The organism is Streptomyces sp. CMB-StM0423 (assembly GCF_002847285.1).
GTDB lineage: Bacteria > Actinomycetota > Actinomycetes > Streptomycetales > Streptomycetaceae > Streptomyces.
In genome coordinates this window covers 3,422,501-3,480,171 of record NZ_CP025407.1, presented here as the reverse complement: position 1 = coordinate 3,480,171, position 57,671 = coordinate 3,422,501, and the positions used below count along the sequence as shown (strand labels likewise).

The following is a 57,671-nucleotide window of genomic DNA, read 5'->3' as shown; positions in this document are numbered from 1 at the left end:
TTCCGACGGCCCGTATCTCTCGGTGTACGCGACCGGCGAGGTCGGCAGCGCGATGCTCCGTGCGAACCTCGACGGCAAGATCACCAGCCGCTCCATGGCGAGCTGAGCCCCCGCGGGACGCACCGCACCCGGCGGCGACGGCCGCGGCGTGTGCCCCCGCACGTTCAGCGGGCTACGGCGCCCTCACGCCGCCAGCTCCGCCGGCAGCGGCTCCGCGTGCAGCACCGTCAGCCCCGACACCGCCCGCGTCAGGCAGACGTACAGCCGCCGCAGCCCCGTCCGTACGTCCGGCTCCGCCGCGACGATCGTCGCCGGGTCGTCCAGGACGACGTAGTCGTACTCCAGGCCCTTCGCCAGCGACGCGGGCACCAGCGTCAGCCGCGCCTCCGACGTCGTCTCCTCACCCGGCGCCAGGAACGGCAGCCCCGCCGCCGCCAGCGCTGCCCCCAGCGCGGCCACCCGCCCGTCCGCCGCGATCAGCCCCACCGAGCCCTCCCGGCTCCGCAGCACCGACCCGCACGCCTCCGCCACCGAGCCGTCCAGCGCCGCCCGCGGCAGCGCCCGTACCGCCAGGTCCCCCGCCGACTCGCGGATCGACGTCGCCTCCGCCAGCCCCGGCGCGATCGACGGCAGCAGCCGCGACGCGTACGCGATGACCTCCCGCGGCACCCGGAAGCCCTGCGTCAGCTCCTCCACCGCCGCGTCCGGCTTCCCCAGGTGCGCGAGGGCGACCGCCCAGCTCTCCGTCGCCCACGGCGTCGTCCCCTGCGCGATGTCCCCCAGGACGGTCGCCGATCCGGTCGAACACCGCCGCCCCACCGCCCGGTACTGCATCGGCGACAGGTCCTGCGCCTCGTCCAGCACCACGTGCCCCAGCGACGGCGTCCGCTCCACCACGTCCCGCGCCTCGTCGATCAGCACCGCGTCCGCCGCCGACCACCGCGCCGACCGCACCCCCCGCGGCGCCTTCTCCCACAGGAGCAGCCGCTGCTCGTCCGCGTCGAGAACCCCCTCCGCGTGCGCGGCAAGGAAGTCGGCATCCGACAGCAGCCGCAGCACCAGCTTCACCGGATCCACCGCCGGCCAGATCTCCTTGACCGCCGCCTTCACCACCGCGTTCCGCGCCACCGCGTCCTGCACCCGGTCGTCCGGCGCCTCACCGGCCCGCTCCATCCGGACGAGCACGGCGTGCGCGATCCGCTGCGGCAGCGCCTCCCGCGCCGAGCCGTAGCGGATGTCCCGCGCGAGCAGCTCCCGTACCAGCTCCTCCACCTCGTACGCGGGCACCCGCCACCGCCGCGACCCGCGCACCACCACGACCGGCTCCACCGGCATCGTCACCCCGGCCCGCACCGCCCGCCGCAGCACCTCCGCCATCCGCGCGTCGCCCTTGAGCCGCGCCACCGGCGCCGGATCGGCCCCGCGCACCTCCACGTGCGCGACCAGCTCGGCCACCGTCGCCTGCTTGACGTCCAGCTCGCCCAGCGTCGGCAGCACCTGCTCGATGTACCGCAGGAAGGAGTCGTTCGGCCCGATCACCAGCGTCCCCGTACGCGCCAGCCGCTCCCGGTGCGCGTACAGCAGATACGCAACCCGGTGCAGCCCCACCGCCGTCTTCCCCGTCCCCGGCGCCCCCTGCACGCACACGGTCCCGCCGATCTCCGCCCGGACGATCTCGTCCTGCTCGGGCTGGATCGTCGCCACGATGTCCCGCATCGGCCCGACGCGCGGCCGCTCGATCTCCCGCTGGAGGAGGGCGCTCGACTTCGCCGCCTCGGCCGGGTCGGTCAGATGCTCGTCCTCGTACGCCGTGATCTCCCCGCGGTCGTACCCGAACCGGCGGCGGAGGGAGACGTCCATGGGGTCCTTCTTCGACGCCCGGTAGAACGGCTGCGAGACCGGCGCCCGCCAGTCGATCACCATCGGGTCCCCGTCGGCGTCGTGCACGTGCCGCCGCCCGATGTAGAAGTTCTCCCCGGGGTCCCCTTCGGCCATCTCCGCGCCGGGGGCGTGGGAGTAGTCGAGGCGCCCGAAGAAGAGCGGGGTGTCGGCGAGGTCGGCGAGAGCCTTGATCCGCAGGTCGATCTCGGACTGGAGGACCTCGGCGTTGACCCAGTTCGCGGTCACGTCGGCGATGTCCAGCGCCTCGGCGTCGGCGCGCATGTCACGCAGGGCGCTACGGGACGCGGCGAGGTGGGCGCGCTCGCGGAGGAGGGGGGCGGGGGTCGTCCCGGTGGTGGTAGCGGTGGGGTCGGACATGGTGGTACAAGCCTCCGGCGGCTGGCGGCCCGGTCACGGGCGTGGCGTAGGCCGCCGGTTTCCGACCGGCAGGCGGCACTCCCGGCGCGCGAAAACAGCCGGTGAGGCGGGGGCAGACGCGCGAGCTTACGGGCCGGGGGGCGGGCCGGTCCAACGAATTTCACCGGGGGCATCGCCCCCGGCGGCTAGCGGCCGGGGAACTCCTCGCGCTTGACGGCGGCGACGAAGGCGTCCCATGCGGCGGGGGTGAAGGCCAGGCGCGGGCCGCGGGGGTCTTTCGAATCGCGCACGGGGACGGTGGTGGGGTGGGGATGCGCAGGACGCGGCGCTGGTGGTGTCGGAGTTGGTGACGAACGCGATCCAGTACGGGCGGCAGGTCGGGCGCCGGGTGCGGGTGCGGCTGGCCGTACGGGAGGACGGTTCGCTGGTGATCGACGTATCGGACCCCCAGACGACGCAGCCGCCGCGGAGGCCGGAGGCATCGCCGCCGGGGCCGGAGGACGAGCGGGGGAGGGGGCTGTTCCTGGCGCGGGGGCTGGGGGCGGAGCTGTCGTGGTTCCCGCGCGAATGCGTCGGCAAGACCGTACGGGCGACGCTGGAGCCGACGCGGGTGCCGCAGGAGGCGCGGGACGAGGAAGTCGGGGGAACCCTGAGACTTCCGTAGGGGTGCGGCTGGCCCTTGGGTCGTAGATCCGGGGCGGTGGGGTTCCGCCCGCGGGCCGAGGTTTTCGCAGGTGATCCGCGGCACGCTGGAAACATGAGCAGCGCTTCCATCGCCCCGCCGCGCGGGGCAGACAGCCGGCGGGCCACCGACGCCCCGCAGCCCGACAGCCCGCACATCGCGACGGTGGCCGTGCGTGCGACGAGGCACCACCTGCACACGGCGTGGCGCGCGGTCACGGCATTCGGCGGTGCGGTGGTGTCGGTGGTCGTCCTGGGGGAGTACGCCGACCGCTGACGGGGACCCGGGCCAGAGGCATGAATCGGCCGGAGACCTGGGGCGGGTGTGAGCGGGACAGCCGGTGTGGCCTCACAGCGGCTGGGCGGGACCCAGGGCTGCCGCCGCCCGGCGAATGTTCTGCACGGTCCAGGGCGGGCAGCCCGCGGTGGCCTCGACTTCCGGCTGCGTACGCCACAGGACCTCGGATACCTCGGCCGGTGCGGCGGGGTGGGGGGCTGCGTTCTCGGGGAGGTGGGCGGCGAAGAGGACGTTCACGACGGGGTTGCCGGTGTCGGAGACGAAGAAGGTGCTCTCCGCGTAGTGGAGCGGGACGCCGGTGAGATCGACGCCGACCTCTTCGGCTGTCTCGCGCCGGGCGGTGGCTTCGAGGACGTCGTCACTGTCGGATGGGCCGGCGGCCGCCTCTACTTTGCCGCCGGGGACGGCGAGGGTCCCACCGGCGTGGCCCAGGTCGGGGTGGCGGACGATCAACAGCCACTGATCACGGCGCCGCAGGGCGACACAGACGTTGACGACGTACACGGAAGACCTCCAGGGACGGGCAGCCGGAACGACTCGGCAGCCCAGGGCACCAGAGCAACGCTCTCAACGCCGGGGCGCCACCGGCCTACCCCGGCCCAAGTGTCGCCGTCTGAACCCGCGCTGCCGCGCTTCACGCAATGGGCGTCCGTGTTTCCGTGTCTCGGCGCACCGTGCGTCCGTGTCCCCGCGTCTCGGCGCACCGGGCGTCCCTGTCCCCGCGTCTCGGCACACCGGGCGTCCGTGTTTCCGTGTCTCGGCGCACCGGGCGTCCCTGTCCCCGCGTCTCGGCACACCCGGCCTCCGCGCAGCGGGCCCGCGAGACACCGCAGTCCGGGGGGACCGGCACCCGGAATACCCGCCCGAGCGAGCGCCCCGAGGGCGCGCCGACCCCCCATCTCCCCTCACGCCATCTCCCCTCACGCCATCTCCCCTCACGCCCGCCCAAGGGTATGCGCCTCCTGTGACAACGCGGGGGGCTACAGGCCGCTGAGCTGGTACGTCGTGTCAGTGCGGGGCGGGTGCGGGGGTACGGCGTCGGGGTGGCGGTGGTGCGTGGGGTGGGCCGGTGTACGGGGGTGTCGGTGAGGGGAGTGGCCGTGTCGTTGGGGCTCCCCCCGGGCCACCCCACTCCTGAGTGTGCGGGCCTGCGTCCGGTGTCAAGGGCGTCCCTTCCGCTTCGCTCCAGGGACGTCGCTTCGCGATGGGGCTTCGCCCCACCCCTGACACCGCACCCCGGCCCGTAAAAGACCGGCGGCTATGGGTGGCCCGGAGGGAGCGGGCACCCTAACGCTCCACTACGGATGCCGTGCCCCGCCGACGGGGCGGCGGCTACCGGGCGCCGGGCCCTCCCCGCTCGCCGAGGTCCCGGCCGACGTGGGAAGACGGAGCGGCCGGGCCCGATCGCCCATGCCCCCGCCGGACCGGGGCCGGGCCGCCGGACGCCGGGTCTTCCCCGAGCGCCGAGGTTCCCGGCGGACGCGGGGCGGGCGACCGGCCGGTGGGTCTGCCCTGATCGCCGACGCGCCCGGGCGACGGAGGGCGGGCTGCCGGGTGCTGGATCTGCCCTGATCGCCGTTGCCTGCGGCCGACGTGGGAGGGCCGGAGGCGGGCCGGGCCTCGTCGCCGAAGTCCCCGCTGGACGGGGGCGGGAGCCGGAGACGGCTGCGCTCCGTCGCTGATGCGCCCGGCGGGCAGGGAGCGGAACCCCGGGCCGGGGCAGGGCCGTTGCGGTGTCCTCGGGGCGTGCGGGGCCCGGGCCGGGGGGTGTTCGCGGGGCTGGGCGGACTACGGGGTCGAGGCCGGGGGTGGTTCGCGGGGTGGGCGGAGTACGGGGCTGAGGCATTGGAGCATTGCACGGGGGCGGGCCCGGGCCATCCGCAGGTGGGCAGCGTCGTACGGGGCTGGCGTGACCCGCGTCCGTGGGGGAGATCCGCTTCGGGGAGCGGCGTCGGGGTGGCGGTGCGTGCGTGCCACTGAGCGAAAGTCGGGTTCCGGGGCCCGATTCGGGCCGGATCCGGGGGTGCTACCGCGAGTTACGACCCAATCCCTCCGCCCGGGAGCCGCCAACGGCGGCTGCCGGGCCTGCGGGCGGCGGGGTGTGCGTCGATGGGCGAAAGTCAGCCCGTGGGGGTGATTTGTCCTGGTTCGGTGGAGGTGTTGCTGCGAGTTTCTCTCGGTTGCATTCGCTCGGGACTGCCTGGGCCCAGTGGGTGCGCGCGGGTGGGCGAAAGTCTGGTCTGGTGGGCGATTTGGGATGATTTTGGGGTGGGTTACCGCGAGTTACGGCCCCGAATCTCCGTCCGGGTGGCGCCATCGGGCGATCCGGTCATCGCGGTCCCGGCTTCTGGCTCGGTTCCGGCTGGGCGAGGGCCTGTCGCCGATTGATTCGGATCATCGCCGCTGGGCCGGACCTCGGTTGTCGTGCGAGCCGGTCTCCGTCCGAGGGGGGCCCAATGCTCCAAACCCCCGTCCGTGCGGCTCGAATACGAGAACACACGCCCCGACTCCGGCCCCCCGCCTACCTGGGGCAATCCGTGATCGGGCAGCGCCCCGGCCCGGTGGGCCGGCCCACGTCCGCGGCTCCCTCGGCGGCAGCGGTCGGCCGACTCCGCCCCCCGGCTCCGCCCCCCGACTCCGGCCCCGCTCTGGGCGCCGCCCCGCCGCCGGCTCGCCCGCCCGGCTCCGGCCCGCCCCCCTACTCTCCCGCCCCCGGCTCGGGCTCCGCCGTCCCACGGCTCCGCCGCCACCGGGCTCGGGCTCTGCCGCCGCCCCCGGGTTCCCCCAGCCCCCGGGTCCCCCCAGCCCCCGGGTCTCCCGCCCCCGGCCCCCCGGTCCCGCTCCGCCGTCCCCTCCCCCCGACTTGCCCGCCCCCCGTACCCCCCGGCAGCCCCGCCCTCCCCCCAAACCGGCAGAGGCCCGAAGAGCAATGCCCTCCGGGCCCCTGCCGCCGCGGTCGCGTCGCGGTGATCGGAGGAGTATCACCCCCGCCGCGTCCCGCCGTTCCGTCTCACCCCGCGGCGTCTCCCCCGCCTGCCGCCCCGCTGCGCTCCCTCACCTCGTCCACGAACCTGCCCCGCTCGTTGCTCCTCGGGAACGGTTCGTCCGGCACCGGCACTCCCAGGAAGTCGCACAGCGGCTCCCAGCCCTCGCTCACCCGGAACACCAGCAACCGGTCCGCGGGTATCTCCTCCCGCACCGCCGCCTCGTGCTCCGCGAAGACCTTCAGCGCGTGCTCCTTCTCCGTGAACCGGCCGTCGAACACGCCGTCCCAGATCACCTCAAGCGACATGTCCCGAAGCCGTACGAAGCCCTCGCCCACGTCCGGCGGGGGCGGGGCCACCGCCGTGGCGTAGATGCTGCTCGCCGCGCTCGCGTACCAGCTCTCCGGGTCCCGTACCGTCAGCACCACCTTCGCCTCGGGGAACGCCCCCGCTATCTCCCGCCAGAAGCGGGCGCCCGGCCAGTCCACCGTCGAGCCGTACCGTGCGTACACCTGGTGCCAGGCCACGGACTCGCCGCGCGACGCCGCCTCCCACATCGGGATCTGCTCCGGGTCCTCGAAGAGGCCCAGCATGTGGTGACACGGGCCGAAGCCCAGCCGTTCCAGCGCCGTCTTGAGCGACAGCGTTCCCGTACGGCCGACTCCCGCGCCGATGACTTCCAGCATCACCTTCTCCTTTCGGTTTCCGACGTCCTACGTTGTCCCTACGCGCCGCGCAGCAGCAGCGCCCAGACCGTCGCTCCCGGGCCGCACGCCAGCACCACCCCGTGCTCACCCGCCGCCAGCGGCCGCGTCGTCTGCAGCCGGCGCAGCACCGCCAGCACCGCCGGGGCCGCGGTGTTGCCGTACTCCCGCATCACCTCCCGCGCCGTGGCCATCGACCGCTCCGGCAGGCCCAGCGCCTCGTCGACCCGGTCGAGGATGCGCCGGCCGCCCGGGTGGACGGCCCACCACGCGACGTCGGACCAGCGGACCCCGTGCCTGGCGAGCAGCGCCCGCGCCGGAATCGCGACGGAGCCCGCGACGACGTCCGGCATGGACGGCTTGAGCCTGATACGCAGCCCGTTGTCGCCCATGTGCACCTGGAGGTCGTCCGCGTAGGCCGGCGCGGTGAGCTGTTCGGAGTCGACGACCTCGACGCCGCCGGGCTCACCCGCCTCCGGCGGCAGCAGCACCACCGCCGCGGCGCCGTCGCCGAACAGCGTGAGGACGACGGCCTGTTCCTTGTCGTACGGGGGCGGCTGCACGTGCGGCGAGAAGAGGTCGACCGCGAGCAGTACCGCCGGGCGCCGCTTGGCCGCGACCCAGTGCGCGCACGCGGACACCGCCGGCACGGCCGCATAGCAGCCCATCGGGCCGAGGGACAGCGTCTCGACGTCCGGGCGCAGCCCGAGTTCCGGGGCGAGGGCGTCGAGGCCGGGGGCGGAGTGGGTGGTCGTGGTGACGGTGGCGAACAGCCCCACGTCCTCCGGGCGCAGGCCGGCCTCGGCGAGCGCCGCGATGACGGTGGTGCGGCCGAGGTGGCGGGCCTCGGCGAGGCTGCGGTCCATCCGCCGGCGCGTGGTCCAGCGGCGGGGGTCTTCCAGCAGGGCGTTCACGGCCATGCCCTTGGTGGTGATCGCCGAGTTCCGGATGACCTGGGCGACCGTGTCGCCTCCGGGTTCCGCGGCGACGAGGTTGGCGAACTCTTCCATCTTGACCAGCGGTGGGGTCCGGAACGTGACAGCCACGATCCGCGCTTCGGACATCGTGTTCTTCTCCTGACTGTGCGAGGCGTCGGCGGCCTTCTGTCAGTGGTGGGGGGATGCGGCGGGCTCCACGGCCTCGACCGGCGAGGACCCGAGGACCCGGCCGCGCGCGTCGAGCGCCTGGACCTTCACGTAGTCGATGTCGCGGGCCTCGGGCGGCAGTTGCACTTCGGTGTCGAGCCCCTTCCACCCGGCGCGCGCCACGGGGCGCAGCCGCGACTGCGTCTCGCCGCCGAGTACCCGCCAGCCCTCGACCTCCGTCGCGCCGTTCCACACGGCGTCGACGGCGGTGACCGCGTCGTTCACCTCGGCCTCGGGGGCGGTGTCGGGGGTGCTCTTCCAGGGGGCGCGATAGCCGCGGTAACTGCTGATGTCCTCCGGCAGCGTGCTGTCGAAGACCAGTTGGCCGGAGGGCGAGAACTCGGAGATGCGGCCGGAAGGGGAGCCCCAGCTCACGAAGGTGTTGCCGTTGGGCAGCGCCTGGCTGTTGCCCTCCAGTCCGGTCGTCAGCCGGTCCGGGTGGACCTGCTGGCGTACGAGCTCGGCGGTCATCTGCTGCTCGTCGATACGCAGCCACGCCACCCGCGACTCGTAGCCGGGGCTGCCCATGTTCTGGTTGTCGAAGACGCGGTACGTGTTCTCGCCGGCGGGCTCGATGTTGTGCTGGCCGATGGTGCGGGCGCCGGCGCCGAGGCGGAAGTCGCTGCGCTTGCCGCCGAGCCGCCAGATGACCTCGCCGGTCTCGCGGTCGACCTTGTAGATGGTGCTGGTCTCGCGGCCGGAGAAGAGGAGGTTGCCGTCGTGGTCGAGGCTGACGGCGTTGAGGTGCATGTACGGAAAAGGGCCTGGCATGCCGGGGTCGAAGCGGCGGTCGGAGTCGGTGATCGGGATGTGGTCGAGGCTGTGCCAGTCCATGACCTTTTCGCCGGTGGCGATGTCGATCTCCTGCACGACGTAGTCGAGGACCTGACCGTCTTCGGGTCCGCCGACGGGGGTGAGGTCGTACGGCTCGTCGCGGTAGCTGAGGATCAGGGCCGTGCCGTCGGGGGTGAGGCGGAACTCGTGGAAGTCGGTGCGCTCGCCCGCGTCGGGAGTCTTGACGGTGGCGATGATGTCGTAGTTCTCGTCGGCGATATATCCGGTGCCCGAGCCCGTGCCGGTGGGGGAGCTTTCGCCTTCCCACCAGGTGAGCACCTTCTTGCCGCGGTACTCCTGGACCTGGAAGTCGGCGGCGACGAAGCCGGCGGGGATCCGGTGGTACCAGACCGGGCGGCCGCGGTCGTCGACGATCTGGGGGCCGCGGGGCGTCTCGTGGCGGCCCTGGGGGGTGAGGAAGAGGAGGCCGGGGGCCATGCCCTGGCCGCGCTTGAGCACGTCGAGCCCGGGCGGGTCCTCGCCGTCGACGGCGGCGGCCTGGTCGGCGGCTGCGCCGGGGGCGGCGGAGCCGGGGGCGGCGTCGGTGCCGTCGGCGGCTGCGCCGTCAGAGGCCGGGCCGGAGCCGGCGGCGGGCCGGGCGGCGGCGCCGGGGGCCGGGGCCGCCGCGGTGAGTGCGGCGACCGTGACTCCGCAGAGCATGAACGTGGCGTACGTACGGGGTAAACGGGTCATCCGTAGGGTCTCCCGTCGGGTGGAGGGTCCGGAGCGCTGAGCGGCCGTCGTACGGCAAGGTGGTGGCGCCGCGTGGCTGCTTGATCAGCGATCTTGCTCAAACGTTGTAACAAGCGCGCGGTTACAGCGTGGTGACGCCGCAAAGGCATGCTGACCAGGGCCGTTGAGCAGTTGGACGCCGTTGCCGCAGGGGGCGTACGGGCGATCTTGGGCGTCCTACGTTCTAGCCGACCGGCGGTGACAGGGCCGTCACGATCGCCGCGGCGGGACCTCCGGAAGCCGCCCTGACCGGAGCGGACCAGGGCAGACATCTCTTGTCACAGGTGTGCTGCAAACGGTCCTCTGAGTGTGCTGGTGTGGTGAGGAAACTCCCTATAGTGTCGGCGACTTGAGCACCTGCGAGCACGTTGCTCAGCCCGGCGCACACACCCGACCTGGGACAGGCCACCTGCCCGGAGGAGCCCGTCGATGACCGCGCACCAGGATGCAGCCCCGCCCCGGGCCTCGCGTTCCCGACTCCCCGCACCACTGCCGGCCCTCTTCGTCACGGTGCCCGCGACCGCCGTCGCGGTACTGGCCGCGGCGCTCGCAGGACCCGAGGACCACACCCGGCACATCGTCTACGCCGGTTGCGCCGCCGCCGTCCTGCTGTGCATAGCCGTCGCCGCCGCGGCCGGCTACCGCGCCAAGGCCGCCCGCGCCGACGAACGCGCCGCCGCCGCGGCCGGCGCCGCCGCCGCCTTCGCCGACCGCGTCGTACCCGAGGTATTGCGGAAGATCGCCGCCGGCGCGCCTGTCGACGAAGCACTCGCCGCCGCCCCGCAGTTGGACAACCAGGCGTACCGGCGCGCCGTACAGCAGGTCGCCGAAGAAGCGCGGCGCAGCGAGAACCGCCGCGCCGCCGCCATGGCCTCCTGCGCCAACGCCGCAGGACGGATGCAGGCCATCACCACCAGCATGCTCGCCGACCTGCGCGAGATGGAGCACCGCCACGGCGACGCCGACGTCCTCGGCGACCTCCTCCACCTCGACCACCGCACCGCGCAGGCCGGCCGCGTCGCCGACAGCATCGCCGTGCTCAGCGGCGCCCGCACCGGCCGCCGCTGGGCGAAGCCGATCACCATGGAGTCCATCCTGCGCGGCGCCATGGGCCGGATCGCCGGCTACCAGCGCGTGCGGCTGCGGGCCGTCTCCGAAGTGGCTGTCGCAGGACACGCCGCCGAGGGCGTCATGCACGCCCTCGCCGAACTCCTCGACAACGCCTGCAACTTCTCGCCCCCCACCACCGAGGTGCACGTCTACGTCTCGGAGGTGCCCGCCGGCGCCGTCGTCACCATCGAGGACAGCGGCCTGATGATGAGCGAGGCCGCGCAGCGCCGCGCCGAGCGCGCCGTCGCCGGCACCGCCACCGACCTGTCCACGCTCACCGGCACCCGGCTCGGCCTGCCCGTCGTCGGGCACCTCGCGCAGAAGCACGGGCTGACCGTCTCGTTCCGCCCCTCCGCCATCGGCGGCACGGGCGTCGTGCTGATGATCCCGCAGGAGCTGATCTCCCGCGCCCGGCCCGGCGAACCCGTACGCACACCGGCCCTGCCCATGCCCACCGAGGACACCGGCAGCACGCCGCTCCCGCTGCCCCGGCAGCGGGACGTCGCCGCCGGCGAGGACGCCGACGAGCGGGCGGGCGACGGCGGGCACGACCCGTTCGCGCTGGCCGCGCTGCCGCGGCGGCGCCGCGGGCGCACGCTGGCGGGCGCACACCCCGGCGGAGTGCCGGACGGCGGCACGCCGGGCGAGGCCGCCGGTACGGGCACGGACACGGGTACCGGCGGCCAGGGTGCCGCCGGTGACGACACCGGATCCCAGCGCCGGCGCGAACCCGCCGGCTCCGCCGCCCGGTTCGGCGCCTTCCGGCGTGCGGTGACCGGCCAGGAGCGCGGCGCGGACGGCGAGGGCGGCACCAGCACGGCGGGCGGCGCCATGGTCGCCGCCGTCAACGGCCGCAAGCGCGACACCGGCCGGGCCGGCGACGCACCGGCCGCAGGCGCCGCAGCGGCCCCAGACGCCGAACGGGACGCAGACGACGTACGGCAGGACGACGGCGCACGCGCCGAAGCCCCCGCACCAGCAGACCGACCCGCGGAACGCGAGGAACCCGCCGCGCCCGGCGACGGCCCCTCCACCGCACCCCCCGCACGCAATGCCGCTTCACCTTCGGAGGACGACCGATGACCCAATCTCCCGCCGAGGCCACCGGGCTGACCTGGCTGCTGGAGGGGTTGCTGGAGCGCACGCCCGGCGCCAGGCACGCCCTCGTCCTCTCCCGCGACGGGCTCAAGCTCTGCCACACGCCCGAACTCTCCGAGGACCGCGCCGACCAGCTCGCCGCCATCTCCGCCGGCATCCAGAGCCTGTCGCACGGCGCCTCCGTCGAGTTCGGCGACGGCAGCGGCGGCGTACGGCAGTCGATGACCGAGTTCTACGGCGGCATCCTCTTCATCGCCGAAGCCGGCTCCGGCAGCCACGTCGCCGTCATCGCCGCCGAGACGGCCGACCCCGGGCTCGTCGGACACAACATGCTGGAACTCGTCGAACAGCTCGGCGACCACCTCAGCGCCCCCGCCCGCGGGCCCGTACCCGCGGCCGAGGGGGTCGCGGCGGAATGACCCGCCCCGGCCGGGACGACGACCCGGACCGGCTGTACACCCTGACAGGAGGGCGCAGCCGGCCCGCCAGCGACGAGTTCGACCTCGTCACCCTGGTGGTCGCCGAGGACGAGCCGGCGCCGGGCATGCAGTCGGAGCACGCCGCGATCCTGCGCATCTGCCGCACCCCGACCGCCGTGGTGGAACTGTCCGCCGACCTCGGACTGCCCGTCGGCATCACCAAGATCCTGCTGTCCGACCTGCTGGCCGCCGGCCGGATCACCGCCCGCCACCCGCGGTACGCGCCCCCGCGCACACCGGGCGGCGTCCGGTTCGCCGATCCCGAGACTCTGGAGAAGGTGCTCGTTGGACTCCGCCACCTCTGACCCCCGCGCGACCCCCGCGCCGGGCGGCGCGACCGAGCGCGCCCCCCTGGCCCGTACCGCGGACAACGGGCTGAAGATCGTCATCGTCGGCGGCTTCGGCGTCGGCAAGACCACCATGGTCCGCTCCGTCAGCGACATCCGGCCGCTGAACACCGAGGAGACGATGACCCTCGCCGGCCGCGGCATCGACGACCGCAGCGCCGTACCCGGCAAGACCGCCACCACGGTCGCCTTCGACTTCGGGCGGATCAGCCTGGACGAGCGCACCGTGCTCTACCTCTTCGGAGCACCCGGACAGGAACGCTTCTGGTTCCTCTGGGACCGGCTGTTCTCCGGCACCCTCGGCGCGATCGTCCTCGTCGACCACCGCAGGCTCGCCGACTCCTGGTACGCCATCGACCGGCTGGAGCACCACGGCACGCCGTTCATCGTCGCCCGCAACGACTTCGGCGGCCCGCCCTACACCAGCGCAGAAGTACGCGAAGCGCTCGACCTCGACCCGCACGTCCCGCTGGTCGACTGCGACGCGCGGTCCCGCGAGTCAAGCAAGGGCGTGCTGATCGCCCTCGTCGAGCACCTGCAGCGGCTCGCCGCCGGCACGGCCACCGCCGCGACCGCCGCCGGCGCCGCAGCTTCAGCCGCAGCCACCGTCCCCACCGCACCGGAGACCGCGACATGACCCCGACTCCCGACGACCAGGCCGCACACGAGGGGAGCAGCAGCCCGGCGCAACCGCGCACAGGCGCGCTGAGCGAGGCCCCTGCGCCCGGTGCGCCGGATGCGCCCGGTGAGCCGTCGGCCGGGCCGGGTGCGCCGGGCACCGCGCCGGGTGCGCCGGCCGACGGGCCCGCGCCCGACGGCCCCGACACGCCCCCCGCTGCCGACGCACCCCCCGCCGGCTGCCCCGCGCACGCCGGCGCCGCCGGGTCCGTACCCCTCAGCGGCCCCCGCTTCCACACCGACCCGCGCGACCTCTACCGCGAGATGCGCCGCGACCACGGCCCCGTCGTCCCCGTCGAACTCCCCGGCGACATCCCCGCCTGGCTCGTCATCGGCTACCGCGAACTCCACCAGGTCACCTCCGACCCCGAACTGTTCCCACGGGACCGCGGGCTGTGGAACCAGTGGGAGAAGATCCCGCCCGACTGGCCCCTGCTGCCGATGGTCGGCCAGGTCATGCCGTCCATCCACTTCACCGCCTCCGCCGCCGACCACCGCAGGCACGCCGTCATGGTCGGCGCCGCACTGGAAAGCGTCGACCCCTTCGACCTCCGCCGGCACTGCGAACAACTCGCCGACCGGCTCATCGACTCCTTCTGCTCCCGCGGCAGCGCAGAACTCGTCGGCGACTACGCCGTCCCCCTCCCCGTCCTCGTCCTCGCCCGCCTCATCGGCTTCCCCGACGCCCAGGGACGCCAACTCGCCCAGGTCCTCAACGAACTCGCGGACGGCGGACCCGGCGCGCTCAAGGCGTACGAGACCTTCGTCGAGCACATGACCCGGCTGGTCGCCGAGAAACGGCTCGCGCCCGGCCAGGACGTCACCTCGCGGATGCTCGCCGATCCCATGCACTTCACCGACGAAGAGGTCATGCTCGACCTCAAGGACACCACCGCCGCCGGCTTCCTCCCCACCGCCGACTGGATCGGCAACTCCATCCGCCTCATGCTCACCGACGACCGCTTCGCCGCCGCCCTCGGCGGCGGGCGGCACAGCGTCGGCCAGGCCATGAACGAGGTGCTGTGGGAGGACACCCCCACCCAGATCCTCGTCGGCCGCTGGGCCGCCCGCGACACCCACCTCGGCGGCCGCCCGGTCGGCGCCGGCGACCTGCTGCTCCTCGGCCTCGCCGCCGCCAACGACGACCCGCAGATCCAGCAGGCCCTCGGCGGGCCGGGCAGCACGGGCGGCGGATACGGGTACGGAGGCGCCGGCGTACCCGCACAGGCCGGCAACAGCGCCCACTTCGCCTTCAGCTACGGCGACTTCCGCTGCCCCTTCCCGGCCCAGGAGATCGCTGAGATCATCGCCCGGACGGGCCTTGAGGTACTCCTCGACCGGCTGCCCGACCTGGACCTGTCCGTGCCGGCCCGGACGCTGGTGCGGCGGCCGTCCGCGTTCCTGCGCGGCATGACCGCACTGCCGGTCACCTTCACCCCCGTACGCGCTGCAGGAGGTCATCCGTGAACTGCCCGCACGCCGCCGGCTCCGCCGCCGCCCCGACCGGCTCCGGGGCCCTCCCCGGGCCGCTGGCCATCGACCCGCTCGTACGCGACCTCGCGGGCGAGACCGCGCTCCTGCGCGCCGCCGCCCCGCTCACCCGGATCGAACTGCTCGGCGCGCCCGCGTGGACCGTCACGCGGCACGCCGAGGCCCGCCAACTGCTCACCGACGCCCGGCTGGTCAAGGACATCGGCGCCTGGCGGCTGTGGCAGACCGGCGAGGTCACCGCGGAGTGGCCGCTGATCGGGATGGTCGACCCGGGCCGGTCGATGTTCACGGTCGACGGCCCCGAGCACCGGCGGCTGCGCGCCAAGACGGCGCAGGCCATCACCCCGCGGCGGCTCGACGCGCTGCGGCCGGTGGTCGAGCGGGTGACGGCCGAACTGCTGGACTCCCTGGCGGCCGCGGCGGCCGGGGGCGACGGGGTGGTCGACCTCAAGGAGGTCTTCGCGCAGCCGCTGCCGATGCGGGTGGTGTGCGCGCTCATGGGCGTCGCGGAATCGGAGATACCGCGGCAGATGCGCCTGTGGAAAGCTTTCTTCTCCATGCTCACGCCGCAGGAGGAACGGCTCGCGGTGATGGCGGAACTCGACCGCGTGTTCACGGACATGGTGCGGCAGAAGACCGCCGAGCCCGCCGACGACCTCACGAGCGCGCTGATCCTCGCCGACGAGGGCGGCGAGCCGCTGACCGAGGAAGAGGTCGTCGGCAACCTGAAGTCCATGATCGCGGCCGGGCACGAGACCACGATCACGCTCCTGCTCACCACCGTGCGCGGACTGCTGACCCACCCCGAGCAGCTCGGCATGGTCCGCGAGGGCAAGGTGACGTGGGAGACGGCGATCGAGGAGGCGCTGCGCTACGACCCGCCGGTGACCCACCTGCTGATGCGGTTCGCGACGGAGGACATCGAGATCGCGGGCACGGTGATCGAGAAGGGGGAGGGCGTCGTCATCTCGTACCGCGCGATCGGGCGGGACGCCGGGCACCACGGGGCGGACGTGGACGCCTTCGACGTGACGCGGGCGACGCCGATCCGGCACATGACCTTCGGACACGGGCCGCACATCTGCCCCGGCGCGGCGCTGTCGCGGCTGGAGGCGGCGGTGGCGCTGCCGGCGCTCTTCGCCCGGTTCCCGGACCTGCGGGCGGCGGCACCGCTGGGGGAGCTGCGCAACTTGCCGGTGCTGACGCAGAACGACCTGGAGTCCTTCCCGGTACGCCTCACCTGACGCCTGACGCCTGACGCCTGACGCCTGACGCCTGACGCCTGACGCCTGACGCCTGACGCCTGACGCCTGACGCCCGGCGCCTGACGGCGGCTGACGGTTGACGTGCTGGCGCATGGCGGCCGGCGCCTGACCGCTGGCGCCTGGCGGGGCCCGGCGCCTGACGCCTGGCGTGCCGGCGGCGGCTGGCGCCCGGCGCCTGGCGATGCCTGACGGCTGACGCTTGACGGATAACGGCTGACAGATGGCGTCATTTGTCCGGGGGCGTGCGGGGCGCCGGGAGAGCCGGGGGGCGCGCGGGCGCCGCGCGCGCCGGAGCCGGGTGGCCCTATACCCGTTCGGCTGTACCCTCTGCGTGCGGTCCGCCGGTCCGCGACTCTTCTGCCCGTCCCACTCTGGCCCGCAATGACGCCTGAAACGCCTCCTGTAACCCGCCTGGGCCCCGCCCGGTCGCCGTCCCGCCCGGGACGCGGAACCCTGAGGGACGACGGTATGGGCCCGCTTGTCGGCCGCACGGGGAGGACAGCGCAGGAAGGGCAGCGCAGGAGAGGGCAGGTGCAGCCGGTGCGGGAGGACGGCGCGCAGGGCGCGGGGCACGACGAGGGCGATCCGCACGACCAGGAGCGCGCCTCGCACGAAGGCCGCGGCTCGCACGACGGCCGCACCTCGCACGAGGGCCGCGCCCCGCACGACGCAGAGCGTGGCTCGCGCGACGTGGAGCGTGGCTCGTACGGCGAGGGGCGCGGTCCGTACGAGAACGGGCGGGCCTACCGCGTCGGCGCCGACGCGCTGGACCTGGCGGCCCGGTCCCGTCGCCCCGACCCCACCGGCGGTGAGCGGCGGGTCCGCTGGGCGCTGCGGTGGCTGCCGGCGGCGCTGATCGTCGTGGGGGCGGTGTTCTTCTGGTTCACGCCGGAAGGGCTGAGGTCCTCGCCGATATTCGAGACCACCCCGCTGGTCGCCGCCGCGCTGCTCACCCTGCGCGGCACGGTCGCCGTCGCCGTCGCAGCCCTGGCCGTGGACGTCACGCTCGAAATCCTCAACGGCACCGCCACGAGGCCCAACGCGCTCACCCAGATGGTGTCGCAGGTGGTGCTCGGCGCCCTGGCGATCGGCATCAACCTCCTCATCCAGCGCAACTACCGCCGGCTGACCTCTGCCCGCCACGTCGCCGTCGCCGCGCAGCGCGCCGTGCTGCCGAACCCGCCGGACGGCTTCGGCACGCTGCGGGTCGCCGCCCGCTACCAGGCCGCGGACGCCGACGCCCGTATCGGCGGCGACCTCTACGCCGTGCAGGAGGGCCCGTACGGCGTGCGCTGCATCGTCGGCGACGTACGCGGCAAGGGGCTGGAGGCGGTGGAGTCCGTGGCGGTCGTCATCGGCGCCTTCCGGGAGGCGGCCGAGGAGGAGGCGGGGCTCGCGGGGATCGCGCGGCGGCTGGAACGCGCGCTGCAGCGCCAGGAGACGGGGCGCAGCGGCCTCGACCGGGTGGAGGGGTTCACGACCGCGGTGCTGGCGGAGGTCGACCGCGGGGGCGGCGCGCTGCGGCTGCTCAACCGCGGGCATCCGGCGCCCGTGCTGCTGGGGTCGGACGGCGCGGCACGCACGCTGCACCCGCACGAGCACGCGCTGCCGCTGGGCATGGGCGACCTGGGTACGTGGCCGGACGAGCTGATGGAGGTGGCGTTCCCGCCGGGCGCGGCGCTCGTCCTGTTCACGGACGGCGTGACCGAGGCGCGGAACAAGGCGGGCGTCTTCTACGACCCGCTGACCCGGCTGGACGGCCGGCTGTTCGACGGCCCGCACGAACTGCTGGACACCCTCCTGGACGACGTGACCCGTTATACGGGCGGAAGGGTCGCCGACGACATGGCGCTGTTCGCCCTCGCCCGCTTGCGTACGCCGTTCGGAGAGCCGCCGGACCCGGCCTCGCCTGTACACGCTCCGTAGCGGAACAGCGCCCCTCCGCATAACAACTGATGCACGATCAGCTAACGACCGGACTTCACTGCGCGTAATCAGGCCGTCAACTTGTCCGTTTCCGCTGGTGCATGCCCGGATCGTCCGCGGTAAAGCACAACTGAATAACGGGAACGACTTGGAATCGAACGCCGTCGTCCGCTAGCGTGCGGTAACGCAGCGCGGTCGTCACTGCCGTCGCAAGAGGCGGCACCGTGCGCCGTCGCCGAATCCCGCACGCGTCACAACTGCAGCAACGGCAACACCTAGGGAACCGGGGAACCACCACCTTGGGGTGAATCGGGCCAACCTCCGCGAGGAGGAGGCCCGTAGGAGACCTTCCTGCTCCGAACCCGTCAGCTAACCCGGTAGGCGAGAAGGAAGGAAAGGAGTACGCCTGCGTGGCGTCCTACAGGTCTGAGCCTGGCTACGGCCATGGCTATGACGATTACGGCTACGACGGTTATGCGTCCGGCGGCCACGCCCCCGAGGGGTATGCGCCCACCGGTTACGCCGCCGAAGAGCCGGTCGACGAAGTCCTCCCCGAGGACGGCCTTCCCTCCCGCGGCCGTCGGCGCCTTCCCCGGCAGCGCGGCGGCAGCATGGCGCGCAGCGGCGCCGTACTCGGCGTCGGCGTCTTCGCCGCCGTCGGCGCGGGCAGCATGGCCACCGCGCAGGAGAAGCCCCCGGTCGCGATATCCATGCCCGACCAGGTCGACACCGTTGCGAACCGGATAAGCGCCCAACTCCCGGATGCGGAGAGCCTGCCGGGCGTCGGCGACCTGATACCGAGCAAGGAGGAGCCCGCTTCCGACACGGTCGTCACCACGGCTCCGCTCACGCAGGTCAGCTACGCCAGCGACACCGACTCCGCGAACCAGCCCGCCGACTCCGGCGAGGCCCTGCGGGCGCGCATCCTGGAGCAGGCCGAGCAGCAGCAGGCGGAGGCCGACGCCTCTGCCCGCGCGGCCGCCGAGGCCGAGGCCGCCCAGCAGGCGGCCGAGGAGGCCGCCGAGGCGAAGGCGCAGGAAGAGGAGCGCCAGCGCCGCCTGGAGGAGGAGCGCCGCCGCAAGGCGGAGGAGGAGGCCCGCCGCAAGGCGGAGGAGGAGCGCCTCGCCAAGCTCGCCGCCAGCTACGTCGCCCCGGTCGCGAATTACACGCTCACCTCGACGTTCGGCGAGTCCGGTGACATGTGGGCCGCGGGCCACACGGGCCAGGACTTCGCCGCCTCCACCGGCACCCCGGTCAAGGCGGTGCACGGCGGCACGATCACCGAGGCCGGCTGGGCCGGCTCGTACGGCTACCGCATCGTCCTCACGCTCGAGGACGGCACCGAGGTCTGGTACTGCCATCTGTCCTCCATCATCCAGTCCTCGGGCGAGGTCACGACCGGCGACGTCATCGGGCGCGTAGGCGCCACGGGCAACGTCACCGGCCCGCACCTGCACCTTGAGGTACGACCCGGCGGCGGGGACGCAGTGGACCCCCTCGCCTGGCTGCGCAACAACGGCGCCCCGGTCTGACCCACCCGGCGGGCCCGGTGCCCCGGCCCCGGCGGCCGGGACCGGCACCCGCCGCACGGACCGCAAGCCCCCATAAACCCCTCTCCCACGTCTCCGGCGTGCCCGAACGCAACTTCCCCCGTGGCGTCCGAGCGCGCACCGAGACCGCCGGCGGCCCTGGTGGCCGACCCCCCGACACCAGGGCCGTCGGCCTTTTCCCGGGAGCTACTCCCCGGGCCCGCAGAGGCAGAACGGATGCCCGGCGGGATCGGCGAACACCGGACAACTGCCACCGGCTTCGGAGAGCCGCGTGGCCCCGAGCCGCAGCGCCAGCTCGCCCGCGGCGGTGGAGTCGTCGACGCCGAAGCAGATGTGCATCTGCTGGGGGTAGGTGCGATCGAGGTCGGGCCAGAGCGGCGGCCGGTAGCCGTCGACTTCCTCGAATGCCAGCCGTGGAAAGCTGTCTTCGTCCTTGGCGATCACCATCCAGTCGTCGCGGATGACCCGCATGCCGAGCAACTGCGTGTAGAAGTCGGCGAGCTGACGTGCGTCGGCGCAGTCGAGCACGATGTTCCTGACATAGGCGTCCATGGCGGCCACCCTGCCACGCACCGCGGACACCGCCGGGAAGCCGGCGGCGACTCAGGCAGCGGCGGTGGCGGAGGCGCCGGCAGCCGCGCTGACGACGGCACCGGCACTTGCTGCCGCACCGGCAACCGCATGAGCAGCCGCGGTGGCAGCCGCGGCAGCACCGACGGCGGCGCCACGGGACTCCCCGGCGGCGGCGGCTCCACGGGACCCTCCGGCGGCTGCAGTGCCACGGGACTCCCCGGCGGCGATTTCGCCCAGGGCGGCGCGGATGGTGTGGAGCATCCGCTGGGGCCGCTCGAAGACGTCGGCCGCGGTGAACCGCAGCATGCGCCGGACCTCGGGACAGCGCCCCAGGTCGTTGAAGCGCTCGACGTCGGCGAGATGAGCGGCCCGGCTGCCGTGGAAGCCGTAGCCCTCGATCTCGACGACGAGCCCCGCCGCCGGGAAGAAGAAGTCCACCCGTATCCGCCGGCCGTTGGGCGCGGTGAACGGCACTTGGCTGAGGGGCCGCAGCCCGGCGTCGTACATCCGCAGCCGCGCGATGGTCTCCGCGGGCGACCCGGAGCGCGGATCGACGAGCGCCAGCCGCTGCCGCGCCTGGACCACACCCCGCCGCTGCCCGATCCCGGCAAGGGCTTCGGAGACCGTATGCAGATCGGCCACCTGCTCCCGCCACCGCCGCGGCCATTCTCCGCCGGGCCCCAACGGCCGCCGGGTCAACGCCGACTCCACGGCCACCAGCGCGGCATCCCGCTCCGCCGTACGCAGCAGGTCGACGAGGGTCCGCGCGGCGTCGGTCACTCGCAGCCCGGCGACGGTGACGATCTCCTCGTCACCCACCGCGGTCCGATGCAGCACGCATCCCTCGGGCGCCCGCCCCCGCCCCCGCACGTGCGTGAACTCGGGCCGCACGGCGAGCACTTCGACCCCGAGCAGATGAGCCGCCGCACTGTGACTGACGACCAGTTCCGGCCGCCCGGCCTGCGCCACCCGCAACCGCAGCCGCAGATCACCAACCCGCCCCGGCTCCACCCACACCCCGGCCCGTACCTTCCGCCACCCCTCCTTCCGCAACCGCCGCACCAACACCCCGGACGACCACCCGGCCGCCAAAGCCTCGGCACAGACCAACACGCCACCGTTCCTAGCCGCCAACTCACCCAGCGACCCAAGTTCCCCCGTCATGCCCCCACCCTCTCGCGAATCCCCACCCCCCGCTTCCCCCTGTGGATAACTCTCGGACCAGGGACCTTCGGGCAGGTCAGAAGCGCTCGGCGAACTCCCCGGCCCGAACGCCCGCAACGAAGGCCCGCCACCCCGCGGCAGAGAACGCGAGGGCAGGTCCATCGGGATCCTTGCTATCCCGCACAGGAACAAGACCGGAGGCGGCAAGGGTCGGCGCCCACTCGACACAGCCGCCGCCATCACCGTTGCTACAGCTGGACTTGACCCAGCGGATCGTGCCCAGTGGGAGCGCCTCCTTCACGAAGGGTGTCAGCTTCGGGAGCGCCTATTGCTCTCTGCTTGTTGCGCCGCCAGTCGGCGCAAGACAGCGCGGTCAGCCTGCGGGATGGAGTCCAACAGGTCCATGAACCATGGTGCGATCCACGACGAGTTCCGGTGGAGCCACTCACCTGGCGGGAGGGCAGTACCGGGTACCCAGTTCTGGGAAGGCGGCTCGCTGCTTCGTGTGGCCGTAGCAATAGCTACAGACGGCTCCGTTTCTCCTACAGACCGCCGCCCGAGCTGAGCCGTCACCCCGATCAGCCACCACTGGAACAACCGACGGGACGGCGACGCTGAATCGAGAGCCGCACGCACGGTCGAGGAGACGAGTCCCACCGAATTGAACGCATCAAGCGCCAGTCCGTCCGGCGGTTCCAGGTGAGCTGCTGTCTCCTCCGTTACCAGCGGTGTGTCCGGGACCTTCTCCTCAAATGACTCTGACACCCGCTCGATCTCCGCGTACGTATCCGCAGCGAGCTCGGCGTCCAGGAACTCTCTGACGCCGCCGAAGAAGTGCGGTGGCGTCTCGACCCTCAAGTCCGCCTGTGCCCTCCGTCTCAGCTCGTCGACAAGACTCGGCCACGGACGGGAGCTGCTTGGGCCGGAGCCCTGCTCGTACCAGTCCTCCTTCGTGTCGTTCGATACAAACAGCACGCGGCGGCTGCCGACCGGGAGCTTCGTGGCATGCTCGACCAGTTCTTCCCAGAGGAGGAAGTCGCCAGCGGACTTGAGCGGCGTGTCCTTGCCAGAGTCAGAGAATCCGGGAGGGATCTTGTTCGGGAACCGGAAGGCGGTGGCCTCCTCTAGACGTCCGCGCACGACGCTGTCCTCCGGCTGCTGGCCGATGCCATCTCCGTAGAGCTTCGCGATGTGCACAAGGATGGGGTCCTCCGCATCGGCGGAACTTAGTGCTAGTCCGTGGTCTGCTTTGAGCATGTCCAGGTAGCGTTTGAACTCGTGCCGGTACACGTCGAGGTGCGCATCGACGCCAGAACCCGCGACGAGTGCGTCGAGCCCCGCTATCTCCTGGTGAGCCCGGGCGTACTTGTCGAGCTGGGCGCACACGACGTTCTTGGCGTCGACGATCGCTTTGCGGGCAGCCATGAGCTTCTTGTTGACGTCTGCGGCGGCATCGGAAAGGGCCCTCTTGCGGGACTCCAAAGTGCTGCGGCGGCCGCGGACGAACTCAAGACCGACCTGATAGGGCATCCACAGCCGTCCGGCAGTCTGTTCAAGCGCCGACAGAACTTCTGACCTGGAGGTCTCGGTGTATTCATACAGGCTCAGCAGGACGTTTGTATCCAGCACGATAACGCCGTTGTTGAAGAAGGAACTTCGCTCCGCATCGCCGTCCGTCGGACCAGGCTGGAGCCAGGCTGCGAACCTCTGCAGCAGTACCGGATCTCCCATTTTCTCCTCCGGTTCGATCACGCCTCCCTGACCGGTCATCTTGGCACAAAGATCTGAGATCGGCGGACGATCACGGCTGCAGCGGCCACACCGCCCTTACGCCCTTGCGGCTAGGGCGTAAGGGCGGTGCCACTACAGCTGGTCAAAGTCGGCGAGCATGGCAGACACACGGCCCGGGGCTTTGTCGAGAAGGAAATCGTCGACAAATACCACGTCTGGAACGCCTCGGCGGTCGGATGCGGTGGCGTTGCGCACGGAGCTGATGCGAGGGGAGGACAGCGTGGTGTCGGCAGCCTCGAACGGGCCCTTGGGAGCGACCCAGATCCGCTCCTCGAAGAGGACCGCGGGACCGGTGCCGCCCAGGTCCTCCACGAACTCCGCATCACCGGGCGGGAAGTCGGATGCCCAGTTCCGCAGCAGTCCTGCTGCCTGGCGGCCATACTGGCTGCTTTCAATGCTCGCGCCTTGAAGGATGGCCAGGAGTTCGCCGGCCAGCCGCCAGTCCAGAAGGCTGTGATACGCCATATTCGTGTAGTCGCGCAGGCACTGGTAGCACGAGCCGCGGCAGGTTCGGCCGTGTGTACCGTCGGCGAAGTCGGCCAGCATCTTCCTGGCAGTCGCCATGAACTGCTCGAAGATCTCGCGTTCCGCGAGGTGTGTGCAGTAGCCAGCACCGTTGTCCAAGGTGTCTGAGAGGAAGGCGAAGGTGCGCGCCTTGCTGCTACCTGATCCTGCGCCGTGAATGCCGGATGCAATCTCGTTGGGCTGCACCTGGAGAAGCGAGCCCGCGGCCGTGCGCAGGAGGGCGGCCAGCGAGTACCAGGCCGCGCGCCTGCCGGAGCGGTCGTCGGGGAAGCCGGTGCTCTGCGGTACGGAGGTCAGGTTGAGGCGCAGACCGAGCGCTGGGATCTCGCTTACCTGGGGTCCGAGCAGGAACAGGTCGGTGCGCTGGGTCGCGCCGATGGCGGTCTTGAGAGGTTCCTCGCCGGCGGCAATGTCGTTCGCCAGCCAGGGGAACAGTTCGGTGGCCCCGGCCTCCAGATAAGCGCCGGACCAGCGTGTGGTCGGGCTTACTCTCGTGAAGTGGAACAGGCGGCCTCCGTTGTCGTTGACCGAGTAGCGCTCCCCCTTCCCGGCGTGTACCACCATGCCCGTCAGCTTGATCTTCAGGGGCGCCCCGTGCTCAAGGTCTGCGGCGGTGCGGGGGGCGAGCGACCTGGCCCTCCAGGCGAAGTTTCCGTCGAAGTCGCGGGCCTTACCCGCGGAGTAGAAGCCGGCCGGTTCGCGGAGTTCAATCTCGCGATAAGAGCCGTCGGTTGTTCCGCAGGCGCGGCAAGGTTGCGGCGGGGCATCCTCCTGTTCTGGCAGCATCTGCACGTCCTTTGCCAGGTGTCCGCAGGCAAGGCAGATGCCGATGTGGACGGGCTTCCCTAGTGGTTCCTGCACGGCTCGAGGAACTCGCCCGGTCGGCTCAAACGCGATTGTGCCGGCGGCCGTGTGGACCTGTCCGTCCTTGACGGTCTCGGCACCGGGAGCGAATTGAGAGATAGCGATGTCCAGAGATCGGTCGACCACTCCACTCGGAGGCCAAGGATAGGAGTCAGAGGGGCGCTTCGTATAAAGGTAGCGGGCTGAGGTGGGGAATCCGAACATAGGCAGCAGGCCTGACTCCGCGAGTCGTTGGCTGAGTTCGTGGTGGCCGCGAGGCTCGTGGGCGATCTGGTTGACGCGCTTCACGAGTTCCTGGGCCACCCAAACCGCCGCCTGATCCGGAGGCCAGGCGTTGCGGGTGTGCTCCGCGAGGGCTTCGGCGAGACTGCGGATCTCGTCGTCGTGCAACTTGATCCATACACTGACCTGTTCGCTCACGGCGGGCCAGTCTGCAGTGTGGCCAAACTGGCCGTGGACGTTGCGGGTCGGGTCGGCTCCCATGTCATCCCCTGCCGCGCCCTGCGCTGCATCGAAGGCCCTACGGAGCACTTCGGCACTGAGGACTCGCTGGTAGATGTCCTTCATGTCGGTGGAGAGGTACGGCGGCGGGGTCGGATTGTTGGTGATCTGCTGGGGATCCTGAAAATAGTGCTCGTCGTGGCTGCGACCGCGGCACACGGTGAGCGCGAGCGCGACCGGCGAAGTGCGCCGTCCTGCCCGCCCGACGCGCTGCTGGTAGTTGAACCGGGTCGGTGGCATGTTCGCCATCAGGACAGCGGACAGCGGGCCGATGTCGACTCCGGCTTCCATCGTGGTGGTAACGGAGAGAACATCGAGGCTGTCGGGAAGCGTGTGCTCCTTGCCGTCGAGGAAGATGCCTTGGAATCGGGCTTGGCGAGCCTGGGCATCCAGGCGGTCGGTCTGGCCCGTGAGTTCGGCCGCGTTGAGGCGGAAATTTCCGAACTGCCGACGCGCCATCCAGGCGTAGTAGTCGGCGTCTGTGCCCTCGAATGGTTCAGGCGTCGCAGGCAGAGGCCGACGGCACTTCGTGCACACCCCGACGCCTGGGTGGAGGTGCCGTCGGCGGCAGACAGGGCAGGTCCAGGACACCGCTCGGCCGTGGCGCAAGGCGACATGCTCGGGTTGGATGATGTACTTCTTGACTGCATCTCCCCAGATCTGCCCGACCGTCTCGCGGAGGTCGTCCGGGTCCTGCCCGAGGTGTTCCGCTGCACTGGCCCAGAAGTCACGCAGCTTTTTCGGCGGTTCGTCAGCCGGGCTACGCAGTCCTGCGAAACGACGCATGTGACCGAGGACTCGCAAGCTGGCCCGGGCCAGTGCGGCATCGGAGGCCCGCTCGGCTTCGAGCGGCGCCTGGTCGGTGGAGAGGGTGAGCCAGCCCAGGCCCAGGGACTCGAAGTCACGTCCGACGCTGCCGAATAGCCCGTTGAGCACCTCACCAGTGAGGGCTTCACGGATGTCCTGGCGCAACTGTTCTTGCCGCTCACTCAGGACCAGGCTGGATTCGTCACGTACTTTGCCGCCGGAGGGCTCGGGCCACTGATACAGAGAGGTCCATGACTGCGGCTGGGAGCCCTTCTGGTAGCTCGTCTGCTGCAGGGATGCCTTCGGGCCGCCGGGATTGATGCCGTGCTGGACCAGCCGTTCGGCGACGGCCGCTCCGTGGCTATCTAGGCTGGGTACCCGGCTAAGGCGACGGTAGAGCGCGGCCTCTTCTGCCGGGTCGGGGAGGTCGTCGTCGAGATCGTCGAGACTTTCAGATGTCTTCTGGAGCTTCACCCAGGCGTCGTAGCTCTCCGGATCACGGGCGCGCAGCCGATCGCGGGCGGCTTTGGCCGTTTCCTTGTTGACGGGGTTGTCGAGGGACTTGCGGTAGAAGCCCGATACGGCTGCCAGGTCGGCGACTGGATCCCCCTGGCCGTCGACCTCCTCGGCGAGCAGCAGGCGCAGGAGGTCCTGGTAGTGGCGCAGTCCCAGGCCCGCGGACAGCTTCGCTGCGTCCTGGCGGCTGTCGGAGAAGACCACGGCCTGCCTGTTCCGCAGGTGGGAGAGGATCCCGGTGGTCAGCACCTGGTTGACCTTCTCGAAACCAGTGCGCATGGACCTGACCGGCGTACGCATCCGGCGCGGGTCGCTGAGGCTGAAATGCTCGGTCCCAACCTGCCTGACCTCCCAGTTGTCGCCGCAGCTGGGGCACTGTGTAGGTGCCGCGGGGAGGTCCTCTGCTTTGAGCCGGGGCCGCCCCTTCTTGCGCTGCGGCAGACCAGTGTGGAAGGACCAGCCGGTGTGGTCACGCTGGTTGCGGAGGATGCCGGTGCGGGGGTCGTACTGGCTGCGCTTGAACTTGAAGTCAGCTCTCAGTGTGCCCCGGTCCGAATTGGAACTCCACTCCAGCTTCTCCACCGCCGGGTCGTCCTTGCGCGGCCAGTAGACGATGTAGTTGGCCGCGCTCGGCCCCATAGCAGCGGCGTCAGGCAGAGAGTCTAGGTCGGGCAGGTCCGCGAGCAGGCCAGCTTGGAATGGGTGCCCCTTGGCTGCGTTGCGGAAGGCTGATGCTGGTGCATATCCGCCGAGGAATGCATCTCCGCAGGTCTGGCAGTAAAGGAGTTCCAAGACGCGAGCGTCGCAACTGCAGCGCGGCGTGGGGCGCGAGTACAGCTTGCCGACTGTCCTCTCCACGCCTTCCCAGCGCGGGGCGTCGGGGCACTTGGGGTCTGAGCAGGCCCAGACGCCGGGGATGTTGCGGAAGAAGAGATGTCCGCGCAGCTTGGGCGTCCGGGAATTGGCCGAGCGGCGGAGTGCGATGAGGACTCCGCGTAATGCCCTCTTCTGCACAGCGCTGTCAGCGGCTGGGAAGATGCGGGTGGCGACGGTGTCGTCGAAATCGGCGATAAGCCGGTCGCCATCGCGCAGGGCGTTGACAAATGCGTCACCGGCGCCGGTGTCCGCCAGTAGTTGGTCGGCCTGGGCGGGCGAGGTATCCGGGTTCAGGGCGGCGTAGGCGTCGGCGTGCCGGGAGATGTCAGTGCGAGTGTGCGTCGGCAGCACAGGCTGGCCGCCGAGGACCACGAACCGGTTTCGGTCGACGCCGAAGAACTCCTGCAGGAAGTCCAGGTCGCGCGGGGCTTCGAGGGACGCGGAGGCGGCCAGGACGCGGAACTTGTCCGGCCTGTGGTCAAGCCCGAGGCGGTGGCGCAGGTTGCGCAGAAGGTAGGCGATCTCCGTGCCTGCAGTGCCCCGGTACATGTGGAGCTCGTCGACGACCAGGGTGAAGCGGGCGTCGGGCACCTCCTCCAGCCAGCGGCGCGTCTTGTCGAAGATCTGCGACTCGCGCGAGCGCATCAGCATGACGTTGAGCATGCTGTAGTTCGTAATCATGATGTCGGGCGGGGCCTGGATCATGTCCCAGCGGCAGCGCATTTCCGCGCCGTCCAGCCGGGGAATGAAGTAACGGCCGTCGCCGGCGGCTTTCTGCGCCTGGCGGGAGCGCTCCTCGGTGGCGGCGAACTCCTCGCGTAACGTCTTGATGCCGGCTGCCGAGCCGACCTCGCCGGGGACGGGGGTTGCCCCTGTGTAGCGGCCGAAGTAGAAGCGGTGGCCGGGCCGCGACCGGGCAAGCCACGCCCTGACGTCATCGCTGTCCAGGGCCCTGCGCAGACGCATCATCTGGTCATCGACGAGCGCGTTCATGGGGTAGAGGATGAGGGCGCGTACCGCTGAGTGCCGGCCTGCCTCGCCTGCCCGCTGGGGCTGATAACTGCCGTCAGGAGACTCCCACCAGCGGTTCGACGGCAGCGAGTCGGTCGGCCAGTCGGCGGATTCGTGGACGAGGTCGGCCAGGATGGGCAGCATGAACGACTCCGTCTTGCCCGATCCCGTACCTGCCGTGACGACGACATCGTGTCCGTCTCGCGCAGCGGCGATCAGAGTCCGGTGCTGGTGCTCATACAGGGAGCGGACGTCCTGCAACAGTCCGAGCTGCGCCAGTTCCGCAAGGTCGGGGTGGGCTCCTGCTGCCCTCACGGATTCCGCGACGCCTGCATCCATCTGAACGTAGCGCGGGCGGACCTCAAGCAGGGGACGCCGCCAGGCTCCGCCGTTCATGTCGAACAAATCCTGGCGCTCGCGTTCGAGGTGCTCATCAGCGAGTCCGAACGGCGTGTTGTAGTAGCGGAAGAGCGCATCCTTTAAGTGCTCGAACGAACTGAGGATATCCACGTCCCGATCGGAGCGACCGGGCAGTTGCGAAGGGGTGTCACTCATGGTTCTCCCTCAGTTGCTGTCCGAGCGATTGGGAGATCCTGACAGCTACGGCGTAGGGCACGTTGTCGTAAGCGAGGTTTTCGGCCTGGGCATTGATGCGGGGCGCGAGACCGCAGCACATCACGGCCACGCGCCGGTGCAAGTCGGGCAAGGGATATCCCCAGTCGACGAACAAGGTCCCGAACCTCTCGCGCCCTGAGCCCTTCTCCGGCCGCCAGCGCAGCACGTCGGCAGCCCGGCTCCGGGTCTCCAGCACACGGTAAACGCCCTGTTCGTGGCTAGTCTCGTGCCATTCGCCGTCGCGCAGGACCTGGCATACGCGTTTGCCGTCGCGCCGCTTGAGCCGGTACAGACCTTCGCCGTGGGGCCGCGGGACAAGCCGGTACTCGCCGCGCGCGAAGTCGTACTGTTCCAGGGGCTTGCCGAACTCCGGCGCAGAGGTCGGCGCTCCGGGGCTCAAGGGAGGTAGCAGCGAAGCTCCCTGCAGCGCGAAGCACGGTGTGTAAGAGACACCGAGCTCGACCGCCCAGCTCGCGATCCCTGATTCGTCATCGAACTGGACGATAAGGGACGCGGGCAAGGGGATGTCGGTGGGCGGGCGGATGCTGGACACCCGGAACAGCTCCAGCAAGCCATCCTCCATCGCCTGCGCTACGCGCGCGTCGAACGCGGCTGTCCGGCTCCCGGTGAGTACCGCCAGTCCTCGTGCGTGCGGCAGGCGGGTCAGGACTGGCGGGGCCGCGCACCAGCGCCGGTTGCGCCAATCGATGTCGATGTAGGCGAGGGAGACGGCGTCGCGCAGCCAGCGCCCCGGCGCTCCCGGTTCGATGTCCGGGCAATGCTTGACCGCGAGCCACCAGATGCCCTGCTTGACGTCAGACAGGGTGCCGGCGCCCTGCTCGCTCAGCCAGCGCAGCAGCAAGCTTCCTGTATCGGCCATCAGGCTCCCTGCCTTCCACCGATCGCTTCGGCTGCCCTTACGTAGTCGAGCCAGACGAGGTTCTGCAGACGCTGGGCGGCGCTGAGGATTGCGTACGCCCAGGCGTAGTCCTCGGGTGCCGGCGTGGGAGCCGCGATGTCAGCCTCTGCTGTCAGCGCCCTGACCGACCAGCGGGTCGGTGTGCGGTAGACCAGCCAGACATATCCGTCCGGCACCTCGACCTCAAGGCAGGGGCCAAGGGCTACGGCAGGCAGGCGGGAAGCCATCCAGGCCGGGACCTGCTGCTGCTTGGCCCGGCGCACACCCCCTTGGGGATCGAGCAGCACAGCTTCCAGAACGCTTGTACGAAGTAGCTCGGTCCGCGGGAGGCTGATGATGCTTGCAGCCTCAGCCCCGCGGATGGCTGCCTCGGAGCCCGTAACATCGCTGAGCCAGGGCCGGGCGGTACCGTCGCCGAGGTACCCGAGTGTCCCGGTCCCAGGAGGCAGGCGCTCGTGAAGTCCGTCGTGCAGCGTGAAGACCTGGCTGCTGTCGGCCGTACCGACACAGTGCTCTCCCTCGTCGAGGGGGATCAGGCAGAGTGGGAAGGGCACTCGGGGATCAGCGCGAAGTTTCTCAGTGCGGCCGTCGAGGACGACTTCCACTAGGCCGTCTGGAGAGTCGCTGGCCGGCAGCATGAGATCGGGAGTACCACCTCGGAGGAAGTGGCCGGCCACTCCGGCACCTGCCCGGTACTCAGGGGCGATACGCAGCCCACCGGACAACGCGGCATGATTCCGGATCTGGGGCTCGAGGACGTGCGAGTGATCTCCTCCCCGATCGAGGGCGCTTGCGAAGGCCAGTCCGTTGACGGCGCGCACCCCTTTGAACAGCTTCCACCCCGGCACCGTTGCCGGAGCCTCGCGGGCTGTACGGCCGCCGAGGGCTTCGACCATGGAGCGCACTGCGCGGACAGCAGAGTCGGCTGCCAGAATCCAGTGCTGCTCGCCGGGCTCGAAATACTCAGTACTCACCCACTCCCCTAGGTACGGGTGCAGCCGCAACAGCACGACTTCCTGTGGTGCCCACTCAAGGACTAGTTCTTCCCCCTGAAGGCGTAGTCCGTGCCCCAGTTGCTGCCAGGAGGGGTGTAGCGACTCCAGCCCGTCGTAGACGTCCCCGTAGCCCTTGTGCAGCGTGAACGAACGGCCGCCTAGCACTGCGACGCGCGCCTCGTCGATCCCGTCGCATGCTTCGGCGAGCCATTCCAGCCGCCTGCCGCGGTCCGCAACTACGAGCCTCAGTCCGATGGCACGGCGCCGGTGCTCGCGCTCCGGCTCGTGAAGGGTGCCGTCCCAGTCATCGGCGAGCCGTTTGACCAGACTGGCGATCAGAGCGTCGCCCGTATCCGGGGCACTGACGAGCTCCTCCATAAGCCGGGGCGACAGGCGCCTGTCTCGCCCTGCTGTCCATACACGCAGGCGCCGCAGCAACTCGCGGCCGGAAACCCCATGGGGATTGTGCGGCCGCAACCGGGTAGCGGCGAAGAACCGAGTGAGGATCTGCCGATCTGAGCCGCGTACTAGCGCCTGCGAGATTGGGTAGCCGATCTTCCAGTAGAACTTATCAGTGCTGACAGTGCTGGCGCCGTAGAGGCCGCCCGTCTCATCAAGCCAGGTACGGAGTTCCTCCCACATCACTGCCACGTCCCGAAACGCGTGCTCAAGCTTGTGTGCCCGAGGGCTGGAGGATTGCTCGCCCAACAGCTGGATCCACCGCCCGTAGAAGTTGGACTTGAGCATGCCGTCCGAGGAGGCCATACGGGTAGCCGCCAGCACGGACAGGGCGAGCACCGGCAGGCTCGGCGGAGGGCCCGCACTTCCGTGCTGCTCCCAGATTGCGCACTCGTGCTGGACGCGGCTGAACAGTGGTTTATCGGTGTCGCTCCAGTTGAGTTCACCGGCGACAGCCTGGGCAAGGTCCGTTCCTATGCGCTGGGCCAGCTCCTGTTCGACTTCAGCGTCGACGTACAGGACGGTGCTCCGTAGCGCATTGCCCGCACCGAAGAACTCTGCCGAGAGCACCTCATGCCACTGCTTGTACTCAGACCTCATCTAACCTTTCCAGCTCCACCGCCGCAGCCGCATGCTCGTCTACCGCTGCGAAGACATGCCCCCGCATCCCAGGCACTATCGCCTGCCCTGCTGCGTCGGGCGGCCCTGCCAATCCGACCAGTCCAGCCAACGCTACCCATAGGGATCCTCACGCGATAGGCATATGCGTATCTTTGTGGCCGTTGCAACTTACGGGCGTGTGGCTGCTCATCCTCGCCAACGGGCGCTTGAGAGTCGGCGATCTTTCTCGCATCGGAACGGTGTTCCATGCCGATCTGGATCACGGAGCACCGAAGTTGCAGGTTTCCGCCTACCGCTCAACCCTGTGCCTGGCCGAACGGGTGTCCATGTCGGGTGATCGCGGCGGGAGTGGCGGATGACGGCAGGGTCGGCCAGGTCCGCCATCTATCCGGCCAGCGCCTTGTCCAGTACGTGCCGTGACGACCCACGTTCGGGCCCCGATTCCTCGTCGACGAAGCACGTGCTGCTGGGGGCCGATGGCCCGGGCGGCCCGCCTGGCGGATCTGCCGGCTCACGGGCCAGTGGCGCGCGTTCGTCAAGCACAAGAGCCGCGCCAAGTACGCCGGGGACTGCCGCTGGTTCACGATGACCGGGTGCGGCGCAACTTCACCGCGGACGGGCTGAACCGGCTGTGACTTACGGACACGCCAAGCATGCGACCGGCGAGGGGGCAAGCTGTACCTGTGTGCGATCAAGGACGTGTATTCCGGCCACATCGTGGGCTTATGCCATCCACGCCCGGGAAGTGCCGCCTCGCGGTGGCCGCCCTGGGGTCCGTTGTCGTCCGGCGCGGTACTCATCCGGCAGGAATTGGTCTGCTCGATCGGCCGGGTCGAGGGGGCGTTGGCCAGCTTCTTCGCGCTGCTGCAGAAGAACCTCCTCAAGCCCACACCTGGGCCACCTGGCGGGAGATGCGGATGGCGATCTTGACCTGGATCGAACGCAGGCCACCAGTGTCCCCTGACCGAAATCGTCGCCTCAAAGAGCAGCGAAGGTCCCGCCAGCAAATTAGCTGATCTTCGAGCGTTGCTCAGCGAAAAGTACGTGCCGTCGGTGGTCATCCTGTCCGATGAAGCCCTGGAAATCTCCCAGACTGAACGCTACTGCGCCAGATGACCGTTCTTTGGTCCTGAGTTCGAAGTCGCGGCTGAGGTGGTTCAGGTGACGTTCGACTGTGGGCTGGCTCATGACGATGCCTCGCTGTGCGAGTTTCGAGATCATCTGTTCGACAGTGAGAGGCCGTCCATGGCTGTGGAGCAGCTTGTATACGGGATCAAGAACGACATCTGTGGTCTCGATCAGTTTGCCACGTTCACCCTCTCTCATCAGGGCGCTTCTGATGGCCTCACCGACGGCCATGGCGACCGGTGGAGGGAAGGCATTGCCAATCTGCCGGTACACGCTTGTTTTGCGGCCCTTGAAATCCCACGAGAATTTGTTGTTGTCCCAGCCTTGAAGCCGCTTGACCATATCGATGGTGAGCTTGGGGCCAGGCGCATTTCCTTTGGGTGCCCAACCGGCCATCGGTGGTTCATTGGCAATTCCCATGGCGTCGACACCAAGTTCCGCCCAGGCCCGCTTGGCGCGAGTAGGGCCCAGGTCCGCACCGCCGTGCTTCTTCGAGCCTCCGACGATCGTTGGAGCGATCCCACAGGCACGCTTTACCCAGGCTTCCAGGTTCTCGCTCTCCCAGCCATTCGAACCCATCAGGTCCCGGAGGAGTTCACCTACGGTCGGAGGCTCATGGGCCTGGGCTTCCGGCCACTTGAAGTAAGGTGCGTATTCCTCCAGGACGGCAACGAGTACGAATCGTGGCCGGAACTGCGAAACCCCGAAGTCCTTGGCATGCAGAAGCTGCCAGTCTGGGACGTAGCCGATGTCCCGAAGACGGTCGAGCGTGTGCTGGCGGTACGCGGCGAACCGGTTAGAACTGAGCCCGCGCACATTCTCCAGCATAAGAGCTTTGGGCTTGACAGTTGCGCACAATTGAATGGCCCACGCGAACAGATCTCGCTCGTCCTTTGTGCCGAGCTGTTTGCCCGCGATGCTGAACGGAGGGCACGGAACTCCGCCGGCCAGGAGATCGACTCTTCCCTCAAACTCCTTGGGGTTCCAGACATTCTCGTCTGCCACGTCGCCGACTCTGACCACTTTCTCGCCGTTGGGCAGGTTGGCGCGCAGGGTATCAGCCGCGCTGCGGTCCAGCTCAACGGCCAGAAGGTGACTGAACTCAGCCCGGTGCAGTCCCAGTGACTGACCGCCAGCGCCGGCGCAGATCTCGACAACCTGAAGCCCATTTTCAGCATCTGGTTCCGGCATGTGCTCTACCTCCAGGCGATCGGCGTCCGGCGCTTGCGCATCATAAGCAGTTCAGCCTCTTCGGCTGCAGAAGTAACTGCAGATGCTCCAGCACCTGAGCGAACAATACTCGCAGGTCGGGTGGCCTGCCGGAGAACCGGCCCAGATGCGGCGTGCCAGCGGGGCCAAGCCTTCGGCACCGGTGCGAGTGCGGCGCATCAGCGTGACAGGGAGGAGCGCACAGCGCTACGAGCATCCTCCGGCAGGCGCCGGTAGGCGCTCCAGACCCGGTCTGCGGGCGACGGCTTACGCTGCCCGCGTTCGATCCACCTGAGCAGCCGCCGCCGGTCGCTTTCGTCGAGTTCGGCGGCGGCTTGCAGGACCTCATCGGCCCGCGCGGGTACAGTGCCTCGTCCTGCCCGGCACCTCTTGCACTCCGTGACCAGAAGCGTGATCTCTGTGCCGTCAGGCATGACGGTCATTCTGCGGACTACGACGAGGGCCGCGGTCTGGTTCGAGTCGTCCAGGTACGGCTCGGCCGACGAGATGCCGCACACCGTGCACATGAATTCGTCCCGCTCAAGGGCTGCCTGCCTCTCCTTGCTCGTGACGGCGTGCTGTGCTTCAGCAGCCTTGCGCGCTGCCGGGTCCCATACTGCAACCCCCTGCTTGACGAACCGCTGTTGCTCCGAGGCGAGTCTCGCGTCATCCGTACTGGTGTGGATCACCCAGCCGTAGCCCCGCAGATCCCTGATCCGGCGGTCTGCCTGAGCTACGCCCTGGAAGGCGTCACGGACGTCTTCTTTCGTGAACGTCCCGCCTTCACCAATCTCCTGGATCAGCCACAGGGCGCCGCGGATCATCGTGCCTCTCTTGACACCTGGTTCGTTCCATGCGGGCAAGGCCATGGCGTCCTCCGTCGGGCAGGGCGGCTTCCGGCCCATTATCAAGCATGCGCCCTTGCTGCCGACGCCCCCTGGCATGATGCACCCAGTCCGGACGGCAGGTTTCGTGGGAGGGTTCCCAAATGTTCGAAGAGTTCGGTTCACCCCCTCTTGCCGAGGAGAACCGCGCAATGGTCGCGGAACGCCTGAAGCAGGCTAAAGCGGAAGAAGGGGCGAAGGTCACCGTCACCTTCCGCGGGGAGCAACGGTACCTGCACGTGATCGCGATGCCAGTGGAGATGCTGTACTTCAACCCCGATACCCACCGTGTTCGTGCCCAGCGGTCGCTCGACTCTGAGCGCAGCCGGACCCTGGACGGGCGGCCTTGGAGCGATGAGGCGCAGGAGTATCTCCACTACCTCCTCACCCGCCAGCCGTCCAACCCCGCACAGACCGACCCTGAGTACATCGAGTTGCGGGAGGAACTGGAGGATTACGGACAGCGCGAGTCTGGGATCATCACGCCTGATGGGATCCTCGTCGACGGCAACACGCGCTGTGCGGCCCTGCGGGAGCTGGGAGTCAAGGACATCCGAGTCGGCGTCCTGCCTGCGGACACTGTCTACCGGGACATCAACGACGTTGAGATGTCATTGCAGTTGCGCCATGACAAGCGCCGAGACTACTCCTACATCAACCAGCTCATAGCGATCGAGGACGAACTTGCCCGTAGTCGGCGTGAAGAGGATGTGGCGCGGGACTTCAACATCAAACTCAAGACGCTCAGGACCGACCGCCGTGTCTACCAGATGATCCTTGAGGCCATCGACCGGAGTGTCACGGCCGGTGGAGTGAAGCTGCGTCTGGTGGATTTCGAAGGACACCAGGAGAAGCTGCGTGAGCTGCAGCGGGACTACGTGACGTGCGCTGAGACTAATGCGGATGCGGCCGAGATGCTGAAGGAGTCCCGGTTGGCCATGGTGGTACTCAACTACCCCAAGACCAGCCTCCGGCTGGCTGAGGCGGACTTCCACAGCGACTTCCTTGCCCCCCGGCTGCCAGATGAACTGCGCCCGGGAACAGCAGAAGCCGCTGACAAAGCAATCCCCGGTCTGCCAGGGGTCGTCCTCCCGGCAGAGCCGGAACCGGTTCGGGCGGTCAAGGCACTCACCGACACCCTTCTGCAGGCTAAGGCGGCGCAGCAGGCTGATGGACAGTTGGAGCCGCCTCTGGTGGCCGCCGCCAACGAGAAGATTACGAAGGCGAGGGAAACTTTCGACGTCGCAGTCAGAATGGCCGGACTGAACGCGCAGCTTAAGAAGCGACGGGCAGCCGTGCCAGACCGCCTGACGGATGCGGCTGAGCATGTTAGCCAGTGCGTTCTGGAGTTTGCCGATGCCAGGGCCAAGCGCGTGCTGGACGAGGACTCCTTCGACGACGGTCTGATCGCGCTGCGTGACAGCCTGGCCAGGCTGGCCAGACTGGCAGGCCGGACCTTCGACTCCCCCGGCGACGGGGTTGCCTGGCTGCTTGATGCTACGAGGGGCAAGTGATGCAAGCCGCGGCCAGCCCCAGCCTGCAGTTGGGGTTCGGGGACAGCGCCACACAGGTGCGAATCCGGGTCCGTGACGGGTTCGAAGCGGAACTTCGGCGCATCGCTCTGCGCTTCAGCAGTGGGGTGCACGCCTCGCCGACCACGCTCGACATCAATCTGGACGATCTGCTGACGAACCTGGCGGCGCTCGCGGACTGGCCAGAGCCAAGCAGAGTCATCTGGGAACCTGAGCTGCAGACGCTGGTCACCGACACGCATAACGACGCCCGTATCGTGGCTGAGCGCCTCGGCACCGCAAGGAGTGGGCCGGCGGAGATGGACCCCGGGGATCTGGACAGCCTGCTCGGAGGGGAGTGGACCGGCAAGCTGACAGACTTCCAGCGCCGGGACACCGCCCGGCTGCTTTCCATGCACCATGGTGCCAACTTCTCCGTCCCTGGAGCAGGCAAGACCCGTGTCGGGCTGGCGGTCTTCAGCGTTCTGCGCCAAACCCGCGGGATTGAGCGGCTGCTGGTCGTCGGTCCTAAGTCATCTTTCGAGGCGTGGCAGGAGGAGAACGCCACCTGCCTGGCCAAGCCGCTGCGTATGGCCGTGGCTGCACGGGACGCAGACCCGGCAGCCGAAGCCCTGATCGTGAACTACGAGCGCCTCCGTTTCGACGGTGTCGTCAACAGCCTCGGCCAGTGGCTCGCGGCACGGCCGTCTCTGCTGCTGCTGGACGAGGCTCACCGGACGAAACTCGGTGCCCAGGGCACATACGGCTCTGCCTGCCTGGCGCTTGGCCCGCGCGCCCGCCACCGGCTGGTGCTCACGGGCACTCCCGCACCCAACGGTGTGCGCGACCTTGAGAATCTGTTCAGCTTCGTCTGGCCAGGCTACGGGCGCCAGCATGTCACTCAGGCAGTCGCCGGTGGGGACCTGGCCAAGGCGAGCCGAGTACTGCGGCCGCTGTTCGCCCGCACGACGAAGCAAGAGCTGGGCCTGCCTCCAGTGACGACGACACGGAGGCCTGTTCCTCTCCCGCCACTCCACCGGGAGGTGTACGAGGCGCTCACCGGGCGGTTCTCAGCCCGCTCTCACAATGCGGAAAGTGAATTCCAGGCGCTCGGAAGGATCGCAGTCTATCTCCTCATGGCCGCAATCAGCCCTGCGCTCCTGTCTGTTGGGACGACAAAGTACGAGCCGCTGTCGTACCAGGTACCACCGCTGGCAGTGCCAGAGGGGACGCCGCTCTTCCAGCTCATGAGGGACCTGCCAAGCTACGAGATGTCATCGAAGTACCGCGAGGTTCTCGCGATCGTCGCCCAGAACGCCGCCTTCGGCCGGAAGACGCTGGTCTGGTCGACGTTCATCCGCAGCCTCACCACACTGCGGCGCATCTTGAGTGAGTTCTCGCCCTCGATCGTTTACGGGGGCACCGAAGAACGCGAGGCAGAGATCGCCCGGTTCCGTGGCGACCCCGATTGCATGGTCCTGCTGTCCAACCCCGCTACCCTCGGTGAGGGAATCAGCTTGCACCACCACTGCCATGACGCCGTCTACGTCGACCGTGACTTTGCCGCCGGGCGGTACCTGCAGAGCCTGGACCGGATCCATCGCCTTGGTCTGGCTTCCGACGCAGAAACCCGTGTCACCGTTCTGGTCTCCGAGGGGACCATCGACGAGGTGGTGGACCAGCGTCTCGCCGACAAGCTTCTGTTCATGGGCAGCATCCTCGACGACCCGTCTGTACGTGAGCTTGCTGATCTGGATGAGGAGCCCGCCGTAGGAGCAGGTCTGGACCAGAAGGATCTGCAGGCACTGATGGGCTATCTCCGTGCCCGTACCGCCTGAACCCGTACTGAGGGGGGCCGTAAGGTGGCTGACGCACCTGACGGACTCAGGCCCAGCCCGCTGCCGGGCGCTTTTCGCGACGCACCACGCCTACAGCGATCTCACCCCCACTCAGTACGAGACGGCCTATAGCTGGCTCCGCGCCGGAGGGCTGCTGGAGAGCCCGGGCGCCGTGCAAAGACCCCAGCACAGGGTCTTGGAGCATGCGCTAACCGAGGCGACGCCGTGGTTTGCGGATATGGATGTGCTTGTCACGACGCCCGAAGAGCTTCCCGGCGACGCGCTGAGCGCGGCCCGAGCGGTTGGCCTCAGCGCCGAGGAAGCTTTTGCCTGCGTGCGTGCGGCATGGGGCAAAATTGACACGGCGCAGCGAGAGCGCATCGGGGGGGCTGGTGAACGGGCGCTTGTCCATCTGCTCTGCGAAGGCCTGCCCGAGGCGGCGGAAGTTCTGCACGTCGCAGCAGAAGCTGACTGCTTCGGTTACGACATCGCCGTGCGTGCAGTGGGACTGTGCGCCCACATCGAGGTGAAGTCGACTACCCGCCGCGGCCGACTCCCGGTGTATCTCTCACGCAACGAGTACGAGACAATGCGCAACGATGCCAGTTGGCAACTCGTTGCAGTGCGGCTGACAGAAGGGCTGAAAGCGGCCGCTGTCGCCACTGTTCCAGCCGTCTGGATAGCCACGCAGGCTCCGGCAGACCGAGGAGCCGCAGCGAGGTGGGAGTCCTGCCGGTTCGACGTTCCACGCGATGTCCTTGTCCCCGGTATCAGCGGGCTCCGGGAAATAGTTGACGAGGCCGCTTCTGCGATACTCGGCGGTGCTGTCGACTGGCCTGGCTGATTCCGGCTGCGGTGACGGCTTCCCTCCGGCAGGCTACTTCGACTCCTCCCGGCGCCTTCGCACAGTGTCGGCGATCTGGTGGGCGCATGCGACGGGATTCTCGTGCTCCCAGTAGCGGAGGACTGCCCAGCCTGCATCGGCGAGCTGTTCATCGGTGTCGCGGTCCCTGGCGACGTTCTTAGTCACTTTTTCCGACCAATAGCCCTTGTTTGTCCTGGGAGGGATGTAGTGCTCCGGGCAGCCGTGCCAGTAGCACCCATCGATGAACACTGCGACCTTTGCTGGACGGAACACCAGGTCCGCAGTCCGCCGCAGGTCCGGAAGCGGCCGTGCCGCCACTCGGTACCGGAGTCCGAGTGCATGCACCAGGCGCCGGATGGTCAGTTCCGGTTTGGTATCGCGGTTGCGGATTGCCTGCATATTTCGGCGGCGGGCAGCAGAAGAAGCCCACGACCCGTCTGGCGGGCGCCAGGACTTCTGCTCAGCATCCCCTATGTCGGGGGGATCGAGCTTTTCAGGCATCGGAGTTTCGCGTTTTCGGGAGCGTTGGCGCCGACTCGGCCGGGTCCTGGTCTCCAGCAACCGCCCACCAGTCGCCCTCCAGGTATACGCGTGGTCTTGCGTGCTGGCCATTTTGCGCCCGCGTTACGCGCACACTGACGAACTCTCCTTCTCGGGGGACCGGGACCTGCAGATCCGCTGCAACTTGCTGGTGCTTTCGGTAATCTCCCATAATGAGAATGCCGTGACGGCGGAGGCTGGATCTTGCTCCTCCGTTACCGCGGACCCTCTTCATGTAGTCCTTCTGCTGGGCGGCTGTACGGACCACGTTTCTCGTAATTCTGCGCTGCTGGACCCGCCTGAACAGTTCGTTCACGCGCGCCTGACCGCTCTTCTGCCCGAGGACAGCATGGCGATCGACTGCAGGCATGTGTAGAAGTACGTTCTCTGGGAGCTTGCCGTCGGGCATGAGCCAGTAAATCTTGTTCCTGTGCTCAGCCTTGATCGTGAGCTTCCGGTCACGATTAGACTTCTGGTTGAGGATCTCCTCTTGGATTCGGATGAGCCCGGCTCGCCACTGGCTCTTCATGTCATCCGCCCATACCACCAAACAGAGATGCCCGATAGCTTCTGGCGGTATCATCCAGGAACCGAACCTCTGCGAGAATTTGCAGTCGACTTCGATTCCGGCGATACGATAATCCATCGATTCGCCGTCGGCAAACTTGAATTCTCTTTGCAAGTTGATCTCTACCAGGCTGCCGGCATGTGTCTTCTCTGTCTTAAGCAGTGTGCCCCAGTCGTAACGGCCCGTGACCTCACCGTTCAGAAGCTGGTCGATCGTATCCCGGAGTACAAGGGAGAAGCGCTCTCCGTTGGGATCGAGCCGAATGAGATGATCCCGGACTGCGATCAGTTCGGGATCGGATGATGCTGAACTGGTCGCTGTGGCGTTCAGCGCGGCCGAGTAGTCCAACGGAAGCATTCAGCAACCTCGCGTCTGGCTTCAGAGTGTGCGCAGTTGGGTTTCGAGGGGCGTAGCGTACCGCTGCTGCCGGGCAGTGCGCTCCGCCTCCCGGCTACGCGGGCCTGCTGCCAGGCGCAGGGAAGGGGATGCGTTGCGGGGAGTGTGCAGTGCCCTGGGGTGGGGGCCAGGGGGTTGGGCGGGGTGGGTTGGTGGTGTAGGCGGCTCTGGTCAGGGCGGGTTGGGCTATGGCCTTGTTCTGCCACATCCTTGCCAGGAGGGCCTGTTCTCGGGCTGCGTAGTCCTTTGCCGGGCGGCCCTGCGTGGCCTGGGCGCGGAGCAGGGCCAGGGTGGTCGCCGCGCGTTCGTAGTCGGCTACTGCGCGGCGGGCCTCGTCGCCGTGGGCGTGGCGGGCCAGGCTGCGGGCTATCTTGCGGATGCGCAGGGAGGAGAGGGCCACCGGTTCCGCGGGGACCAGCCAGCCGGCCTGGGCGTAGGCGGGGAGCTGGGTCCGTATCGTGCGGAGTTTGCCGCCGCGGGACCAGACCGCCAGCCACACCAGCAGGCCGAACACCGGCGCCATCACGAAGGCGTACGCGCCGAGGAAGGCGTAGCCGTTCATCACCGCCGAGCCGTTCCACAGCGCGTGCATCGCGATCGCCAGCAGCAGGCCCGCCGCCGGCAGGAGCACGCGGCGTAGACGCTGACGCGCGACCGTCATGGCCGCCAGGCCGAAACCGATGCCCGCCATCGCCGTGAACAGCGGGTGCGCGAACGGGGAGAAGACGATCCGGGCGATGAACGTCACCGTCACCGTCGCCAGGGGGCCGGAGTCGCCGAAGGTCTGGTTCTCCTCGTACGCCCGGCCCAGGTACAGGATGTTCTCGGTGAACGCGAAGCCCGTGCCGATGATCCCCGCCAGCACCAGGCCGTCGACCAGGCCGGCGAAGTAGTGCCTGCGGAAGAGGAACAGCAGCAGTATTGCCGCCGCCTTCGCGCTCTCCTCCACCACCGGCGCGACGACCGCCATCCCCCACAGGTCCGCCTCGCGTGACGACGCCGTCGGCAGGCCGGTGGCCATCCAGCGGGCGGCGAAGGTGTTCGCCAGCATCGCGACGAGCGTCGCGGCGAAGGCGCCCCAGGCGAACGCGAAGATGCGGTAGCGCCACGGTCCCGGCGCCACCCGGTCCAGCCACAGGAAGCCCGCGATCAGCAGCGGCACCGGCAGCAGCGCCAGCCCGCCGCCCAGGAGCATCCCGTGCGTGCCGGTCTCCGTCCACACCAGCCACAGGATCGCCAGGCCCGCCAGCGTCAGCACGGTCGCCACCGCGCCTATTCGTACGCCCCTTCTGCGCCAGAACCGGCGGCCGGCGGGAGGGGTGTGCACAGGAGGTTCCGCCGCTTTCGGGCGCGCGTCCTCGTACTCCGGGCGCGGGCCGAATTCCTCGGGTTCCCGCGGCCGGGTCATGAGCTGAGCGCCTTCGTGCTGCACCCTTCGACCCTAGCCAGTCCTCCCGCCGCGCGCGACGGGCTATTTATCGCGGATGCGGCGGAAGAGCAGATCGTTCACGATGTGCCCCTTTCCGAGCCCCTGCCCCTCGAAGCGCGTACGCGGACGGAAGTCCGGCCGCGGCGCGTAGCCGCCGGGGTGGGTGTTCTCGAAGTACGGCGACGCCTCCAGCGTCTCCAGCATCCACGCCGCGTACGGCTCCCAGTCCGTCGCGCAGTGCAGCACCGCCCCCGGCGCCATCCGCGACGCCGCCAGCGCCAGGAACTCCGGCTGGATGAGCCGGCGCTTGTTGTGCCTCTTCTTGGGCCACGGGTCCGGGAAGTAGATCCGCATCCCCGCGAGCGCGGCGGGGCGCAGCATCTCGCGCAGCAGGATGACGGCGTCGCCGTTGCCGATGCGTACGTTCGTCAGGCCGCGCTGCTCCATGAGCCGCAGCAGGTTGCCCTGCCCCGGGGTGTGGACGTCGACGGCGAGGATGCCGGTCGCGGGGTCGGCGGCGGCCATGTCCGCGGTCGCCTCGCCCATGCCGAAGCCGATTTCGAGGACGACGGGGAGCCCGCAGAAGAGGTCGTCGAGATCGAGTACGGACGCGCCGTCGATGTCGAAGCCCCACTTCGGCCAGAGCCGCTTCAGGGCCTCGCCCTGCGCGAGGGTCACGCGGCTGCGGCGCGGCACGAAGGAGCGGATACGTCGCTCGTTGTGCGGCCCGGCGGGCGCGGGGGCGGGGCCGTCGGGGAACCTGGGCTGGGGACGATCGTGCTGATCGGAGTGGTCGGACACAGTGTCCCCATTTTACGGAGGCCCCGAGCCGGTGAAGGGGGCGGTCCCCCCATGCCCCGAGCCGGTGAAGGGGGTGGTCTCCCGCCCGTCACAGCAGGGCGAGCGTCCGGCGGGCGATCTCCCTGCCGATCGGCAGCGACGCGGTCGCGGCCGGGGACGGCGCGTTCAGTACGTGGATCGTCCGCGGCCCCTCCGCGAAGCGGAAGTCGTCCACCAGCGCCCCGTCCGGCAGCACCGCCTGCGCCCGTACCCCCGCCTGTGCCGGGCGCAGGTCCTTCTCGTCGACGGCGGGCAGCAGGCGCCGTACGTCCCGGGTGAACGCCCGGCGGGAGAGGGAGCGGCGGAGTTCGCCGGCGCCGTAGCGCCAGTGGCGGCGTGCTATGCGCCAACTGCCGGGGTACGCGACCGTGGCGGCGGCGTCGCGGGGGCTGAGGCTCGTACGGGAGTACCCCTCCCGGGCCAGCGCGGGTACGGCGTTGGGGCCGAGGTGGACGGCGCCGTCGATGCCGCGGGTGAGGTGGATGCCGAGGAACGGGAACGCGGGGTCGGGGACGGGGTAGACGAGGCCGCGGACGAGGTCGGCGGCGTGCGGGGCCAGCTCGTAGTACTCGCCGCGGAAGGGGATGATGCGCAGCCCTGGGCGATCGCCGGCGATGCGGGCGATGCGGTCGGAGTGCAGGCCGGCGCAGTTGACGAGGGCGCGGGCGCGGACGACGTCACCGGCGGCGGTGCGGACGGCGACAGCCGGGCCGGTGGCATCGGCAGGGCGGGTGGCGTCGGCGGGGCAGGTGGCGTCGGTGGGGCGGACGGAAGTACCGGGGCCGGTGGTGTCGTCGGGGTGGGTGGTGTCAGAGACGGCCGTGGGCTCAGAGGTACGCGCCCCGCCCGGGCGTCTCGCGATCGCCCGTACCTCCACCCCGTACCGCACCTCCGCCCCCGCCTCCCGCGCCAGCTCCGCCAGCGTCCGCGCCACCGCCCGGAAGTCGCACACCCCCGTCGTCGCCACGTGCAGCGCCGCCAGCCCGCGCACATGCGGCTCGTACTCCGTGATCTGCGCGGGACCCAGCTCGCGCACCGGGATGCCGTTCTCACGCCCGCGCTGCGCCAGGGCGTGCAGGCGCGGCAGCTCGTCCCGGTCCGTGGCGACGACGATCTTGCCGGTGACCGCGTGCGGCAGCCCGTGCTCGGCGCAGAAGGCGACCAGCTCGGTGGCGCCCTGCACCGCGTAGCGCGCCTTGAGCGAGCCCGGCCGGTAGTACAGGCCGCTGTGGATCACGCCGCTGTTGCGCCCGGTCTGGTGCTGGGCCGGGCCTGGCTCCTTCTCCAGGACGACGACGCGGATGCCGGGGGCGGCCCGCGTCAGCGCGTACGCCGTGGAGAGGCCGACGATGCCGGCGCCGATCACGAGTACGTCGCAGTCGTCGGCCATGGCACCTCCGGCAGGGGTCGGCCCCATCATCCCCCGACCGGCCCGGCCGCCGCCAAACCAGGGGCCGCGAAGCCCCTTACCGCGAAGCCCCTTACCGCGGGGCCCGCGAAGCGCCGGGGGCCGCGAACCTCCTACAGCGGCAGCCGCGGCGGCACCCCGCCCGCGACCGCGCGCTGCCGCGGCGCCGCGTCGCCCGTCCAGCACGACCCGCGCCGCATCAGCAGCCGCTGCAGCCACAGCTCCGTCGAGACCAGCTCCGCGAGCCCGCCCAGCGGCAGCGCCTCGCCGTCCGCCGCCGCGCGCAGCGCCTTGCGTACGACCCGGCCCTCCACCAGACCCGCGTCCGCCAGCAGCGGCCGGTGGAAGAGGTCGGCCAGCTCCGTTGAGGCGCGGCGCAGCCCGATGCGCTCCGCCGACGCGGCGGCCGCCGCGGGGCCGGTCGTCGCGCCCCAGCCCGGCGGCAGCCCGCGGATGCCCGCGCCGTCGAGTACGGCGCCGAGCACCGCTGCCCGCGCGCCCGGCTGTACGCGCAGCGCCTCGGGCAGGGCGCGGCAGGCCCGTACGACCTGGTTGTCGAGGAAGGGGGCGTGCAGCCGCTGGAACCTGACCTCCGCGGCCTGCTCGAAGACGCGGTAGTCGGCGCCCAGTTGCGCCAGTGCCGCGGCGGCGCGGCGCTCGCCGGGGCGGCCGGTGCCGTCGCCGTTCGCCGTGCCCGCGGAGCCCCGGAGCCGTACCGCCACCTCGGCCAGCGCCTCGCCCGTCAGCCACCGCGCCGCAGGCCCCGGCCGGCACCAGCTCAGCGCGGCCAGCGACGCGTCGAGCGCGCCCCGGCTGCGCCCGGGCGCTCCGCCGGGCACGCCCGCGGGGTCGTCGAGGAGCGCCTCGGCGCCTTCGGAGATGCCTTCCCAGTACGACGTACGGGCCAGCCGGCGGGCCGCGCGGTAGACGGTCAGCGGTGCCAGCACCGAGCCCTCCGCGCGCGCCAGCGCCGTCACGGGCCGGAACAGCGAGCGCCGTCTGCGGTCCAGCAGCAGGTCCGCGAGCCGCGCCGGGTGCGCGTCGAGGACCTCGCGGGCGCCGACGCCCACGAGGTGGTCGGCGCTGCCCGCAGTCAGCCTGCGCCGGTGCCGGGCGGCGGCGACCAGGGAGGGCCCAGGCTCGTCCGTCAGCGGCATGCTCTCCAGGTCCGCGTACGGCAGTGCCGCCTCGCCGGCGGCCACCACCACGTGGTGCAGTCGCGGGTTGGCGGCGATGGTGCGGGCCCGCTCCAGCTCGGCCTCGTCGGCGCGCGCCGTCAGGTCGTTGAACGTCACGGCCACCAGGCGCTCGCCCTGTCCGGGGCCCAGCCCCGGCGGTGTGCCGGGCGCGCCCGGCAGCCCGGCGGCGAGCAGCGCGAGGGTGCCGGAGGCGATGCCGCCGGACAGGTCGGCGCCGATGCCGGGCGCGGGACCGCGCGAGGCGCGGCGGTCGGCCGGGCCCATGCCGGGTACGGGGCCGGGGTCGAGGCCGCCGTAGCCGGGTTCCGGCGCGTGGCGCGGGGCGGCGAGCCGGGCGCGTACGGACTCCACCAGCGCGTCGCGTACGCCCGCCACTGCCGGTTCGGTGTCCAGCGAAGGGGCGGCGACGGCGAGGGAGGCGCGCGGCTCGTAGCCGGTGATCTCCTTGGCGCCCTCGCGGAGGATGAGCGCGTGGCCGGGAGGCACGCGGCGCACGCCGGCGTACGGCGTGCCGTCGCCGAGCGCCTCCGGCACGTCGGGGCAGGCGAGTTGGGCGGCGAGGTGGGGGACGTCCAGCTCGGCCTCGATCAGGTCGGCGAGCGGCAGCGCGGCGGTCGCGTACGCGGTGCCGCCGTCCCAGGCGGCGTGGAAGACGGGGCGCGCGCCGGCGAGGTCGCCGAGGACGGTGGTGCGGCGGCCGACCTGCGCGACGGCCGTGTACCCGCCGGACCAGGCGGTCAGGTGCCGTACGGCGCCGCCGCGGGCGGACAGCAGGCCCACGCGCAACTGGTCGCCGCTCGCGCCGCAGGTGCCGAAGACCGCCAGCCGGATCAGCGGGGCGACGTCGACGACGCGGATCTCGTCCGGCCGCCAGTCGCCGACCGCCCACAGCGGATCGGAGCCGCCCCAGACGAGCTGGGCGCCGACGGGGTGGAGGTCGTAGTCGTCGGCGGACTGGGCACCGTCGAGGAACGAGGGCGCGGCGGCGGCACTGCTCCACCCCACCAACCACCGCATGCGCGCCTCCTCGTGGGCAACTGGGGACGTATCGGCATATGCCAAGCGAGCCAGGCGAGCCGGGCGATCGGCATCAACTCCGCCACGCTCAGGGCGTACTGCCGCTTCGTCAGGACCAATGCTGCCACGAGAGGGGCGCATGTGAGTGGATGCGGTCGTGCGGGAGTCTGCCCGTCACGGCCGGAAGCGCCCCCGGAGGCCGCCGCGCGGGCGCGCTCACGGCAGTTGGGCGGCCCGGCGGGCCCTGCATGAGGAAGAGGATCAACAGGCGGTACGAACCGGCCCCCCGGCGCGCCGTCCGGAACGCGGTACGGACACCCGGGCGGTGCCCGGACTCCGGTGCGGGCGTCCCGTACGCCCGGATCTACACCCCCCGTGAGGGGCGTCATTCAGCCATTCTCTACACGGCGCAATCCCGGCCATCCAAGCCCGTCTTCCGGGCTTGTGTGGTCCGGGAAGCGTCCCGCGCTCCCCGGACCGTGAGCCGCCGCCCGCGGGGATGAATGACGGCGGAGTTCCCCAGGCCCGCCGCTTTCCCAGGCGCGGCGAGCCCACCCACGGACAACCAGCCAAGCGTGCACGGCCCTTTGCGGGCAGAGCGCACGTACGGCGCACCGCCACACGACCCCGGAGCACGCGCGCTGCAATCCCGCCATCCGGAAACATTCCTCTTAACGGTCGGGATCCGGCGAACTACGCTGGGTGCATATGCGACCCGGCCGGATCCCCACCTGCCGGACGGGAGCCGTCGGTGGTCGAGGGGTGTGCATGTCCAGGACGCCACGCGGGCCGAACGAGAAGCTGGGCCACATGCTCGCGCTCGCCGGGATCAGCAACGCCGGACTCGCCCGCCGGGTCAATGACCTCGGCGCGCAGCGCGGCATGACGCTTCGGTACGACAAGACGTCCGTCGCCCGCTGGGTGACGAAGGGGATGGTGCCCCAGGGCGCCGCGCCCCACCTCATCGCCACCGCCATCGCCGGCAAGCTCGGCCGCCCCGTGCCGCTGCACGAGATAGGGCTGGCCGACACCGACCCGGCGCCCGAAGTGGGCCTGGCGTTCCCGCGGGACGTGGGCGAGGCGGTGCGCTCGGCCACCGAGCTGTACCGGCTCGACCTCGCCGGGCGGCGCGCGGGCAGCGGCGGCATCTGGCAGAGCCTCGCCGGCTCCTTCGCCGTCAGCGCGTACGCGACGCCCGCCTCCCGCTGGCTGATCACGCCGGCCGACGGCTCGGTCGCCCGCGGCCTCGACGGCGTCGACCCGCAGCACGCGCCCGCCGCCGACGGCCCGGGGCCGCGGCGCGTGGGGCACAGCGACGTCGCCAAGCTGCGCGACGCGGCGGACGAGGCGCGGCGCTGGGACTCCAAGTACGGGGGCGGCGACTGGCGGGCGTCGATGGTGCCGGAGTGCCTGCGGGTGGACGCGACGCCGCTGCTGCTCGGCGCGTACACCGACGAGGTCGGGCGCTCGCTCTTCGGCGCGACTTCCGAACTCACCCGGCTCGCCGGGTGGATGGCCTTCGACACGGGGCAGCAGGAGGCGGCCCAGCGGTACTACATCCAGGCGCTGCGGCTCGCGCGGGCGGCGGCGGACGTGCCGCTCGGCGGGTACGTCCTGGCGTCGATGTCGCTCCAGGCGACGTACCGCGGCTTCGCCGACGAGGGCGTGGACCTCGCGCAGGCGGCGATCGAGCGCAACAGGGGGTTGGCGACGGCGCGTGCGATGAGCTTCTTCCACCTCGTCGAGGCGCGGGCGCACGCCCGCGCACAGGACGAAGCGTCGTGCGGCACGGCCCTGGCGGCGGCGGAGAGCTGGCTGGAGCGCGCCCGTGCGGGCGACCCCGACCCGGCCTGGCTCGACTTCTACGCCTACGACCGGCTGGCCGCGGACGCCGCCGAGTGCTATCGCGACCTGCGGGTGCCGCGGCAGGTGCGGCGGTTCACCGAACAGGCGCTGGCGCGGCCGACGGAGGCGTTCGTACGCTCGCACGGGCTGCGGCTGATCGTGGCGGCGGTGGCGGAGCTGGAGTCGGGGAACCTCGACGCGGCGTGCGCGCAGGGCACGCGGGCGGTGGAGGTCGCGGGCCGGATCTCGTCGGCGCGGACGACGGAGTACGTGAAGGACCTGCTGGCCCGGCTGGAGCCGTACGGCGACGAGCCGATGGTGGCGGAACTGCGCGAGCGCGCCCGCCCGTTGCTGGTCGCGCCGGCGTAGGGGGTACGCGCCGGGGCGTGCCCGGCGGCGCAGTGCGCCGGGGCGTACGGGCTCGCGCGCGGCCTCCGGCAGCGGCGGACGAGGCGCCCGGCTGGGGCGGCGTTCAGCGGCAGTCGATGACTGAGTCCGCCCAGCCCGTCAGCAGCGCGGTGTGGATGGGGTGCTGCGGTTCCGCTTCCAGCCGGATGGTCTCGGTGCCGGACGGCAGACCCACGTCGACCACCGCCGCCTGCTCGCCCGCCTCGACCCAGTCCGAGCGCCAGAGCCGGGCGTCGTCGCCGTAGACGGTGAATCTGGCCGCGCCCAGGCGGTCCATCATGTCGTCGATGCCGGCCGCCGCCCGGTAGCGGGTGCAGGACCGGTTCAGCTCGATGACCAGCGATGACTTGGCGGACACCGTGACGCCGTGGGCGTAGGTCGTGCCGCCGACGTCCAAGTCCTCGCGCTGCCACCACCAGCCGCTGCGGCTCGCGACGATCTCCGGGGCCGTGCCGTCGCCGAGGACGTCGGCGTCGAGGCCGGCGACGCGGTACGGCTCGGCGGGGGGCGGCGGTGGCGGTGGGGGCGGCGGCTTCGGCGTCTGGGTGGGTGTCGGGGTCGGCGTGGGCGTGGGCGTGGGGGTCGGCGTGGGGCTGGGGGAGGGAGGCTCCGGGGTCGGGGTGGGCGTCGGCGTCGGGGTGGGCTCCGCCGGCTCGGGGGCGGGGGGCGGGGGAGTGGGCTCCGGCTTCTTCTCGGCCGGGGGCGCCGGGGGCGGCGCCGGGGCCGAGGTGGCGGGCGGGTTGGCGACCGGCTCCTTCCCGCCGTCGCCGCCGGAGAGTACGAGCGCCAGCGCCGCTGCCGCCGCGGCCACGACGATGCCCGCCGCGGCCGCGACCTTGACCGGCGCACCGACCCCCTCGCCCGCCGCCGCACCGGCACCGCCGGCCGCACCCGAGCCCGCCCCGCCGCCGATGCCGCCGACGCCGCTCGCCGCCGCCGCGGCCCCCGCTCCGGTGGCACCCGCCGCCCCGGCACCCGCGCCGACGCCCGCGAACCCGGCGGCCTTCGCCGCCGCGGCCGACGCGAACCAGCCGACGACCGCGACCGGAAGCAGCGTGCTGAGCCGGGAGTTGACGTCCGCGACCTCGACCGCCGCCATGCGGCACCGCGTGCAGTCGTCCAGATGCTTGCGCAGCCCCCGCTCGGCGCGCATCCGCAGCCCGCCGCGGGCGTACGCGCCGAGCCGGTCCGCGTACCGGGCACAGTCGCCGCCCGCGGTGAGCGCGGTCGAGACATGCGCCTGGAGGTACGCCTGCTTCAGCCCCTCGCGGGCGCGGTGCGCCAGTACGGCGGTGGCGTTGGCGGTGAGCCCGAGCAGCGGCGCGACCTGGCTGGGGGACTCGTCCTCCACCGTCGTGTGCCACAGCACGGTCTGCCAGCGCTCGGGCAGGCTGCGGAACGCCTGCACCGCCATCGACTGCTCGGCCTCGTGCATGGCCCGTACGTCGGCGCCCAGGTCGAGGGTGTCGTCGTCGGAGACCGGCCGCGCGGCCTGGGTGGCGAAGACGGCGAAGTCGTCGACGAGTTGCTCGCGCTTGGCGGTCTTCGTCCAGGCGGCGGCGACCCGCCGCACGGTGGTCAGCAGATACGCCCGTACCGCGGTCTCGGGACCGGCGCCGCCGCGGACCGCCTGGAGCGTGCGGGCGAACACCTCGGCGGTGAGGTCGTCGGCGGTGTGCGAGTCGCGGCAGCAGGTGCGCGCGTACCGGCGGACCGCCGGGGCGTGCCGCTGGTACAGCTCCTCGTACGCGCTGTCGTCGCCCGTACGCATCCGGCCGACCAACTCCGTGTCGGAGGGCAGGGGTCCCGTGACCCCCTCGTCCCGCCGCTCACGCTGCTTGGGGATGGCCCCCACGGCCTCGTCGGAACCGCCTGAGGTCCCGCCGTCCATGGCATGCCCGCGATCGTCCCGATCGTCAACTGCCATGCCGCAAGCTCCCGTAGAGCTCGTCCCGCCCGTTCATCGGGTGAGCGTGTCACAACGGGCCGTGGCCGCCGTCCGCGTTGAACGGTCAACCACCCGTTGGGGGGTTTTCCCGCTCGCGGCGCACTACCGGTCACGCTTTCGGGGTAGACGGCGGCCTCGCTTGACGAACGGCCGCTACGCCGGCCGCCAAAGCCGGCGCCCGGCGAGAGGCACCCTGACGGGCGACGCCGTCAACACGAACCACCGCCGGCGGGGACACCCGTCAAGGGGAACCCCATGGGGCCCGTCAGGGCACGCCGAGGCACACCCCGGCGCACCCCTGGCGGGCACGGCCCGGGGCTCAGCCCTCCGCGTGCGGCCGCAGCCCGTCGAGCAGGATGTCCAGCAGCCGCGCGGACGCGACCGCCTGCTGCTCCGGGTCCGGCAGGGACGGCGCCGCGGTGGCTATCACCAGCAGCACGTCCGACACCGATACGTCGGCGCGCAGCGACCCCGCGTCCCGGGCGCGCGCGACCAACTGCCCGACCACGTCGAGCAGCGCCGCCGCGTCCGTACCGCCGACGCTCGCGCCCTCCGCACCCGGGCCCTCACCCGCGACCGCACCGCCGGCCTGCGGCGCCGTGCCGTCCGGCGAGGGCCGCTGCTGCGGCACCCGCGGCTCGCCCTCCGGCGCCTGCGCCGTCACGCCCAGCACCTGCGGCGGCAGCAGCCGCCCGGCACCGGAGTCGACGGACGCGCGGAGGAAGCGGGCCAGCGCGGCCCACGGCTCTTCCTCCTGCTGCAGTGCCGCACGGGCCTGCTCGGTGAGCCGCGCGGTCTCCGCCTCGGCGATGCGCTTGACCAGCACTTCCTTGCTCGGGAAGCGGCGGTACACCGTGCCTACGCCGACCCTGGCGCGGCGGGCGACGTCCTCCATCGGGGCGCCGTAACCCAGCTCCCCGAAGACCTCGCGCGCGGCGCGCAGGACGTGCTCCAGATTGCGCTGCGCGTCGACCCGCAGCGCCGACCGGCCATTCGTCGGCAGTTCGCCGGAAGTGTCCGGTCCCGACATGTTTGCTGACAGACGACTGCTCTGAACCTGCATCTCTGTTTCCCCCGGTTATGACAGTCTCCCCCCGGAGACTCCCCACCCTGCTTACCGGAGTGCATCTGGTCGGGCCACTCCGGCTCGTACGAACATAGTTCAGCAGAAGTCAAGAGAGAAGGGGCTGTGGATAAGGATCGGCCGCGGGTCGGACACCTCGGGCGCCGGAAATCCTTCCCCCGCCTGTGGACAAAAGTCCGCACGCGGTGCGTCATGGGTGTTCCGAGGTCGCCGTCGGCGGCCTCGTCCCGGGCCCACCGCCGCCGGCGGCGTGCGGCGAGGCCGGGCCCCAGGCGGGACCCCAGGCAGGAGGTTGCCCATGACGGATCCGACGCGGGTACTCGTCGTCGGTGGCGGCAACGTCGGGATGGCCGCGGCGATGCGGCTGCAGAAGCACCTCGGCAAGCAGCTCAGAAGAGGCGCGGCGCAGATCACCGTGGTCGCCCCCGACCCGTACATGACCTATCAGCCCTTCCTCGCCGAGGCCGCCGCCGGCTCCGTCCAGCCGCGCCACGTCGTGGTGCCGCTGCGCCGCGTCCTGCCCCGCTGCCGCGTGGTCGCCGGCCGCGTGACGTCCGTCGACCACGCCGAGCGCACCGCACGCGTCTCGACGCTCGCCACCGACGAGACCGGCGAACCGCCGCTGGAGCTGGCGTACGACCAGCTCGTGATGGTGCCCGGATCCGTCTCCCGGGTGCTGCCGGTGCCCGGGCTCGCCGAGTACGGCATCGGCTTCACCTCGATCGAAGAGGCCATCGGCCTCCGCAACCACGTGCTCGAACAACTCGACATCGCCTCCTCCACCCGCGACGCCGCCGTCCGCGAGGCCGCGCTGACGTTCGTGTTCGTGGGGGGCGGCTACGCCGGCGTGGAAGCCCTCGCCGAGCTCGAAGACATGGCGCGTTACGCCACCCGCTACTACACCGGCGTACGCCCCGCGGACATGCGCTGGGTCCTCGTCGAGGCGAGCGACCGCATCCTGCCGGAGGTTGGCGAGCGGCTCGGCGAGTACGCCGTACGCCGCCTGCGCGAACGCGGCATCGATGTACGCCTGGAGACCCGCCTGTCGAGCTGTACGGACCGCGTCGCCCAACTCGACGACGGCGCCCGCTTCCCCACCCGCACCCTCGTGTGGACCGCCGGCGTCCGCCCCAACCCCGTGCTCGCCGCCACCGGTCTGCCCCGCGACGACCGCGGCCGCCTGCGGTGCACCCCCGACCTGCGCGTCGAGGGCGAGGACGCCGTCTGGTCCGCCGGCGACGCGGCCGCCGTACCGGACCTCACCGCCGACGAGCCCGGCGCACTCTGCGCCTCCAACGCCCAGCACGCCGTCCGCCAGGCCCGCGTCCTCGCCGACAACCTGGCCGCAGCCCTGCGCGGCGACCCCCTGCGCGACTACCGGCACCGCTACGCCGGCTCCGTCGCTTCCCTCGGCCTCCACAAAGGCATCGCCTATGTGTACGGCCACCGGCTGAAGGGCTACCCTGCCTGGCTCATGCACCGTGCGTACCACCTCGGCAAGCTCCCCACCGTGGGCCGTAAGGCCCATGTGCTCGCCGAGTGGACCCTTGCCGGACTGTTCAGGCGGGAGATCGTCGCCCTCGGCTCGCTGGAACACCCCCGGGCGGAATTCGAACTCGCCACCCGGTCGGGTCGCGGCCCTGACGGCGACTGAGGCGGGGCATGTGACCATGGACGGGCACGAAACGGCACGGAGCGAAACGAACGACCAACGAGTGGACCTGGGACTGGCACGCTTGAACTTCACGCGCTGGAGCCCCCGGCTCCCCGGATCCCCGCGCCGCACCGCCGCCGCGCGGGGCTTCCGCGGTGCCGTCCCCTCCGCCCGCGCCGGACGGCAGGGCCGCCGCGCTGCGGCGGAACCGCCCCCCGGCGCCGAGCCGGACGCCGACCCCGGCGGCGGTACGGCGAGCGGCGGCGGCGACACGGGCCCGGAACCCGATACGGAACACGACGTCGACCCCGGCATCGAGCTGCCCGTCAGCGCCACCCTCGGCCGGCTGCCGGCACCCGTCGCGGTCGTCCACGGCCCCGACCACCGCATCGCCTACGTCAACGACGCCTACGCCGCCGTCTTCGGCGCCCGCGCCCCGGGCCTCCCGGCACGCGACGCGCTGCCCGAACTCGCCGAGCTGGGGCTGCTGCCGCTGATGGACCAGGTGCTGCGCAGCGGCACCCCGCGCACCGTCAAGGCCCGCCGCGCCCCCGACTCCCGCTCGTACACGTTCACCTGCAGCCCCATCGACGTCGGCGAGAGCGGCGGCGTGCTCGTCTCCGCCGCCGACGTCACCGACCAGGTGGAGGCCGCCGAGCGGCTGCGCGCCGGCGAGCGCATGCAGCGCGAGGCCGCGGTGGCGCTGCAGCGCAGCCTGCTGCCGGAGAAACTGGAGCACCCGGACGACCTGCGGGTCGCGGCCAAGTACCAGCCCGGCGGCACGGACGCCGCCGTCGGCGGCGACTGGTACGACGTCATCACCCTCGGCGCCGGCCGCACGGCCATGGTCATCGGCGACGTCATGGGCCGCGGCGTCCGCGCCGCCGCCGTCATGGGCCAGTTGCGCACCGCGGTACGCGCGTACGCCCGCCTGGACCTGCCGCCGCACGAGGTGCTCCAGCTCCTCGACGGCCTCGCCGCCGAGATCGACCCCAACCAGATCGCCACGTGCGCGTACGCCGTCCACGACCCGCACGAGGGCCGCCTGGTGCACGCCTCGGCCGGCCACCTGCCGATCCTCATCCGCGACGCGGACGGCACCGTGCGCCGCGTCGACGAACCCACGGGACCGCCCCTCGGCACCGGCGGCTGGGTGCACAGCTCCGCCGAACTGCCCTTCCCGCCCGGCTCGACCGCCGTCCTCTACACCGACGGCCTCATCGAGCGCCGCGGCCAGGACATCGAGGAGGGCGTGAACGCGCTCGTGAGCGCGTTCGCCGGCGCCACCGGCGCACCCGGCGTCGTCTGCGACCGCCTCATCCGCTCCCTGGGCGTCACCGCCGAGCACGACGACGACGTCGCCGTGCTCGTCCTTGAGCACCCGCTGCGCGACGACGGGGAGGCCGAACTTTTCCGCGGCGCGGCGCTCGACCTCCTCGGCGGCGTGGAGGCGGCCCCGCGCGCCCGCGCCTTCGCCGACGGCGTCCTGGCGAGCTGGCGCTTCCCGGCGGAGCTGCGCGAGCTGGGCGTGCTGGCGGCCAGCGAACTCGTCGCCAACTCCCTGCAGCACGGCTCCCCGCCGATGCGGCTGCGCCTGCGGCGTACGGACCGGAGGCTCATCGTCGAGGTCACCGACGGCGACGACCGCCTGCCGCGCCGCCGCCGGGCGGAGCCCGGCGACGAGAACGGCCGCGGCATCTCCATCGTCGCCACGATCGCCTCGACCTGGGGCTCACGCCGCACGCTGGGCGGCGGCAAGGCGGTGTGGTGCGAGTTCGCCCTGCCGGGCGAGCACGGCCACTGAGGCCGCGTACGGAAGGGGCGGGCTCGCGCAGGCAGGAGCCCGCGGGGCCCGCGCCTAGGCCGCCTGCACGGGTGCCGGCTCCGCCTCGGCCGCCGCCGGCTTGTGGGCCGCGACCTGCACGGTGCCCGCGAGCCGCGGGCAGTCCTGCACCGGCGTCAGCCGGCGGCCAAGCAGACGCCCCATCACCGTGATGCCCAGCGAGCACACGACGAGCATCGAGATGTACGCCCCGTACGCCCCGGCCCCCGCCAGCAGCCCGCCGACGGCCGGCCCGATCGCCAGCGCCAACTGCTTGACCAGCGCGAACACCGAGTTGTAGTGCCCGATGTGCGACCCCGGCGCCAGATCCGCCACAAGAGGCGCCACGGTCGGCGACAGCATCGCCTCGCCGAGGCCGAAGAGCGCGTACGTGGAGATGATCGCCGCCGTCGCCATCGCCTGTCCGCCGGCGACCCACCCGGAGGCGGCGGCGACCAGCCACGCGAACGTCCATATGAGCCCGACCGCGGCGATGACCCGGCTGCGCCGCCGCCGCTCCACGAGCCGCAGCACGGCGAACTGCGCCACGACGATCACCGCGGTGTTCGCCGCCAGCGCCACCCCGAGCGTCGACGGGGATATCCCCGACACCTCGACCGCGAACGCCGACAGCCCCGACTCGAACTGCCCGTAGCAGGCGAAGAACATCACGAAGCCCAGCACGCAGAGCCACACCATCGCCCGGTCCGCGAGCAGGATCCGCCACCGCCCCCGGGCCCCCTCGCCCGCCGGCACGGCGTGCGCGGCGCGCGTCCCGCGCGGCAGCCGCACCGTCGCGACCACGGCGCCGAGCACCAGGAACATCACCGACTCGATGGCGAAGAGCCGCACGAACGACCCCGCGTGCTCCTCGTCCACGAGCAGCCCGCCCAGCAGACCGCCGACACCGAGCCCGAGGTTGTTCAGGAAGAACTGCGTCGCGAACGCCCGCGACCGCGTCACCGTGGTCGAGCACCACACGATCATCGTCGCCAGCGCCGGCTGGATGACCGCCATCCCGGCGCCCATGACCAGCGTCGACGCGAGCACCATCGGCGCCGTCGAGGCCAGCCCCAGCGACAGGGCCCCGGTCGCGGCCGCGACCGTACCGGCAAGGGCCACGGGCAGCGGCCCGCGCCGGTCGATGAACCGCCCGGTGAAGGGCAGCACGAGCAGCGCGGCCATGGCGAACCCGGCGAGCGCGACACCCGCCGTCGTCGAGCCCAGATCCCGCACCCGCGATACGTACAAGAACGTGTACGGCACCGTGAAGCCGCTGCCGAAGGCACTCAGCGCGTTCCCCATCTGGATCCTGCGGAGGGCCGCGGTGCCGGTCTCCCGTGTCACTACTCACCACCCATACACACGTGCGTCCCGGAGCCGACGAGCTACCGGGTCGAAGACTTCGATGCTAAAGTTCAGACCTAAAGAGTACATGACTGAGAAGTTCGACGCGAACGAGATTGGTGGAATACTGCGCGCCATGTCCGACAGCGACGCCCCGGCCCCCGATGCCGAACGGCCGCCCACGCAGGAGCTGCGCTCGCTCGACGAGCAGATCGCGCTCTACCAGCGGGAGTTCCAGGACCTCGACCCCCAGGTCGAGCAGATCGTCTCGGCCCTCAGCCGCCTCAACCGCCGCATGACCGTCGCCTACGGCCGCCACCTCTCCGACATCGGCATCAACGGCGCCGAGTGGGAGGTGCTCAAGGCCCTCGTCCTCGCCGGCGCCCCGTACCAGCTCGGCCCAGGCGAGCTGGCCAAGCGCCTCGGCCTCACCCCCGCCGCGATGACCCACCGCATCGACCGCATGGTCACCGAGGGCCTGGTCACCCGCGAACGCGACGAGGCCAACCGCGTCCGCGTCATCGTCGGCATCACCGGGCTGGGCCGCGAGAAGTGGTTCGCGACCATGCGCATGGGCACCGACTGGGAGGAAGACCTGCTCCAGGACCTCACCCCGACCGAACGCACCCTGCTCGGCGAGCTGCTGACCCGCCTCCTCCGCCGTGTGGAGGACGCCCAGCCCGACGCGAGCGGCCGACTGTCCGATTTGGACTAGCCCTTGATCGCGCTTGACACCGGTCAGGCCGCTCCGTAAGGTTCTTCGGGTTGCCACGGGGCCGTTCGGGTTCTGGAGTGCGACGGTGGCCGTCCCTGTGGGGCGGCTCGTCCCATCTTCTCGTTGTGTGATCGACTCCCTTTCGTCGGGGTTGAATCGGCATGCCCGGTTCTTTTCGGCGGGCGGCCGGATTTTGCG

At 71.0% G+C, this 57,671-nt stretch carries 42 protein-coding genes, 1 pseudogene and 1 riboswitch (1 of these 44 cut by a window edge); of the genes and pseudogenes, 19 read left to right on the top strand and 24 right to left on the bottom strand.

From position 1 onward, the window contains the following. Positions 1-106 carry the final stretch of a serine/threonine-protein kinase gene (locus CXR04_RS14945; protein WP_101422663.1) on the top strand. The gene continues 1,730 nt to the left of window position 1, outside the view, so 106 of the gene's 1,836 nt are visible here — the last part of the coding sequence; its start codon lies off the left edge, out of view; the stop codon is at positions 104-106. 77 nt (positions 107-183) lie between these two features. Here the strand turns inward: CXR04_RS14945 and CXR04_RS14940 are convergent, their stop codons facing one another. Together CXR04_RS14940 and CXR04_RS35880 are read right to left on the bottom strand one after the other, a co-directional pair. Next, a complete protein-coding gene (locus tag CXR04_RS14940) occupies positions 184-2,259 on the bottom strand; it encodes a HelD family protein (protein ID WP_101422662.1) in 2,076 nt (691 codons plus the stop codon). 185 nt (positions 2,260-2,444) lie between these two features. Then, positions 2,445-2,549 carry a DUF397 domain-containing protein gene (locus CXR04_RS35880; RefSeq protein WP_159072324.1) on the bottom strand — a complete coding sequence of 35 codons (105 nt, stop codon included), beginning with the start codon at positions 2,547-2,549 and terminating at the stop codon, positions 2,445-2,447. Positions 2,550-2,578: 29 nt separating this feature from the next. Here CXR04_RS35880 and CXR04_RS35875 point away from each other — a divergent pair. Then, positions 2,579-2,923: pseudogene (locus CXR04_RS35875) on the top strand (ATP-binding protein); the annotation flags it as partial. 93 nt (positions 2,924-3,016) lie between these two features. Continuing rightward, complete coding sequence (locus CXR04_RS14925; RefSeq protein ID WP_101422656.1) at positions 3,017-3,217, top strand: hypothetical protein; 201 nt, start codon at positions 3,017-3,019, stop codon at positions 3,215-3,217. Between the two features lie 72 nt (positions 3,218-3,289). Here CXR04_RS14925 and CXR04_RS14920 read toward each other — a convergent pair whose 3' ends face one another. The 4 genes from CXR04_RS14920 to CXR04_RS14905 form a co-directional block, all read right to left on the bottom strand. Then, a complete protein-coding gene (locus CXR04_RS14920; protein WP_101422654.1) occupies positions 3,290-3,742 on the bottom strand; it encodes an NUDIX domain-containing protein in 453 nt (150 codons plus the stop codon). 2,506 nt (positions 3,743-6,248) lie between these two features. Further along, a complete protein-coding gene (locus CXR04_RS14915; RefSeq protein WP_101422652.1) occupies positions 6,249-6,908 on the bottom strand; it encodes a sulfotransferase family protein in 660 nt (219 codons plus the stop codon). Positions 6,909-6,946: 38 nt separating this feature from the next. Further along, positions 6,947-7,990 (bottom strand): type III polyketide synthase, encoded by a 1,044-nt coding sequence (locus CXR04_RS14910; protein ID WP_101422650.1) that lies wholly within the window; start codon positions 7,988-7,990, stop codon positions 6,947-6,949. Between the two features lie 42 nt (positions 7,991-8,032). Then, the gene (locus tag CXR04_RS14905) at positions 8,033-9,598 is read right to left on the bottom strand and encodes an arylsulfotransferase family protein (RefSeq protein WP_234380229.1); all 1,566 of its coding nucleotides are present in this window, start codon (positions 9,596-9,598) and stop codon (positions 8,033-8,035) included. Between the two features lie 468 nt (positions 9,599-10,066). Here CXR04_RS14905 and CXR04_RS14900 point away from each other — a divergent pair, with 468 nt between their 5' ends. The 8 genes from CXR04_RS14900 to CXR04_RS14865 all read left to right on the top strand — a co-directional run bounded on the left by CXR04_RS14900 (position 10,067) and on the right by CXR04_RS14865 (position 19,563). Continuing rightward, on the top strand, positions 10,067-11,830 hold the full coding sequence (locus CXR04_RS14900) for an ATP-binding protein (RefSeq protein ID WP_101422648.1): 1,764 nt from the start codon (positions 10,067-10,069) through the stop codon (positions 11,828-11,830). After that, a complete protein-coding gene (locus tag CXR04_RS14895; protein WP_101422646.1) occupies positions 11,827-12,264 on the top strand; it encodes a roadblock/LC7 domain-containing protein in 438 nt (145 codons plus the stop codon). The genes CXR04_RS14900 and CXR04_RS14895 overlap by 4 nt, the downstream gene beginning before the upstream one ends. Beyond that, the gene (locus CXR04_RS14890; protein ID WP_047017380.1) at positions 12,261-12,629 is read left to right on the top strand and encodes a DUF742 domain-containing protein; all 369 of its coding nucleotides are present in this window, start codon (positions 12,261-12,263) and stop codon (positions 12,627-12,629) included. The genes CXR04_RS14895 and CXR04_RS14890 overlap by 4 nt, the downstream gene beginning before the upstream one ends. Beyond that, positions 12,610-13,308: a GTP-binding protein gene (locus CXR04_RS14885; protein WP_101422644.1), complete on the top strand. Its 699-nt coding sequence runs from the start codon at positions 12,610-12,612 to the stop codon at positions 13,306-13,308. The genes CXR04_RS14890 and CXR04_RS14885 overlap by 20 nt, the downstream gene beginning before the upstream one ends. Beyond that, on the top strand, positions 13,305-14,816 hold the full coding sequence (locus tag CXR04_RS14880) for a cytochrome P450 (protein ID WP_234380228.1): 1,512 nt from the start codon (positions 13,305-13,307) through the stop codon (positions 14,814-14,816). Before CXR04_RS14885 ends, CXR04_RS14880 begins: the two co-directional genes overlap by 4 nt. Beyond that, a complete protein-coding gene (locus CXR04_RS14875) occupies positions 14,813-16,084 on the top strand; it encodes a cytochrome P450 family protein (protein ID WP_101422642.1) in 1,272 nt (423 codons plus the stop codon). Before CXR04_RS14880 ends, CXR04_RS14875 begins: the two co-directional genes overlap by 4 nt. 711 nt (positions 16,085-16,795) lie before the next feature. Next, complete coding sequence (locus CXR04_RS14870) at positions 16,796-18,031, top strand: PP2C family protein-serine/threonine phosphatase (RefSeq protein WP_101426378.1); 1,236 nt, start codon at positions 16,796-16,798, stop codon at positions 18,029-18,031. Between the two features lie 256 nt (positions 18,032-18,287). Beyond that, a riboswitch (cyclic di-AMP (ydaO/yuaA leader) is annotated at positions 18,288-18,430 on the top strand. Positions 18,431-18,441: 11 nt separating this feature from the next. Continuing rightward, positions 18,442-19,563, top strand: coding sequence for a M23 family metallopeptidase (locus CXR04_RS14865; RefSeq protein WP_101422640.1), 1,122 nt, complete (start codon positions 18,442-18,444; stop codon positions 19,561-19,563). Positions 19,564-19,767: 204 nt separating this feature from the next. On the opposite strand, the gene CXR04_RS14860 is transcribed toward CXR04_RS14865, so the two are convergent. From CXR04_RS14860 to CXR04_RS14830, 7 genes are all read right to left on the bottom strand, one after another. Next, positions 19,768-20,133 (bottom strand): VOC family protein, encoded by a 366-nt coding sequence (locus CXR04_RS14860; RefSeq protein ID WP_101422638.1) that lies wholly within the window; start codon positions 20,131-20,133, stop codon positions 19,768-19,770. Between the two features lie 51 nt (positions 20,134-20,184). Beyond that, a complete protein-coding gene (locus tag CXR04_RS14855) occupies positions 20,185-21,216 on the bottom strand; it encodes an endonuclease domain-containing protein (RefSeq protein ID WP_234380226.1) in 1,032 nt (343 codons plus the stop codon). A gap of 178 nt (positions 21,217-21,394) precedes the next feature. After that, positions 21,395-21,619: a DUF397 domain-containing protein gene (locus tag CXR04_RS14850; RefSeq protein ID WP_101422634.1), complete on the bottom strand. Its 225-nt coding sequence runs from the start codon at positions 21,617-21,619 to the stop codon at positions 21,395-21,397. A gap of 8 nt (positions 21,620-21,627) precedes the next feature. Next, complete coding sequence (locus CXR04_RS14845; protein WP_101422632.1) at positions 21,628-23,070, bottom strand: PIN-like domain-containing protein; 1,443 nt, start codon at positions 23,068-23,070, stop codon at positions 21,628-21,630. A gap of 111 nt (positions 23,071-23,181) precedes the next feature. After that, positions 23,182-28,764 carry a DEAD/DEAH box helicase gene (locus tag CXR04_RS14840; protein WP_101422630.1) on the bottom strand — a complete coding sequence of 1,861 codons (5,583 nt, stop codon included), beginning with the start codon at positions 28,762-28,764 and terminating at the stop codon, positions 23,182-23,184. Continuing rightward, on the bottom strand, positions 28,757-29,704 hold the full coding sequence (locus tag CXR04_RS14835) for a hypothetical protein (protein WP_101422628.1): 948 nt from the start codon (positions 29,702-29,704) through the stop codon (positions 28,757-28,759). The genes CXR04_RS14840 and CXR04_RS14835 overlap by 8 nt, the downstream gene beginning before the upstream one ends. Then, entirely contained in the window at positions 29,704-31,797 is a 2,094-nt protein-coding gene (locus CXR04_RS14830; RefSeq protein ID WP_101422626.1) for a hypothetical protein, read from the bottom strand. Before CXR04_RS14830 ends, CXR04_RS14835 begins: the two co-directional genes overlap by 1 nt. 197 nt (positions 31,798-31,994) lie before the next feature. Here CXR04_RS14830 and CXR04_RS34840 point away from each other — a divergent pair, with 197 nt between their 5' ends. Continuing rightward, positions 31,995-32,177 carry a hypothetical protein gene (locus CXR04_RS34840; protein WP_159072323.1) on the top strand — a complete coding sequence of 61 codons (183 nt, stop codon included), beginning with the start codon at positions 31,995-31,997 and terminating at the stop codon, positions 32,175-32,177. 649 nt (positions 32,178-32,826) lie between these two features. On the opposite strand, the gene CXR04_RS14825 is transcribed toward CXR04_RS34840, so the two are convergent. Then, positions 32,827-34,137 (bottom strand): DNA cytosine methyltransferase, encoded by a 1,311-nt coding sequence (locus tag CXR04_RS14825; protein ID WP_101422624.1) that lies wholly within the window; start codon positions 34,135-34,137, stop codon positions 32,827-32,829. A 197-nt stretch (positions 34,138-34,334) separates the two neighbouring features. Beyond that, a complete protein-coding gene (locus CXR04_RS14820) occupies positions 34,335-35,024 on the bottom strand; it encodes a hypothetical protein (RefSeq protein WP_101422622.1) in 690 nt (229 codons plus the stop codon). A gap of 119 nt (positions 35,025-35,143) precedes the next feature. On the opposite strand from CXR04_RS14820, the gene CXR04_RS14815 reads away from it, so the two are divergent. The 3 genes from CXR04_RS14815 to CXR04_RS14805 all read left to right on the top strand — a co-directional run bounded on the left by CXR04_RS14815 (position 35,144) and on the right by CXR04_RS14805 (position 39,232). Beyond that, positions 35,144-36,553: a hypothetical protein gene (locus CXR04_RS14815; RefSeq protein ID WP_101422620.1), complete on the top strand. Its 1,410-nt coding sequence runs from the start codon at positions 35,144-35,146 to the stop codon at positions 36,551-36,553. After that, complete coding sequence (locus tag CXR04_RS14810) at positions 36,553-38,388, top strand: DEAD/DEAH box helicase (RefSeq protein ID WP_101426377.1); 1,836 nt, start codon at positions 36,553-36,555, stop codon at positions 38,386-38,388. Before CXR04_RS14815 ends, CXR04_RS14810 begins: the two co-directional genes overlap by 1 nt. A 238-nt stretch (positions 38,389-38,626) precedes the next feature. Beyond that, on the top strand, positions 38,627-39,232 hold the full coding sequence (locus CXR04_RS14805) for a DUF3883 domain-containing protein (RefSeq protein ID WP_159072322.1): 606 nt from the start codon (positions 38,627-38,629) through the stop codon (positions 39,230-39,232). A 33-nt stretch (positions 39,233-39,265) separates the two neighbouring features. Here the strand turns inward: CXR04_RS14805 and CXR04_RS14800 are convergent, their stop codons facing one another. The 6 genes from CXR04_RS14800 to CXR04_RS14775 all read right to left on the bottom strand — a co-directional run bounded on the left by CXR04_RS14800 (position 39,266) and on the right by CXR04_RS14775 (position 46,650). Further along, positions 39,266-39,754, bottom strand: a complete 489-nt coding sequence (locus tag CXR04_RS14800; protein ID WP_101422617.1) for a very short patch repair endonuclease — start codon at positions 39,752-39,754, stop codon at positions 39,266-39,268. After that, positions 39,747-40,718, bottom strand: coding sequence for a NaeI family type II restriction endonuclease (locus CXR04_RS14795; protein ID WP_101422615.1), 972 nt, complete (start codon positions 40,716-40,718; stop codon positions 39,747-39,749). Before CXR04_RS14795 ends, CXR04_RS14800 begins: the two co-directional genes overlap by 8 nt. A 94-nt stretch (positions 40,719-40,812) precedes the next feature. Continuing rightward, the gene (locus CXR04_RS14790; protein WP_101422613.1) at positions 40,813-42,165 is read right to left on the bottom strand and encodes a PrsW family intramembrane metalloprotease; all 1,353 of its coding nucleotides are present in this window, start codon (positions 42,163-42,165) and stop codon (positions 40,813-40,815) included. A gap of 63 nt (positions 42,166-42,228) precedes the next feature. Continuing rightward, complete coding sequence (trmB, locus tag CXR04_RS14785; RefSeq protein ID WP_101422611.1) at positions 42,229-42,987, bottom strand: tRNA (guanosine(46)-N7)-methyltransferase TrmB; 759 nt, start codon at positions 42,985-42,987, stop codon at positions 42,229-42,231. An 88-nt stretch (positions 42,988-43,075) separates the two neighbouring features. Continuing rightward, a complete protein-coding gene (lhgO, locus tag CXR04_RS14780) occupies positions 43,076-44,416 on the bottom strand; it encodes an L-2-hydroxyglutarate oxidase (RefSeq protein ID WP_101422610.1) in 1,341 nt (446 codons plus the stop codon). A 131-nt stretch (positions 44,417-44,547) separates the two neighbouring features. Beyond that, positions 44,548-46,650: an asparagine synthase-related protein gene (locus CXR04_RS14775; protein WP_101422608.1), complete on the bottom strand. Its 2,103-nt coding sequence runs from the start codon at positions 46,648-46,650 to the stop codon at positions 44,548-44,550. A gap of 768 nt (positions 46,651-47,418) precedes the next feature. Here CXR04_RS14775 and CXR04_RS14770 point away from each other — a divergent pair. Beyond that, entirely contained in the window at positions 47,419-48,864 is a 1,446-nt protein-coding gene (locus tag CXR04_RS14770) for an MFS transporter (RefSeq protein ID WP_101422607.1), read from the top strand. A gap of 103 nt (positions 48,865-48,967) precedes the next feature. Here CXR04_RS14770 and CXR04_RS14765 read toward each other — a convergent pair whose 3' ends face one another. Beyond that, positions 48,968-50,830 (bottom strand): sigma-70 family RNA polymerase sigma factor, encoded by a 1,863-nt coding sequence (locus tag CXR04_RS14765; RefSeq protein ID WP_101422605.1) that lies wholly within the window; start codon positions 50,828-50,830, stop codon positions 48,968-48,970. Positions 50,831-51,170: 340 nt separating this feature from the next. Further along, positions 51,171-51,881: a TetR/AcrR family transcriptional regulator gene (locus CXR04_RS14760; protein ID WP_101422603.1), complete on the bottom strand. Its 711-nt coding sequence runs from the start codon at positions 51,879-51,881 to the stop codon at positions 51,171-51,173. A gap of 352 nt (positions 51,882-52,233) precedes the next feature. On the opposite strand from CXR04_RS14760, the gene CXR04_RS14755 reads away from it, so the two are divergent. Both CXR04_RS14755 and CXR04_RS14750 read left to right on the top strand, forming a co-directional pair. Further along, complete coding sequence (locus CXR04_RS14755) at positions 52,234-53,589, top strand: NAD(P)/FAD-dependent oxidoreductase (RefSeq protein WP_101422601.1); 1,356 nt, start codon at positions 52,234-52,236, stop codon at positions 53,587-53,589. Positions 53,590-53,671: 82 nt separating this feature from the next. Continuing rightward, entirely contained in the window at positions 53,672-55,393 is a 1,722-nt protein-coding gene (locus CXR04_RS14750; RefSeq protein ID WP_199850462.1) for an ATP-binding SpoIIE family protein phosphatase, read from the top strand. A gap of 54 nt (positions 55,394-55,447) precedes the next feature. On the opposite strand, the gene CXR04_RS14745 is transcribed toward CXR04_RS14750, so the two are convergent. Continuing rightward, entirely contained in the window at positions 55,448-56,758 is a 1,311-nt protein-coding gene (locus CXR04_RS14745; protein ID WP_101422597.1) for an MFS transporter, read from the bottom strand. 136 nt (positions 56,759-56,894) lie between these two features. On the opposite strand from CXR04_RS14745, the gene CXR04_RS14740 reads away from it, so the two are divergent. After that, positions 56,895-57,473, top strand: a complete 579-nt coding sequence (locus CXR04_RS14740) for a MarR family winged helix-turn-helix transcriptional regulator (protein WP_101422595.1) — start codon at positions 56,895-56,897, stop codon at positions 57,471-57,473. Positions 57,474-57,671: the final 198 nt, after the last annotated feature.

Coding starts and splice junctions, on each gene's coding strand:
- CXR04_RS14825 (WP_101422624.1), bottom strand. CDS start 34,137: ATGCCGGAACCAGATGCTGAAAATGGGCTTCAGGTTGTCGAGATCTGC.
- CXR04_RS14815 (WP_101422620.1), top strand. CDS start 35,144: ATGTTCGAAGAGTTCGGTTCACCCCCTCTTGCCGAGGAGAACCGCGCA.
- CXR04_RS14810 (WP_101426377.1), top strand. CDS start 36,553: ATGCAAGCCGCGGCCAGCCCCAGCCTGCAGTTGGGGTTCGGGGACAGC.
- CXR04_RS14740 (WP_101422595.1), top strand. CDS start 56,895: ATGTCCGACAGCGACGCCCCGGCCCCCGATGCCGAACGGCCGCCCACG.
- CXR04_RS14900 (WP_101422648.1), top strand. CDS start 10,067: ATGACCGCGCACCAGGATGCAGCCCCGCCCCGGGCCTCGCGTTCCCGA.
- CXR04_RS14770 (WP_101422607.1), top strand. CDS start 47,419: ATGTCCAGGACGCCACGCGGGCCGAACGAGAAGCTGGGCCACATGCTC.
- CXR04_RS14805 (WP_159072322.1), top strand. CDS start 38,627: ATGGATGTGCTTGTCACGACGCCCGAAGAGCTTCCCGGCGACGCGCTG.
- CXR04_RS14820 (WP_101422622.1), bottom strand. CDS start 35,024: ATGGCCTTGCCCGCATGGAACGAACCAGGTGTCAAGAGAGGCACGATG.
- CXR04_RS14840 (WP_101422630.1), bottom strand. CDS start 28,764: ATGAGTGACACCCCTTCGCAACTGCCCGGTCGCTCCGATCGGGACGTG.
- CXR04_RS14790 (WP_101422613.1), bottom strand. CDS start 42,165: ATGACCCGGCCGCGGGAACCCGAGGAATTCGGCCCGCGCCCGGAGTAC.
- CXR04_RS14910 (WP_101422650.1), bottom strand. CDS start 7,990: ATGTCCGAAGCGCGGATCGTGGCTGTCACGTTCCGGACCCCACCGCTG.
- lhgO (WP_101422610.1), bottom strand. CDS start 44,416: ATGGCCGACGACTGCGACGTACTCGTGATCGGCGCCGGCATCGTCGGC.
- CXR04_RS14895 (WP_101422646.1), top strand. CDS start 11,827: ATGACCCAATCTCCCGCCGAGGCCACCGGGCTGACCTGGCTGCTGGAG.
- CXR04_RS14890 (WP_047017380.1), top strand. CDS start 12,261: ATGACCCGCCCCGGCCGGGACGACGACCCGGACCGGCTGTACACCCTG.
- CXR04_RS14795 (WP_101422615.1), bottom strand. CDS start 40,718: ATGCTTCCGTTGGACTACTCGGCCGCGCTGAACGCCACAGCGACCAGT.
- CXR04_RS14800 (WP_101422617.1), bottom strand. CDS start 39,754: ATGCCTGAAAAGCTCGATCCCCCCGACATAGGGGATGCTGAGCAGAAG.
- CXR04_RS14775 (WP_101422608.1), bottom strand. CDS start 46,650: ATGCGGTGGTTGGTGGGGTGGAGCAGTGCCGCCGCCGCGCCCTCGTTC.
- CXR04_RS14830 (WP_101422626.1), bottom strand. CDS start 31,797: ATGAGGTCTGAGTACAAGCAGTGGCATGAGGTGCTCTCGGCAGAGTTC.
- CXR04_RS14905 (WP_234380229.1), bottom strand. CDS start 9,598: ATGACCCGTTTACCCCGTACGTACGCCACGTTCATGCTCTGCGGAGTC.
- CXR04_RS14760 (WP_101422603.1), bottom strand. CDS start 51,881: ATGTCGGGACCGGACACTTCCGGCGAACTGCCGACGAATGGCCGGTCG.
- CXR04_RS14915 (WP_101422652.1), bottom strand. CDS start 6,908: ATGCTGGAAGTCATCGGCGCGGGAGTCGGCCGTACGGGAACGCTGTCG.
- CXR04_RS14755 (WP_101422601.1), top strand. CDS start 52,234: ATGACGGATCCGACGCGGGTACTCGTCGTCGGTGGCGGCAACGTCGGG.
- CXR04_RS14860 (WP_101422638.1), bottom strand. CDS start 20,133: ATGGACGCCTATGTCAGGAACATCGTGCTCGACTGCGCCGACGCACGT.
- CXR04_RS14880 (WP_234380228.1), top strand. CDS start 13,305: ATGACCCCGACTCCCGACGACCAGGCCGCACACGAGGGGAGCAGCAGC.
- CXR04_RS14940 (WP_101422662.1), bottom strand. CDS start 2,259: ATGTCCGACCCCACCGCTACCACCACCGGGACGACCCCCGCCCCCCTC.
- CXR04_RS14765 (WP_101422605.1), bottom strand. CDS start 50,830: ATGGCAGTTGACGATCGGGACGATCGCGGGCATGCCATGGACGGCGGG.
- CXR04_RS14925 (WP_101422656.1), top strand. CDS start 3,017: ATGAGCAGCGCTTCCATCGCCCCGCCGCGCGGGGCAGACAGCCGGCGG.
- CXR04_RS14835 (WP_101422628.1), bottom strand. CDS start 29,704: ATGGCCGATACAGGAAGCTTGCTGCTGCGCTGGCTGAGCGAGCAGGGC.